The organism is Vibrio sp. 10N.261.51.C6, from assembly GCF_041471785.1.
GTDB lineage: Bacteria > Pseudomonadota > Gammaproteobacteria > Enterobacterales > Vibrionaceae > Vibrio > Vibrio crassostreae_C.
Genome location: NZ_JBFRPB010000054.1, coordinates 1 through 57,671, shown reverse-complemented (window position 1 = coordinate 57,671; position 57,671 = coordinate 1). Strand labels below are relative to the sequence as shown.

General features: G+C 45.0%; 58 protein-coding genes (1 of these 58 running past the window's edge). 24 read left to right on the top strand and 34 right to left on the bottom strand.

Annotation, left to right across the window (positions count from 1 at the left end; all coding sequences use genetic code 11):
• The 3 genes in view from arsC to AB4375_RS14780 are tightly spaced (at most 6 nt apart) and all read left to right on the top strand, a layout consistent with a single transcriptional unit that may run on beyond the window.
• Positions 1–84: the end of an arsenate reductase (glutaredoxin) gene (arsC, locus tag AB4375_RS14790; protein ID WP_017060711.1), read on the top strand. The gene continues 267 nt to the left of window position 1, outside the view; 84 of the gene's 351 nt are visible here — the last part of the coding sequence; the start codon falls outside the window, past its left edge; it ends in the stop codon at positions 82–84.
• A 6-nt stretch (positions 85–90) separates the two neighbouring features.
• On the top strand, positions 91–684 hold the full coding sequence (gene wrbA, locus AB4375_RS14785; RefSeq protein WP_017066556.1) for an NAD(P)H:quinone oxidoreductase: 594 nt from the start codon (positions 91–93) through the stop codon (positions 682–684).
• A complete protein-coding gene (locus AB4375_RS14780) occupies positions 681–1,118 on the top strand; it encodes a DUF2069 domain-containing protein (RefSeq protein WP_017060713.1) in 438 nt (145 codons plus the stop codon). Before wrbA ends, AB4375_RS14780 begins: the two co-directional genes overlap by 4 nt.
• Positions 1,119–1,228: 110 nt before the next feature.
• Here the strand turns inward: AB4375_RS14780 and AB4375_RS14775 are convergent, their stop codons facing one another.
• Positions 1,229–2,488, bottom strand: a complete 1,260-nt coding sequence (locus tag AB4375_RS14775) for a DUF2066 domain-containing protein (protein WP_017060714.1) — start codon at positions 2,486–2,488, stop codon at positions 1,229–1,231.
• Positions 2,489–2,766: 278 nt separating this feature from the next.
• Between AB4375_RS14775 and AB4375_RS14770 the strand changes: the two genes are divergently transcribed.
• Positions 2,767–4,005, top strand: coding sequence for a uracil-xanthine permease family protein (locus AB4375_RS14770; RefSeq protein WP_017066555.1), 1,239 nt, complete (start codon positions 2,767–2,769; stop codon positions 4,003–4,005).
• A 141-nt stretch (positions 4,006–4,146) separates the two neighbouring features.
• Here AB4375_RS14770 and upp read toward each other — a convergent pair whose 3' ends face one another.
• Entirely contained in the window at positions 4,147–4,773 is a 627-nt protein-coding gene (upp, locus tag AB4375_RS14765; protein WP_017060716.1) for a uracil phosphoribosyltransferase, read from the bottom strand.
• 169 nt (positions 4,774–4,942) lie between these two features.
• On the opposite strand from upp, the gene purM reads away from it, so the two are divergent.
• Positions 4,943–5,983, top strand: coding sequence for a phosphoribosylformylglycinamidine cyclo-ligase (gene purM / locus AB4375_RS14760; RefSeq protein WP_008222945.1), 1,041 nt, complete (start codon positions 4,943–4,945; stop codon positions 5,981–5,983).
• A gap of 132 nt (positions 5,984–6,115) precedes the next feature.
• On the top strand, positions 6,116–6,790 hold the full coding sequence (purN, locus tag AB4375_RS14755; protein WP_017060717.1) for a phosphoribosylglycinamide formyltransferase: 675 nt from the start codon (positions 6,116–6,118) through the stop codon (positions 6,788–6,790).
• A 116-nt stretch (positions 6,791–6,906) separates the two neighbouring features.
• Here purN and AB4375_RS14750 read toward each other — a convergent pair whose 3' ends face one another.
• Positions 6,907–7,752, bottom strand: a complete 846-nt coding sequence (locus tag AB4375_RS14750) for a class II glutamine amidotransferase (protein ID WP_017063380.1) — start codon at positions 7,750–7,752, stop codon at positions 6,907–6,909.
• Between the two features lie 67 nt (positions 7,753–7,819).
• Positions 7,820–8,395 carry a D-sedoheptulose 7-phosphate isomerase gene (lpcA, locus tag AB4375_RS14745; protein ID WP_017063379.1) on the bottom strand — a complete coding sequence of 192 codons (576 nt, stop codon included), beginning with the start codon at positions 8,393–8,395 and terminating at the stop codon, positions 7,820–7,822.
• 329 nt (positions 8,396–8,724) lie between these two features.
• Between lpcA and fadE the strand changes: the two genes are divergently transcribed.
• A complete protein-coding gene (gene fadE / locus AB4375_RS14740; protein ID WP_372051875.1) occupies positions 8,725–11,190 on the top strand; it encodes an acyl-CoA dehydrogenase FadE in 2,466 nt (821 codons plus the stop codon).
• Positions 11,191–11,318: 128 nt separating this feature from the next.
• On the opposite strand, the gene AB4375_RS14735 is transcribed toward fadE, so the two are convergent.
• Together AB4375_RS14735 and dnaQ are read right to left on the bottom strand one after the other, a co-directional pair.
• The gene (locus tag AB4375_RS14735) at positions 11,319–12,566 is read right to left on the bottom strand and encodes a TIGR03503 family protein (RefSeq protein ID WP_372051874.1); all 1,248 of its coding nucleotides are present in this window, start codon (positions 12,564–12,566) and stop codon (positions 11,319–11,321) included.
• Between the two features lie 9 nt (positions 12,567–12,575).
• Positions 12,576–13,343, bottom strand: coding sequence for a DNA polymerase III subunit epsilon (gene dnaQ / locus AB4375_RS14730; RefSeq protein ID WP_372051873.1), 768 nt, complete (start codon positions 13,341–13,343; stop codon positions 12,576–12,578).
• Between the two features lie 56 nt (positions 13,344–13,399).
• On the opposite strand from dnaQ, the gene rnhA reads away from it, so the two are divergent.
• A complete protein-coding gene (rnhA, locus tag AB4375_RS14725; RefSeq protein WP_017060723.1) occupies positions 13,400–13,864 on the top strand; it encodes a ribonuclease HI in 465 nt (154 codons plus the stop codon).
• 98 nt (positions 13,865–13,962) lie between these two features.
• Here rnhA and AB4375_RS14720 read toward each other — a convergent pair whose 3' ends face one another.
• Positions 13,963–14,745: a class I SAM-dependent methyltransferase gene (locus AB4375_RS14720; protein WP_372051871.1), complete on the bottom strand. Its 783-nt coding sequence runs from the start codon at positions 14,743–14,745 to the stop codon at positions 13,963–13,965.
• Between the two features lie 53 nt (positions 14,746–14,798).
• Between AB4375_RS14720 and gloB the strand changes: the two genes are divergently transcribed.
• From gloB to AB4375_RS14705, 3 genes are all read left to right on the top strand, one after another.
• Complete coding sequence (gene gloB, locus AB4375_RS14715) at positions 14,799–15,557, top strand: hydroxyacylglutathione hydrolase (RefSeq protein ID WP_017060725.1); 759 nt, start codon at positions 14,799–14,801, stop codon at positions 15,555–15,557.
• A gap of 70 nt (positions 15,558–15,627) precedes the next feature.
• Positions 15,628–17,199, top strand: coding sequence for a LysM peptidoglycan-binding domain-containing protein (locus AB4375_RS14710; protein WP_372051870.1), 1,572 nt, complete (start codon positions 15,628–15,630; stop codon positions 17,197–17,199).
• On the top strand, positions 17,196–17,882 hold the full coding sequence (locus AB4375_RS14705; protein ID WP_017060727.1) for a YIP1 family protein: 687 nt from the start codon (positions 17,196–17,198) through the stop codon (positions 17,880–17,882). Before AB4375_RS14710 ends, AB4375_RS14705 begins: the two co-directional genes overlap by 4 nt.
• A gap of 106 nt (positions 17,883–17,988) precedes the next feature.
• Here AB4375_RS14705 and AB4375_RS14700 read toward each other — a convergent pair whose 3' ends face one another.
• The 21 genes from AB4375_RS14700 to rpsB all read right to left on the bottom strand — a co-directional run bounded on the left by AB4375_RS14700 (position 17,989) and on the right by rpsB (position 40,721).
• Positions 17,989–18,831, bottom strand: a complete 843-nt coding sequence (locus tag AB4375_RS14700) for an endonuclease/exonuclease/phosphatase family protein (protein WP_372051869.1) — start codon at positions 18,829–18,831, stop codon at positions 17,989–17,991.
• Between the two features lie 61 nt (positions 18,832–18,892).
• Positions 18,893–19,231 (bottom strand): nitrogen regulatory protein P-II, encoded by a 339-nt coding sequence (gene glnB, locus AB4375_RS14695; protein WP_017063373.1) that lies wholly within the window; start codon positions 19,229–19,231, stop codon positions 18,893–18,895.
• A 130-nt stretch (positions 19,232–19,361) separates the two neighbouring features.
• Positions 19,362–19,673, bottom strand: a complete 312-nt coding sequence (locus tag AB4375_RS14690) for a cytochrome c (RefSeq protein ID WP_372051867.1) — start codon at positions 19,671–19,673, stop codon at positions 19,362–19,364.
• Positions 19,674–19,731: 58 nt separating this feature from the next.
• A complete protein-coding gene (tilS, locus tag AB4375_RS14685; RefSeq protein WP_017069377.1) occupies positions 19,732–21,072 on the bottom strand; it encodes a tRNA lysidine(34) synthetase TilS in 1,341 nt (446 codons plus the stop codon).
• A 124-nt stretch (positions 21,073–21,196) separates the two neighbouring features.
• Positions 21,197–22,156, bottom strand: a complete 960-nt coding sequence (gene accA / locus AB4375_RS14680; protein ID WP_017060731.1) for an acetyl-CoA carboxylase carboxyl transferase subunit alpha — start codon at positions 22,154–22,156, stop codon at positions 21,197–21,199.
• A 45-nt stretch (positions 22,157–22,201) separates the two neighbouring features.
• A complete protein-coding gene (gene dnaE, locus AB4375_RS14675) occupies positions 22,202–25,681 on the bottom strand; it encodes a DNA polymerase III subunit alpha (RefSeq protein ID WP_017063372.1) in 3,480 nt (1,159 codons plus the stop codon).
• Between the two features lie 113 nt (positions 25,682–25,794).
• Positions 25,795–26,415, bottom strand: coding sequence for a ribonuclease HII (gene rnhB / locus AB4375_RS14670; protein WP_017063371.1), 621 nt, complete (start codon positions 26,413–26,415; stop codon positions 25,795–25,797).
• A 33-nt stretch (positions 26,416–26,448) separates the two neighbouring features.
• Entirely contained in the window at positions 26,449–27,645 is a 1,197-nt protein-coding gene (gene lpxB / locus AB4375_RS14665) for a lipid-A-disaccharide synthase (RefSeq protein ID WP_017072280.1), read from the bottom strand.
• A 129-nt stretch (positions 27,646–27,774) separates the two neighbouring features.
• A complete protein-coding gene (gene lpxA / locus AB4375_RS14660) occupies positions 27,775–28,563 on the bottom strand; it encodes an acyl-ACP--UDP-N-acetylglucosamine O-acyltransferase (protein WP_017069381.1) in 789 nt (262 codons plus the stop codon).
• Between the two features lies 1 nt (position 28,564).
• Positions 28,565–29,017, bottom strand: coding sequence for a 3-hydroxyacyl-ACP dehydratase FabZ (gene fabZ, locus AB4375_RS14655; RefSeq protein ID WP_009847408.1), 453 nt, complete (start codon positions 29,015–29,017; stop codon positions 28,565–28,567).
• A gap of 93 nt (positions 29,018–29,110) precedes the next feature.
• On the bottom strand, positions 29,111–30,142 hold the full coding sequence (gene lpxD, locus AB4375_RS14650; RefSeq protein WP_017069382.1) for a UDP-3-O-(3-hydroxymyristoyl)glucosamine N-acyltransferase: 1,032 nt from the start codon (positions 30,140–30,142) through the stop codon (positions 29,111–29,113).
• A 5-nt stretch (positions 30,143–30,147) separates the two neighbouring features.
• Complete coding sequence (locus AB4375_RS14645) at positions 30,148–30,648, bottom strand: OmpH family outer membrane protein (protein ID WP_017069383.1); 501 nt, start codon at positions 30,646–30,648, stop codon at positions 30,148–30,150.
• Between the two features lie 27 nt (positions 30,649–30,675).
• Complete coding sequence (bamA, locus tag AB4375_RS14640) at positions 30,676–33,081, bottom strand: outer membrane protein assembly factor BamA (RefSeq protein ID WP_017069384.1); 2,406 nt, start codon at positions 33,079–33,081, stop codon at positions 30,676–30,678.
• 48 nt (positions 33,082–33,129) lie between these two features.
• The gene (rseP, locus tag AB4375_RS14635) at positions 33,130–34,488 is read right to left on the bottom strand and encodes a sigma E protease regulator RseP (RefSeq protein WP_017060736.1); all 1,359 of its coding nucleotides are present in this window, start codon (positions 34,486–34,488) and stop codon (positions 33,130–33,132) included.
• Complete coding sequence (gene ispC / locus AB4375_RS14630; RefSeq protein ID WP_372051864.1) at positions 34,485–35,693, bottom strand: 1-deoxy-D-xylulose-5-phosphate reductoisomerase; 1,209 nt, start codon at positions 35,691–35,693, stop codon at positions 34,485–34,487. Before ispC ends, rseP begins: the two co-directional genes overlap by 4 nt.
• A gap of 51 nt (positions 35,694–35,744) precedes the next feature.
• Positions 35,745–36,587, bottom strand: coding sequence for a phosphatidate cytidylyltransferase (locus AB4375_RS14625; RefSeq protein WP_017069385.1), 843 nt, complete (start codon positions 36,585–36,587; stop codon positions 35,745–35,747).
• A gap of 15 nt (positions 36,588–36,602) precedes the next feature.
• Positions 36,603–37,355, bottom strand: a complete 753-nt coding sequence (locus AB4375_RS14620) for an isoprenyl transferase (protein ID WP_017063364.1) — start codon at positions 37,353–37,355, stop codon at positions 36,603–36,605.
• Positions 37,356–37,453: 98 nt separating this feature from the next.
• Entirely contained in the window at positions 37,454–38,011 is a 558-nt protein-coding gene (gene frr, locus AB4375_RS14615) for a ribosome recycling factor (RefSeq protein ID WP_017060741.1), read from the bottom strand.
• Between the two features lie 98 nt (positions 38,012–38,109).
• Positions 38,110–38,841 (bottom strand): UMP kinase, encoded by a 732-nt coding sequence (gene pyrH / locus AB4375_RS14610; protein ID WP_017063362.1) that lies wholly within the window; start codon positions 38,839–38,841, stop codon positions 38,110–38,112.
• 161 nt (positions 38,842–39,002) lie between these two features.
• Positions 39,003–39,848, bottom strand: coding sequence for a translation elongation factor Ts (tsf, locus tag AB4375_RS14605; protein WP_017063361.1), 846 nt, complete (start codon positions 39,846–39,848; stop codon positions 39,003–39,005).
• A 141-nt stretch (positions 39,849–39,989) separates the two neighbouring features.
• Positions 39,990–40,721 carry a 30S ribosomal protein S2 gene (gene rpsB / locus AB4375_RS14600; protein ID WP_032546326.1) on the bottom strand — a complete coding sequence of 244 codons (732 nt, stop codon included), beginning with the start codon at positions 40,719–40,721 and terminating at the stop codon, positions 39,990–39,992.
• A 457-nt stretch (positions 40,722–41,178) separates the two neighbouring features.
• Here rpsB and map point away from each other — a divergent pair, with 457 nt between their 5' ends.
• The 3 genes from map (at position 41,179) to AB4375_RS14585 (ending at position 45,382) form a co-directional block, all read left to right on the top strand.
• Positions 41,179–42,057, top strand: a complete 879-nt coding sequence (gene map / locus AB4375_RS14595) for a type I methionyl aminopeptidase (protein WP_017060743.1) — start codon at positions 41,179–41,181, stop codon at positions 42,055–42,057.
• A 138-nt stretch (positions 42,058–42,195) separates the two neighbouring features.
• Entirely contained in the window at positions 42,196–44,817 is a 2,622-nt protein-coding gene (gene glnD / locus AB4375_RS14590) for a bifunctional uridylyltransferase/uridylyl-removing protein GlnD (RefSeq protein WP_372051862.1), read from the top strand.
• 181 nt (positions 44,818–44,998) lie between these two features.
• On the top strand, positions 44,999–45,382 hold the full coding sequence (locus AB4375_RS14585) for a DUF3461 family protein (RefSeq protein WP_004734354.1): 384 nt from the start codon (positions 44,999–45,001) through the stop codon (positions 45,380–45,382).
• A gap of 153 nt (positions 45,383–45,535) precedes the next feature.
• On the opposite strand, the gene truC is transcribed toward AB4375_RS14585, so the two are convergent.
• Complete coding sequence (gene truC, locus AB4375_RS14580; RefSeq protein ID WP_017060745.1) at positions 45,536–46,285, bottom strand: tRNA pseudouridine(65) synthase TruC; 750 nt, start codon at positions 46,283–46,285, stop codon at positions 45,536–45,538.
• On the bottom strand, positions 46,285–46,599 hold the full coding sequence (locus AB4375_RS14575; protein WP_017069387.1) for a YqcC family protein: 315 nt from the start codon (positions 46,597–46,599) through the stop codon (positions 46,285–46,287). The genes truC and AB4375_RS14575 overlap by 1 nt, the downstream gene beginning before the upstream one ends.
• An 87-nt stretch (positions 46,600–46,686) precedes the next feature.
• On the opposite strand from AB4375_RS14575, the gene AB4375_RS14570 reads away from it, so the two are divergent.
• Both AB4375_RS14570 and AB4375_RS14565 read left to right on the top strand, forming a co-directional pair.
• Complete coding sequence (locus AB4375_RS14570; protein WP_372051860.1) at positions 46,687–47,727, top strand: DUF3549 family protein; 1,041 nt, start codon at positions 46,687–46,689, stop codon at positions 47,725–47,727.
• 84 nt (positions 47,728–47,811) lie between these two features.
• Complete coding sequence (locus tag AB4375_RS14565; protein WP_017060748.1) at positions 47,812–48,120, top strand: DUF3301 domain-containing protein; 309 nt, start codon at positions 47,812–47,814, stop codon at positions 48,118–48,120.
• On the opposite strand, the gene AB4375_RS14560 is transcribed toward AB4375_RS14565, so the two are convergent.
• Positions 48,086–48,604, bottom strand: a complete 519-nt coding sequence (locus AB4375_RS14560) for a GNAT family N-acetyltransferase (protein ID WP_017060749.1) — start codon at positions 48,602–48,604, stop codon at positions 48,086–48,088. The two genes, AB4375_RS14565 and AB4375_RS14560, sit on opposite strands and share 35 nt — an antisense overlap.
• A gap of 768 nt (positions 48,605–49,372) precedes the next feature.
• Here AB4375_RS14560 and AB4375_RS14555 point away from each other — a divergent pair.
• The gene (locus tag AB4375_RS14555; RefSeq protein WP_372051859.1) at positions 49,373–49,660 is read left to right on the top strand and encodes a hypothetical protein; all 288 of its coding nucleotides are present in this window, start codon (positions 49,373–49,375) and stop codon (positions 49,658–49,660) included.
• A 54-nt stretch (positions 49,661–49,714) separates the two neighbouring features.
• Positions 49,715–50,158, top strand: coding sequence for a YaiI/YqxD family protein (locus AB4375_RS14550; RefSeq protein ID WP_017063355.1), 444 nt, complete (start codon positions 49,715–49,717; stop codon positions 50,156–50,158).
• A 111-nt stretch (positions 50,159–50,269) separates the two neighbouring features.
• On the opposite strand, the gene AB4375_RS14545 is transcribed toward AB4375_RS14550, so the two are convergent.
• The 3 genes from AB4375_RS14545 to AB4375_RS14535 all read right to left on the bottom strand — a co-directional run bounded on the left by AB4375_RS14545 (position 50,270) and on the right by AB4375_RS14535 (position 52,633).
• On the bottom strand, positions 50,270–51,856 hold the full coding sequence (locus AB4375_RS14545; RefSeq protein WP_010436458.1) for an AbgT family transporter: 1,587 nt from the start codon (positions 51,854–51,856) through the stop codon (positions 50,270–50,272).
• A gap of 389 nt (positions 51,857–52,245) precedes the next feature.
• Entirely contained in the window at positions 52,246–52,371 is a 126-nt protein-coding gene (ykgO, locus tag AB4375_RS14540; RefSeq protein ID WP_004734365.1) for a type B 50S ribosomal protein L36, read from the bottom strand.
• A gap of 1 nt (position 52,372) precedes the next feature.
• Entirely contained in the window at positions 52,373–52,633 is a 261-nt protein-coding gene (locus AB4375_RS14535; RefSeq protein WP_009847432.1) for a type B 50S ribosomal protein L31, read from the bottom strand.
• A gap of 125 nt (positions 52,634–52,758) precedes the next feature.
• On the opposite strand from AB4375_RS14535, the gene tsaA reads away from it, so the two are divergent.
• The 6 genes from tsaA (at position 52,759) to AB4375_RS14505 (ending at position 57,271) form a co-directional block, all read left to right on the top strand.
• On the top strand, positions 52,759–53,454 hold the full coding sequence (tsaA, locus tag AB4375_RS14530; RefSeq protein ID WP_017063354.1) for a tRNA (N6-threonylcarbamoyladenosine(37)-N6)-methyltransferase TrmO: 696 nt from the start codon (positions 52,759–52,761) through the stop codon (positions 53,452–53,454).
• Between the two features lie 101 nt (positions 53,455–53,555).
• Positions 53,556–55,271 carry a proline--tRNA ligase gene (locus AB4375_RS14525; RefSeq protein WP_065584001.1) on the top strand — a complete coding sequence of 572 codons (1,716 nt, stop codon included), beginning with the start codon at positions 53,556–53,558 and terminating at the stop codon, positions 55,269–55,271.
• A gap of 190 nt (positions 55,272–55,461) precedes the next feature.
• Positions 55,462–56,151 (top strand): tellurite resistance TerB family protein, encoded by a 690-nt coding sequence (locus AB4375_RS14520; protein WP_017060754.1) that lies wholly within the window; start codon positions 55,462–55,464, stop codon positions 56,149–56,151.
• A 164-nt stretch (positions 56,152–56,315) separates the two neighbouring features.
• The gene (locus AB4375_RS14515) at positions 56,316–56,519 is read left to right on the top strand and encodes a YaeP family protein (RefSeq protein ID WP_008222923.1); all 204 of its coding nucleotides are present in this window, start codon (positions 56,316–56,318) and stop codon (positions 56,517–56,519) included.
• Position 56,520: 1 nt separating this feature from the next.
• The gene (locus tag AB4375_RS14510) at positions 56,521–56,712 is read left to right on the top strand and encodes a DUF4250 domain-containing protein (RefSeq protein ID WP_004738555.1); all 192 of its coding nucleotides are present in this window, start codon (positions 56,521–56,523) and stop codon (positions 56,710–56,712) included.
• Positions 56,713–56,944: 232 nt separating this feature from the next.
• Positions 56,945–57,271, top strand: coding sequence for a hypothetical protein (locus AB4375_RS14505; protein ID WP_017072003.1), 327 nt, complete (start codon positions 56,945–56,947; stop codon positions 57,269–57,271).
• Positions 57,272–57,671 lie beyond the last annotated feature (400 nt).

Here is a 57,671-nt window from a genome sequence, read left to right as displayed (position 1 = left end):
AAACTGTTTGAGCGCCCAGTCGTTGTCGCGAACAACAAAGCAAAAATTGGTCGTCCACCAGAGCAAGTGCTAGAGATTCTGTAATCCAATATGAGCATTAACATTCTTGTTCTTTATTACAGTCGCCACGGCAACACACAAGCTCTAGCAAGGCAGATTGCACGAGGGGTTGAATCCATCCCGAACTGCGAAGCTATGCTAAGGACGGTGAACGACGTGTACACAGTAGAAGAGCAGCCTGATTCGCGTTATCAACCAACCGATCCTATTGCCTCGTTACAAGAACTTCGATCTTGTGATGGTTTGGCGCTAGGCAGTCCGGTTTGGTTTGGTAACATGGCCGGGCCAATGAAGCACTTTTGGGATAGCACGACATCAATGTGGATCAATGGTGATCTCATCGATAAGCCAGCTTGCGTATTTACCTCTTCTTCATCATTGCATGGTGGTCAAGAGACAACACAACAAAGCATGATGTTGCCCCTGCTTCATCACGGCATGTTAGTCGTGGGCATCCCCTACTCAGAACCGGCGCTGCACACCACTCAAACTGGTGGTACGCCTTATGGTGCAAGCAGTACTGGAGAGAGCGCTTCACTTAGCAAAGAAGAGATTGAGTTGGCGCAAAACCTAGGTAAACGCCTAGCGCGCATCGCAATAAATCAGAAGGGAATTTCTCAATGATGTATATGCCAGAGAAGGCTATGTCTCCCAAAACCAAGCTATTTCGCTACCTTGCTTTAGCGGGCAACTTGTCGCTTTTATTCTGGGTGGTGGCTTGGCAGATGACGCTTTCACCGCACCCTCATCTCAGTAATGTCACACTGGCGATTGCTTGGGCTATCCCGCTGTTATTGCCATTACCGGGCATTTTAGCAGGAAAACCTTATACGCACGCATGGGCAAATTTCGTCTTGATGCTCTATTTCCTACACGCATTAACTATCTTGTATGTAGACGATGGTGAACGTTTATTAGCGGCTGTAGAACTGCTTCTGACGACTCTAGGTTTCGCGGGCAATATCTTATTTACTCGCTTTAGAGCCAAAGAGTTAGGCATCAAGTTGAAGCGTCTTTCTGAAGTAGAAAAGAGAGAAAAAGCTAAGTTCGAGCAATAATATTAAGCCCATGCTTTTAAACTGACCGCTTACAAACAAAAAGCCCTGCGAGATTGCTCTTGCAGGGCTTTTTTCAAGTTTTCATTTCAATCAGTCATGTCAGCTGACAATTATGAGCGAACCCACTCGTATACCAAGCTTGGCTTAGCATGTACTGGCGCAGTGATGGTTAGATCTTCTGTACTAGAATCCTCTAACGTTGCGTCAGGCGTATTCGTTAGCTCAGCATCCTCAGATACCTCGTTGCCCTTAATCACTTGTACGCCTGAGTCAGTTTCGTCACCAACGACTTCAGCAGCGTCTGTTGAATCATCACCTACAGACATTGTGTTGTCTTGAGTTTCAAATTCAGGGCTCACTTCAGGCTCAATGTAAGATTCTTCAACCTTCGCGACTTGTCGAATACTTGCTACTTCTTGCTCAAACTCTTGTTGAGTCGACAATAAGTGAATTCGGAAAGTGACTTCGTTGTTCTGAATCTTCAGAATATCTAGGCTTGCCACCGAGTTTAGACGCTTAAGTGCGTTCTCTAACTGGAAGAAGTCTTGAGCATTATTCAGGCTAATAAACTGCGTTAAAATCGATTCTGATGACTCACTCGCTACCGTCACAGCACTTTTGCCTGCGTAGTAGTTACTGATTTGGTCAACTAACTTCTTAGAAGTCGTGTCGCTGTTACCCGATAGTGAACCACTTACAGGCGATGTTGGTGCACTCGTCAATTGACTTGGCTTTTGATCGTATAGAGCCCAACGTAGGCCTGAAGATTGAGCCTTTATCACCAACACAGCATCAACAGGATAACGCTGACTCGCTTTACTGATTGGCGTAACAAAGCTACCCCACAAATCAGAAGTCGCAATACCCGTAATATCGTCAAAGTCACCCACAGGCAGCGTTAGAGGCAAGCCACGCTCTTTTGCGTTCGCTTGTAAGCTAGCTGCTAACTGTGAGTTAGAGTGTTCCCATACGATGTTCTTGTCGTAGTTGTCCTCTTCCACCAGCCAAACAAGGATGTTTGAACGCGTGTCAGGCCAGTAAGGTAACTGTGCTTGAGTCAACAGAGAACGGATTTGAGCACCGTTAAAACGCATACGCAATGTTGATTGGTCATTGCTTTCGCCAAAACTCATTTGAGACATGTACTGCGAACTCTTGCGCATCGCCTTTTGAATCGTCTCATTCGAAGCGACATCAGTTTGGCCAGTCGCACGTATCAATACCTGCTCCATACCTGTATTTCTTGCCACTTGTTCTGGCTGTTTGTCTTCAGCGTTAATCGCAACTTCAGCACTAAAGATATCTACTTGAGTTAAGGCATAACTCGGAGAGGCTAATAGTCCCATCAACAACAATGCTATGTAGCGCATACTGATCCTAATATTCAAATCTTGTGCCTAGATGATAAGCAACTATGGATTGAGGGGCAAGGTCGATAGCGCCCACTGTGTTTAATAACCACAAAATATCACCTGGCCATGATAAATCGCTCACTTATAAACTGAATTTCTAGGGCTTAGATGGATATAAAACATCACTAAGATAAATAAATTTGATCTATTTGGTGTAGCAATCGATTGCCAAGTGATAGAATCCCGCGAATTTTATTTTTCGCTTTTCATATAACGACCATTTTTAAGGACATAACATGAAAAATGCTCTGCAAGGTGCGCAAATGCTGTTTGTAGCATTTGGTGCGCTTGTATTAGTGCCGCTACTGACTGGACTCGATCCCAACGTTGCACTGTTTGGCGCAGGTATCGGTACCCTTTTATTCCAACTTATTACACGCCGTTCAGTGCCAATCTTCTTAGCATCTTCTTTTGCTTTCATCGCGCCTATCATGTTTGGTATTCAAACTTGGGGTGTTGGTGCAACCATGGGCGGCTTGATGGCGGCGGGTGTTGTGTATGTACTAATGGGCGCGTTAATTAAAGTTCGTGGCGTTGGCTTCATCCATAAACTGCTTCCACCTGTAGTGGTTGGCCCTGTGATCATGGTGATCGGCTTAGGCCTTGCGCCTGTTGCGGTTAACATGGCGCTAGGTAAGACAGGCGATGGTGCGGTTCAGCTTGTTGATGCAGACGCAGCCCTGTGGATCTCTTCAATTTCACTGTTAGTGACGATTGTCATCAGTGTGTTTTCAAAAGGCTTCCTTAAGCTACTGCCAATCTTCGGTGGTATTGTTGCGGGTTACATCACCAGCTTGGTATACGGCGCGGTAGACTTCACTCCAGTAGCGCAAGCATCGTGGTTAGCACTACCAAACTTCACCATGCCGGAGTTCAACATCAACGCTATCTTCTTCATGGTGTTTGTCGCGATTGCCCCAGCCGTTGAGCATGTAGGTGACATGCTGGCGATTTCTAACGTGACGGGTAAAGACTACCTTAAGAAACCTGGCCTGCACCGCACAATCACAGGTGACGGCGTGGCAACAATAGCTGCTTCTATGCTGGGCGCTCCACCAAACACAACTTACAGTGAAGTAACAGGCGCAGTAATGCTTACCAAAGCATTTAACCCTGTAATCATGACTTGGGCTGCAGTAACCGCTATCGTTCTTGCATTGGTTGGTAAGCTAGGCGCATTACTGCAAACCATTCCGGTTCCAGTGATGGGCGGTATCATGATTCTTCTGTTTGGCTCTATCGCAACAGTGGGTCTTAACACGCTAATCAAAAACAATGTTGACCTACACAAATCACGTAACCTTGTGATTGTGGGCATTACTTTAGTCTTTGGTATTGGCGGCATGGCCTTTGGTATCGGTGACTTTAGCCTACAGGGCGTAAGCTTGTGCGGTATCGTTGCGATTCTACTTAACCTAGTACTTCCAGAAGAGCTAGGTGACAACACTGTGGTAGATAAAGCTCAAATCGATTAATGAGTCGGTAAGGCTAGATTCCAAAGAATCACAACCTAACAAGATCAAAAAAGGGAGAGCATCGAATGCTCTCCCTTTTTATTAATACGGTTAATTCAGCGAGTTAAGAAACTGTTTAGAGTCACTTAAGCTGAAACCGAATTACTTAGTACCGAAGATCTTATCGCCAGCATCGCCAAGACCAGGAACAATGTAGCCCTTGTCGTTTAGCTTCTCATCGATTGCAGCCGTGTAAAGCTCAACATCTGGGTGCGCTTTTTCTAGAGCAGCGATACCTTCAGGAGCAGCAACAAGCACAAGAATCTTAAAGTGCTTACAACCTTTCTCTTTCATTAGGTCGATAGTCGCGATCATAGAACCACCTGTCGCAAGCATTGGGTCTACCACTAGAGCAATACGCTCGTCGATGTTAGATGCAAGCTTGTTGAAGTATGGTACTGGCTCAAGTGTTTCTTCATCACGGTAAATACCAACAACGCTGATACGTGCACTTGGGATGTGCTCAAGAACGCCGTCCATCATGCCTAGACCAGCACGTAGGATTGGCACTACCGTTACTTTTTTACCTTTAATTTGGTCAACTTCTACTGGACCGTTCCAACCGTTAATCGTCACACGCTCAGTTTCAAAGTCTGATGTCGCTTCGTATGTTAGAAGGCTACCCACTTCTGTCGCTAGCTCACGAAAACGCTTAGTGCTAATCTCACCTTCACGCATCAGGCCAATTTTATGTTTTACTAGCGGGTGTTTCACTTCAACAACTTTCATTTCCAACTCCGGCAATATTTAAACAAACCTGTAGATTATACACGAACTCTAAGGTTATTTCAGAATCTTTATTCTAATAAAAAAAACCGCGCAAACGTTTGCTCTTGGTAATCAAGCCCTGTTAGAATAGCGCCGTTTTCACATCCAACTTAAGTTCGAGGACTATCCCGTGAGTGGTAATACTTCTTCTCTAAGCTACAAAGACGCTGGTGTTGATATCGACGCAGGTAATGCACTAGTAGACCGTATTAAAGGTGCTGTTAAACGCACTCGTCGCCCTGAAGTAATGGGCGGTATTGGTGGCTTTGGCGCCCTATGTGAACTTCCAACGAAATACAAAGAGCCGGTACTTGTTTCAGGTACTGATGGTGTTGGTACTAAACTTCGCCTTGCTTTGGATCTGAAAAAACACGACACCATTGGTATCGACCTAGTGGCAATGTGTGTGAACGACCTAATCGTTCAAGGTGGTGAGCCGCTATTCTTCCTAGACTACTACGCAACAGGTAAGCTAGATGTAGATACAGCAGCAGACGTTGTTTCTGGTATCGCTGAAGGTTGTGTTCAAGCTGGTTGTGCACTAATCGGTGGTGAAACGGCTGAAATGCCAGGCATGTACGAAGGCGACGACTACGACGTAGCTGGTTTCTGTGTTGGTGTTGTAGAAAAAGCGGACATCATTGACGGCACTAAAGTAGCAGCAGGCGACGCACTTATCGCTGTTGGTTCAAGTGGTCCACACTCAAACGGTTACTCTTTAATTCGTAAAGTTCTAGAAGTTTCTGGTGCTGATAAGAGTGAAGAACTAGAAGGTCGCACTATCGGTGAGCACCTACTAGAACCTACTAAGATTTACATCAAATCGGCACTTAAGATGATTGCTGAGCATGACATTCATGCTATCTCGCACATCACAGGTGGTGGTTTCTGGGAAAATATCCCACGCGTACTTCCTGAAGGCACTAAAGCAGTCATTGATGGCAAGAGCTGGGAATGGCCTGCTATCTTCAACTGGCTACAAGAGAAAGGTAACGTGGAAACATTTGAAATGTACCGCACTTTCAACTGTGGTGTAGGCCTAGTTGTTGCTCTACCTAAAGATCAAGCAGACGCTGCTGTTGAACTACTGAAAGCTGAAGGCGAAAACGCTTGGGTTATCGGTGAGATCGCAAACGCTGAAGCTGGCGAAGAGCAAGTTGAAATTAAATAAGTGATACGCTCACTTACTTAGTTAATCAATGAGGACCTAATGGTCCTCATTTTGCTATTTAGCCCGCAGAAAACCTTAGTTTATGTAGGTACATTGTAAACAATTCAGTTAATCAATCGTATGACCCACTCTATGAAAAACAATCACTCAAATAAAACCAGTCACTCTCAGAAAAACATCGTTGTGTTAGTTTCAGGAAGCGGAAGTAACTTACAGGCTATTTTAGATGCCTGCGATAGCGATATGATTGATGCATCGGTTAAAGCTGTCTTCTCAAACAAAGCAGAGGCTTTTGGATTAGAACGAGCGAAAACCGCAGGTGTTGACGCTCATTCAGTGAATCCAAAAGACTTTGGTTCACGTGAAGAGTTTGACCATGAATTGATGGTTCAGATCGATGCTTACCAGCCAGATTTAATCGTACTCGCTGGCTACATGCGAATCCTGAGTTCAGAGTTTGTTCGTCACTATGCAGGGAAAATGGTCAACATCCACCCTTCTCTGTTGCCGAAATACCCAGGCCTACACACCCACCAGCGTGCCATTGATGCGCAAGACAAAGAACACGGTACTAGCGTCCACTTTGTTACCGAGGAGCTCGATGGCGGCCCTGTGATCTTGCAAGCTAAGGTGCCGGTATTTGAAGATGATGATGCTGATATGTTGGCAAGCCGAGTGCTGACTCAAGAACACTGCATTTACCCTATGGTCTGCAAGTGGTTCGCGGAAGACCGTTTATCAATGGTCAATGGACAGGCTGTGTTAGACGGTAAAGCATTAGGTAAACACGGTTACGCAGAAGAGTAATTCGTCAAACGACTCTCAGACAACAAATTGCTGAAAAACAAAAAGGCCGCTTACTGACTGGTTAGTGCAGTAAGCGGCCTTCGTTTGTTCGGGTTCAAGCAATACGATCTACAGCATTAGCTTAATGGCTCTGTCGGTGCTTGGCTCGCTACCTTTTTCGGCGCATAAGCAACATCTTCTAACGCTTGATGGTTGTTGCCAATCAGCTCACCAAAATGAAACAGTGCGTATTCGCCCGGCTTCATTCTAAACCACTGTTCATTGTCCGTAAGAGGTTGAGTTGCTACCACCGTCACCACATCATTTGGCGTAGTCTCTTCTTGGAAGTTTATCTCAACATCTTCATCAATCAGGCTCGCATTACCAAAAGGTGCGCGTCTGGTTATCCAGTACAAATGGTTAGTACAGTAAGTCATCACATACTCACCATCACTGAGTAACATGTTAAATACGCCTTTCTCGCGTAGCTTGTCACAACACTCAGCCACGAAACGAAACATGCCTTCCATGTCTTGAGGTGGTTCAGGAAAACGTTCTTCTAGTTGTTTCAGTAGCCAACAAAAAGAGAGCTCACTGTCCGTTTCGCCGACAGGTCTAAAACGCCCACTCACCAGATCATCGTAATCTGATAATTGACCATTGTGAGCAAAGGTCCAATATCGCCCCCAAAGCTCACGGGTAAAAGGGTGTGTATTTTCTAGATTAACGCCACCACGGTTGGCTTGACGGATATGACTGACAACAGCTTGGCTTTTAATTGGGTAGTTTTGAACCAACTCAGCGATCTTAGATTCACAGCTCGGATTCGGATCTTTGAAGGTACGAAAACCCTTTCCCTCATAAAAGGTAATACCCCAGCCATCACGATGCGGGCCAGTGTTGCCTCCACGCTGCATAAGACCAGTAAAGCTAAAACAAATATCAGTTGGCACATTCGCGCTCATACCGAGCAATTCACACATGGTTTAATCTACTCCCTATTAAAACCAATGGAGCCAAAAAGCTGGGCTCCAAATGTCTGTAAAACTATTATTCCATCTCTTTTTCGACAAGCTGAATCACAATGTGGATGATCTTAATGTGAATCTCTTGGATGCGATCTGCGTAGCCAAAGTGTGGTACTCGGATTTCGATATCCGCACAACCCGCCATTTTACCGCCATCTTTACCCGTCAATGCAATCGTCTTCATGCCTTTCGCTTGAGCCGCTTCAATCGCTTTTAGAATATTGGCAGAGTTACCTGAAGTCGACAGACCGAACAACACATCACCTTTACGACCTACCGCTTCTACATAACGAGAAAATACGTGGTCGTAGCCAAAATCATTACTCACACAAGATAAGTGGCTAGGGTCTGAAATCGCAATGCCAGCGTAACCTGGACGGTTTTCACGGTATCGGCCTGTAAGCTCTTCCGCGAAGTGCATTGCATCACAGTGTGAACCACCGTTGCCACAAGAAAGCACTTTGCCCTCTTGCTTGAATGAGTCAGCAATCAGTTTTGCCGCCGCTTCAATTTGAGCGATGTTATGGTCATCACTCAGGAACTTATTCAGAACGTCAGCAGCTTCGTTTAATTCACTTTTGATTAGGTCTTGGTACATAAGACTTATCTCTTATTTTTTTTGACGCAGCTTAAAGTGCGTGAAATGAGAACTGAGGGTTTTCCCCTCTTTATAGCTGAGTTTACCCACAAACATGAAATAGTGTCGACACTTAAGCCCAAAGATTGCCACCTTAATTAACTTGTCGTTGTAAATCCGTCCAAATATTCGCCACCAACCTCTCACAATTAGAACTTTAACTCTATTGAGATCACTTTTTACTCACCTTGGAGTTTTACAAATATTTAATATTTTGTTTACACTTGACTGGTTAGACCTCTTACCTAAAACTTAATAACAATAAGTGATCTCTGAAAAGGAAATCGATCATGAACATATTGCTCTCCCTACTCGGCATGACCGCCATCTTAGGCGTCTGTCTTTACCATAGAGTTAGTCTGGTACGTGCATTAGTTGTATTAACCGGCGCAATGGTAGCATTAACACTGCTTGGCGGCGTGGCTGTTACCGGCTGGCTTTGCTATCTATTAGCCGTTGCGATCTTTGCTGTACCGACCATTCGTCAGACACTGATCAGCCAAAAAGCACTCTCTTTATTTAAGAAAGTTCTACCGGCTATGTCTCAGACAGAAAAAGAAGCACTAGAAGCCGGCACAGTATGGTGGGAAGCAGAGCTGTTCAAAGGCAAACCTGAATGGAAGAAACTTCAGAACATTGCTGACCCGAAACTCTCTGAAGCTGAGCAAGCGTTTTTAGATGGTCCAGTAAATATCGTGTGTGAAATGGTCAATGATTACCAAGTCACTCATGAGCTTGCTGATTTGCCACCAGAAGTATGGCAATACCTGAAAGACCATAAATTCTTCGCCATGATCATCAAGAAAAAATACGGCGGCTTAGAGTTCTCAGCTTACGCTCAATCTTTGGTTCTACAGAAGCTAACAGGCGTTTCTAGTGTATTGTCATCGACGGTTGGCGTACCTAACTCATTAGGCCCTGGTGAGCTTTTACAACACTACGGTACAGAAGAACAAAGAAACCACTACCTGCCTCGCCTAGCGGAAGGTAAAGAGATCCCTTGTTTCGCACTAACTAGCCCAGAAGCTGGCTCAGACGCTGGCTCTATTCCAGATTACGGTGTGGTTTGTAAAGGCGACTGGCAAGGCGAAGAAGTACTCGGCATGCGCCTAACTTGGAACAAGCGTTACATCACTCTCGCGCCTGTCGCGACGGTATTAGGCTTAGCTTTTAAACTTCGTGACCCGGATGGCCTGCTTGGTGACCAAAAAGATCTTGGTATCACTTGTGCGCTTATCCCAACGGATTTAAAAGGCGTAGAGATTGGCAACCGCCACTTCCCACTAAACGTACCTTTCCAAAATGGCCCGACGCAAGGCGACGATATCTTCGTCCCTATCGATTTCATCATTGGTGGCCAGAAAATGGCCGGTCAAGGCTGGCGTATGCTGGTTGAGTGTCTGTCGGTTGGTCGTGGTATCACACTACCTTCAAACTCAACCGGTGGCATTAAGTCTGCCGCGCTTGCAACTGGCGCTTACGCTCGTATCCGCCGTCAGTTCAAACAGCCTATTGGCCGCATGGAAGGGGTTGAAGAGCCACTTGCACGCCTTGCAGGTAACGCTTATGTAATGGACGCTGCAAGTAACCTAACCGTTGCGGGCATCGACCTTGGTGAAAAGCCTTCGGTTATCTCTGCAATCGTTAAGTACCACTGTACTCACCGTGGCCAGCGCAGCATCATTGATGCGATGGATATCGTCGGTGGTAAAGGCATTTGTTTAGGCCCATCGAACTTCCTAGCTCGTGGCTACCAAGGCTCGCCTATCGCGATTACGGTTGAAGGCGCAAACATCCTGACTCGTTCAATGATCATCTATGGTCAAGGTGCGATTCGCTGTCACCCTTACGTACTGAACGAAATGGAAGCGGCTTATTCTGAAAGCAGCGATGCGCTTGATAAGTTTGATTCAGCGTTAGCAGGGCACGTTAGCTTTACGATGAGCAACCTAGTCCGCAGCTTGTGGTTTGGTTTAACCGATGGTCGTGGTTCTGATGCGCCAACACCTTCAAATAAAACAGATAAACAGACACAGCGTTACTACCAACAGCTAAACCGCTACAGTGCAAACCTAGCGCTACTGTCTGATATTTCAATGGCAGTTCTAGGCGGATCACTGAAGCGTAGAGAACGTTTATCAGCAAGACTGGGTGATATCTTAAGTCAACTTTACCTCGGTTCAGCAACGTTGAAGCGCTTTGAAAGTGAAGGCAGCCACGCTGAAGATCTACCGTTAGTACATTGGGGGATGCAAGATAGCTTACGTCAGACTGAAGTGGCGATTGATGAATTCTTAGCGAACTTCCCTAACCCTGTGATTGGTCGTCTGCTTCGTGTTGTGCTAATGCCATTTGGTCGTATCCGTCGTGCTCCAAACGACAAGCTCGATAGCAAAGTTGCGCACATTCTACAAACACCAAGCGAAACACGCTCTCGTATAGGTCGCGGCCAATACCTAGAAGCGACGGAATACAACCCAGTAGGTAAGATTGAAAAAGCGCTAGAAGTGATTCTTCAAGCTGAACCTCTGTTCGACAAAGTCTGCAAAGAGACACATCAAAAACGTGCCTTCTTACGACTTGATCTTGTTGCTCAGTTGGGACTTGAGAAAGGTATCTTAACGCAAGACGAAGCAAATCTTCTGATTAGCGCTGAGGAACATAGACTGTACACGATTAACGTGGATGACTTCTCACCAGAGAAGCTTGCAGCAAAATCTCAGTACCCAGACCAATCGATTGATAACGTCGCTTAAGGCCAGAAAAAGAAACAAAAACGGGACTACTATGAGTCCCGTTTTTTTGTTCATGATTTCGTTGCCACAAATTCCAATGCTTTATCTAGCAGCTTATTCTCTCTAGACAATCTAATCATCTAAGCGAGTTACTTGGGCGCCTTGAGCTGCATCTCAGGTAACGCTTTTTTCTTCGCCTTGACCTTACGAACCACAAACCAAATCAATAAGCCCAATAGAATAGCGACCACATTACCCACCGCAATAATGATCATACTGCGCTGTCTGTCATCTTCACGTTTTTGAAGGATCATCAACTCTGTTGCGATACGCTTCTGTTCAGTAAGCGCTTCTTCTTGAAGACGTCGTGACTCTGCTAAGTCGATATCTTCAACAACGCTGTACGACTGCTCGGTAATTGGAAAAATCAGCGGGCGCTGACTTGAAGCATCAGTGGCATAAACCATCCCTGACCAATTATAAATTCCTAAATCGCCATTATAAGGCACCTCTAAAGCGACTTTCATTGCGTCGACTTCAGCTTGCCCCTGCTTGTACATCACATATTCATCAGGAGCCTTGTGCTCAACATGAACCGCTAACGAGCTCGGTGCGATCATCCCCTGTTCACCAGACACCACAATAGTATGAGGTAAACCCTCTTTTCGTGATTGAATGAAGGTGCTAGTGATCGGTGTTGGGTAAACCAAGACTTCTTGCTCTTGCGCTCGCAGGAACACGCCATTACCAGAGGTAATACGCGCTCGGTATTTACCGGGCTCGATATCAATTGGCAAAGAGACAGTGAACACACCATCTCCGGCCTTTTCATCAAGATCAGCGCCATCATCGGCAAACTCGCCCATCACAACCGGCACCGGGCGCGCTTCTCTCACCAAAGACTCTTCGTTTTCAACAAACTTAGTAAAGGTAACCTTAAGCTTCACGCGATCGAGAAAATCGCGCAGCACCAGCGGCTTGCCATCAGAAGTCAGTCGAGCGGTAAATTTGATGCGCTCTGTTTGATACAACTTATCTGGGAACTCATTAGCATCCAAAACAAGATGAGACAGCAGCTTGATATTGTTCTTAGGGGAAACTTTACCTATCGCTTGCCAAGGGCCGGGCATCGGATTGTCGATAGAGATAATGTCCATGGACGATTCTTCGTACCAACGGACATTATCAGCATTGCGCCAAGAGTAGTATTTCTTGCCATCAGGGCGAACCAAAACGACAGGTTTAGAGTTATCGGCTCGATAAATCACAAAGGTGACTTGTTCAATACTGGGATCAACTCTAAAACGGTTGTCCAATAAACTCATAACGGATTCTGTTGCTGCATGTAAGCCAAAACTTAACAGCAATAAGCAACCGGTAGCCAATACCCTTAACATACTTTCTCCCTACTGACGCCAGAGGCAGCTTCCGCTTTTCTCGACGAGATCTAAACGACTTTGATGCGCTTCTACTTCATCGGCCGTAGCTCGTAAAACCTTTAGGGATTTTCGACCACTTTGTACTCTTCGTATGCTTTCGGCTTCGCCTTCCTGTTGACCAGCGTTAAATTGCAGCGAAGTTTGACCACCCGTCATCAATAAGTAGACGTCGGCTAGGATCTCCGCATCGAGCAATGCGCCGTGGAGAGTACGGTGCGAGTTATCGATACCGTAACGGTCACATAAGATATCTAGGTTGTTTCTTTTACCTGGGAATATCTTCTTCGCCATTGCCAAGGTATCGGTAACTTTACAGTAGTCATCCGTTTTACCTATCGCTGGGTTGAGCTTCTCAAACTCATAGTCCATGAAGCCCGTATCGAAGGGCGCGTTATGAGCCACCAGCTCCGCACCTTTGATAAAGTCGAGAAACTCTTTATGAATGTCTTGGTATTCAGGCTTATCAATCAAGAATTCATCGGTAATACCGTGAACGCCAATCGCCTCTTCTTGAATCGCACGATCGGGCTTGATGTAGACGTGGAAATGACGCCCGGTCAGCCTACGGTTGATGATCTCTACTGCACCAATTTCAACGATGCGGTGACCCATATAGTGAGGGCCACCTTCTGTATTCATACCGGTGGTTTCGGTATCGAGTACAACAATGCGCTTATTTTCGTTCGAACTGTTTTTTTCGTTCGTGCTTTGTTCTGGAGTGCTACTGGTATTCATAAGGATAACTGTGTCAGACTATGCCGATAATGTGCTTGAGGTAATAGTATCAAATCATGACGAAACAAGTTGAAATTTTCACTGATGGTTCTTGTTTAGGCAACCCTGGTCCCGGCGGCTATGGCATCGTACTTCGCTACAAAAAAGTCGAGAAGACGCTAGCAGAAGGTTTCACGCTAACAACCAATAACCGTATGGAAATGCTCGCCGCTGTCGTTGCTCTCCAAGCCCTCAAAGAACCTTGCTCTGTGATTCTGACCACAGATAGCCAATACGTGCGTCAAGGCATCACACAGTGGATTCATAACTGGAAAAAGCGTGACTGGAAAACAGCCGACAAGAAACCGGTTAAAAATGCCGATCTGTGGCAAAGGCTCGATAAAGAAACCGCTCGCCATAGCGTTGATTGGCGCTGGGTAAAAGGACACGCGGGACACAGAGAAAACGAAATGTGTGATGATTTAGCGCGAAATGCAGCGGAGAATCCGACTCTAGAAGATACGGGCTATCAACCAAGCTAATCGTCTTTTTAATTAGACGCACATTTCAGAAAGCGATTTATAATTTCTTAAACTAATTGACAATTTCTCAATCGAATTGATAGATGAAAAGCCGACAACTAATCGGCTTTTTCTGTTTTTAGCGCATATGACGCTTTGGCTGAATCCATTGTACGGCGCGTATTGGTTCTAAAACTTGCCCCAACAGGCGAGAAACGTCGCTTAAGGTGCCAATGTGGTTTGATGGGTTTTAGCGGGTAAGTACGCTTACGAGCAACAATAAAGTATTGGCTTCCGGCGAAGGATGCACAACCACCTAAGCTGTTCTCCAACCACGTCCACATCGCTTGATACTTACTCATCGGAAACAGCGCGTAGGTGTCACAATGAATTACTTCATAGTTAAGTACACCTAACCAGTCTTTAATTCGACTTGGCGTGTACATACGCCCACTCCAAGGCAAGCTGTTCTTTCGCCAAGGCATCAAACTGGCAAGCCCAGTGACACTGATTGGGTTGAAGCCCGTGATAATGATATAGCCATCGTCCATCATCACTCGATCGACTTCTCTCAATAAGCGATGCGGGTCATTGCTATAATCTAGCTGATGACTCAGTACTACAACATCAAAGCTTTTCTCCAAAAAGGGTAAATTATAGCCATCCGCTATCACATTATGTAATGGGTTCTGGATATCTAGGTTTACTTGATGTTGAATGTTGCATGTGCAGCTAGAAATCTCACTACTGAGGCCACCGAGCTTGAGCATATGGTAACCAAATAGCTTTGGGCACCACTCATCGAGTCGAGTTTGAATAGATTCTCTCAACCAGTCCCCATTGTGCAATTGCGCCCAAGTGTAAGGACGTTCAAACTTCTTTCTGCTACGTGCTGGCTTCATCAATAATCTGTCTCACTTATTCTGTCGCACTAATAGTGACTGGAGAACCAATAATGTTACATATCAAAAGCATACCTGCATTTAACGACAATTACATCTGGCTGATTCAAAATAGCGATCGCCGTTGTGCTGTCGTCGACCCTGGTGATGCGGCTCCAGTATTAGAGTACTTGGCACACCATGAGCTAACTTTAGATGCAATCTTGATTACACACCACCACCACGATCACATTGGTGGTGTTCCAGAACTCGTTAGACAATTTCCCGGCGTGGATGTTGTCGGTCCAAGGAATGAACCTATCCCTACCTTAACTCATCCGGTCGATGATGGTGATCAATTAGAACTGTTTGGCGAAGTATTCCTCGTCCTAGGGCTCAGTGGCCATACTGCGGGTCATATTGGTTATGTGGGCGATGCCAAACTGTTTTGTGGTGATGTGTTGTTCTCTGCGGGCTGTGGCCGAATCATGGAAGGCACACCACAACAGATGTTCGATGCACTGAATAAGATCACGGCTCTGCCTCAAGAAACCGAAGTTTATTGTGCACATGAGTACACTGCAGCCAATATCGCTTTCGCATTAGCCGTAGAGCCTGATAACCAACATTTGCAGCAATATCGCGACCAAGTGAACCGACTTCGCGCTCAAAATAAGTCGACCATCCCCACAAATTTGAGACAAGAGAAGTTTGTGAACCCCTTCCTGCGTTACACCGAACCAAGTGTAGTCAAATCAGTATCTAATCGTACAGAGCAGACCGATCCTCTATCAGTATTCACCGCTTTACGTGCGTGGAAGAACGAATTTTAACAAATACAGACTTGTCACTCATAGGGGGTGGCAAGTATTATCATCGGCCGTTTATTAAAAAGGCTGTAACATGCGAGTTAAGTACAGCTGGGCTTTGGTATTACTACTTTCTGGTTGCCAATTAACTCAGTCAGAGAATCCAGACCAAGCTTCCGAGCAAACCAACACATCTCCTACTAAAGAAGTTTCTCAAGCGAACGTTTCATCAGAAGCGACCAAAGAAGAACCAAAAGTTGAAGCTCCAGTCGTTACTCCACAAACACAAGAAGATGTTTGGAAACGCATTGCGATGCAACTTGAAATGGAAGTGCCAGACCAAAAGAAGGTCGACTACTACCGAACTTGGTATCTCAAGCACCCGAGTCATCTAAAAACAGTATCAAAGCGTGCTGAACCTTTCTTGTATCTGATCACGACTAAGATTGAAGAAAAAGGCTTACCACTAGAATTGGCACTACTACCCGTTGTAGAAAGCTCTTTCGATGCGTTTGCCTACTCTCATGGCAGTGCTGCTGGTCTATGGCAATTCATTTCAGGCACTGGCAAAGACTACGGGCTTGAACAGAACTTTTGGTATGACGGCCGCCGCGATGTTGCCGCCTCTACCGACGCCGCATTGGACTTCCTCTCAGATCTTAACCGACGTTTCGATGGCGACTGGAATCATGCGATTGCTGCCTATAACAGTGGTGGTGGTCGAGTAAACAGCGCAATCCGCAAGAACAAGAAGCTTGGCAAGCCAATCGACTTTTTCTCTTTGGACTTACCAAAAGAGACCAGCAGCTATGTACCTAAACTGCTTGCTCTAGCAGATGTCATTGCCAACCAAGAAAAGTATGGCATCGATATTCCGGCGATCCCGAATAAGCCAGTGCTGACTCTGGTTAACCCTGAAGAACAGCTTGATTTAGCCATTGCTGCGAACTACGCAGGCATTCCTGTCAAAGAACTTCAAGGTTACAACCCGGCTTACAACCAATGGGCAACGGCACCAGAGAAACACCAACAACTATTACTTCCTTTAGATTCAGTTGAGAAATTCAACAAAGAAGTCGCTGCCAATAAAGGCAAAGGCATGAAGTTGGTGCGTTACAAGGTTCAATCTGGTGACAGCATTAGCGTACTGGCAAGCAAATATAACACCACCAGCAAAGTGATCCGCTCTGCAAACGGTTTGAGCAACAACAATATTCGTATTGGCCAGCACTTACTTATCCCAACATCCACCAAAGACGACAAGACATACGCCCTAAGCGCCTCAAACCGCCTAGCAAGCACACAGTCGAAGAGTCGTGGTCAATATAAGCTCAGCCATACTGTAAGAAGTGGTGACAGCCTATGGACGATTGCACGCGCAAATAAGGTCTCTCATCAATCACTGGCTAAGTGGAATGGCATGGGACCACGCGACACGCTTAGAGTTGGTCAAGAACTGGTCATTTGGAAGAACGGCTCAGACGGCGCCATCATTCGTACGATCTTTTATAACGTAAGATCAGGTGACACAGTCAGCGGTATTGCATCAAAGTTCAAAGTAAAAAGTACAGATGTTGTAAAATGGAACACTTTGCAGAACAAAAAATACCTACAGCCAGGACAAAAACTGAAGCTGTATGTTGATGTAACTAAGGTAAGTGTATGAACCCGTCAAGTAACCCACTCGTCATGCTGTTGGATATATTCCGTTCGCCAACAGCTTGTTTCTTAGCGCTTTATCAACGAAGTGCTTGGGGATGGCAACCCTACGTCGTATTAATGCTCAGCCCATTTTTGTTTTGGGGTGCTTATTTTTCGAATGTAGATTTTGCATGGTTAAGTGCAGAGCTCTCGCAGCAACTGGCTCAAACGAACCCTGACCAATTGGCGTTACTTGACAGCAATACCTTACTCGCAAGTGAAATCATCAGCGACGTATTTGGCCGAACATTAACCATCGTTCTATTGGCATTCTGGTTTAACCTAGCAACCAAGCCAAGCCAACATCAGCACAGCTTTTGGCGATGGTTTGCAGCGGCATCGGTTGTTATATTCCCAGCTGTTTTAGGTGATGTAGCAAGCTACGCAAGCCTGATACTCAAGCATGGACATGTGATGAACTACGCTGCCGACTTGAACAGCTTAAATGGCTTGATCAAGTTACCGCTAACTAATGATTGGTCACAGTTTGCTAGCTCATTACCACTACTTCTGCCATGGTACATCGTGCTAGGTTATGCTGCGGTATTAACGTGGACTGAGTTTGAACGCGGGCAAGCGCTTGTGATTTCAGGCTTACCATGGGTTGGCTACTACCTAATCTGGGCGCTCTACATTTTAATCTTTTAAGTAGAAGAGATAAGGCTAGCGAAGACTCTCTAGCCTATTGTTCCGTTAGATTTCCCAAGGTAACCACCGTGCGAATGGTTAAGTTCCAATGACTAATAGCTAATCACTATTTAGCCTTAAAGGTCACTCGCATAGGATTATGATCAGAAGCGTCCGTAATGGGCGCTTTTGCTTTTTCTACCTCTAGCCCTCGATAGAACACATGGTCGAGCACCAGTCCTGTAATGAACTGAGTTCTGTTATCTGGCTCAAAGGCAACTTCCGTCAAACCAACCTTCTCCAACGCATCTTTCAATACAGCAAAGCGAGCTTCACTCCAGCTATTAAAGTCCCCAGCAAAAATAACCGGCCCACGATACTTTTGCAGATTGTCAGTTAAGCTCTTGAGCTGAGCCTCGTAATCTTCCGTACCAAAGGTAAAGTTCACAGCGTGGATATTAATCACAGCCAGCTCTTCGCCATTGTTTAGTTGGTAACGCGACCAAAGCGCCGATTTAGGCAGTTGAAGCCAAGGTTCTTCATGAGTATAAGCACACGCTTCAATCGGTAAATGGGTTGCTAGGTTGAGTACCCCAGCACTTTGATCAAAGGCCTCAAACGCATTAACACGTGTGCTTCCCCACTGTCCGCTCATTACCCATTGGCGAAGTCCTCCTGTCATACTAGCTTCTTGCAGCAAGACTAAATCGCTACCTGCCGACAGCTTATTTAACTCACTCTGCCAATTACTGCGGTTTTGCTTGTAGATATTCCACACCGTAATGTCTAAGCCATCAGACACATCAATCGCTTTCGGTGCAGAGTTTTGGTAGCAACTGTAGATGTCGTTACTGGTACTTTGAGAGGAAATGATCAGGTTGGGTTTATTCGGGATCACGAAGATAAAATGAAAACTAACGACAGCAAGCGTTATCAATAACGTGATAACAATGATGGTTTTCTTAAACATACAGCACCCTACCAGAGATGAAAAAGGAGCGATAAACGCTCCTTTTAGGGTAATAGTTTTTTTATACGGCGTCTTCGTCTTCTTCGCCAGTACGAATACGTACCACACGTTCAACTTCAGTAATGAAGATCTTACCGTCACCAATTTTACCTGTTTGAGCCGTCTCGATGATGGTATCAACACATTGGTCAGCCACTTCGTCGGTCACAACAATTTCCAATTTCACTTTAGGTAAAAAGTCGACCATGTACTCTGCGCCGCGGTATAGCTCAGTATGACCTTTCTGACGTCCAAAGCCTTTCACTTCAGATACTGTCATACCCGTAATACCCACTTCTGCAAGTGCTTCACGTACATCATCAAGTTTGAATGGCTTGATAATGGCTTCAATCTTTTTCATGTTCATCCCTTAAACTGTGCGAATGGCTCATTATCGGTTAGCTATAGTAAACATTCAATGAAAAAAGCCAGAGCTTTAAAGCTCTGGCTCGAAATTTATCATCTTGTTTAATCAGCGCTTTAAGAAGGTTTTACTTAAGGCTTGCGTAGTAAGCGGCTAGATTAGCAATATCTGCATCATTCAGCATTGAAGCTTGAGCCTGCATTACAGCGGCCAAACCGCCGGTACGCTGGCCGTTCTTATATGCGTTAATTGATGAAGCGATGTATTGCTCGTTTTGACCTTTAAGGTTTGGATAGCCAGGGATCACTGCGATACCGTCTGCACCATGACATGCCGCACAGATTGCTGCTTTAGCTTGACCCGCAGCAACATCAGCCGCCAGAGCGTTACCACTCAATAGTCCAAATCCAAGAACTAATCCTAGTGTAATTTTCTTCATTGCATATTCCATTAATTATTTTTATTAAAGTGACGGTGAATTGTGACATAAACTTTTTCTACTTGCTCCAAAGCGCTTCACAATCTTGACCTTCGTAGTTTTTATCTACGAATAAGCCTAAAACAGCGATCACTCGATCGCCATCCATTAATATCGGCGTTCTGCGTCTTAACCAACTGGGTACTTGGTACTCTTGAAACAACTTCTTCAGCTTCCTGCTATGACCGCGCCCAACAGGGTGTGCTGACAATCCCTCAGGGTTAAAGATCACTCGCAATGTTCTGCTCGCTGTGTTGAGACTAAAACGTAAACGTTGCACATCACGGTGGTTAGACACACCATCACTCGCCGCTGAAGTTAAGTTTAGCTCCCCTAAACCATCAGGCAGAACTAAGCTCTCTTCCATCGAGATATCGCTTTGCCAGTTCGACAAGTCTTTGGTCTCTTTGACGACATAGAGCTGATGATTAAAACGTCTAACCTCAACCTCATTCAACACTAACTTAGGATTGGCGTCCGCCTGAGCACATGCCACCTCATCCCATATAAGTTTGAGCTGCTTTTGGCTCGGCATCGGTTGATTACAGCGGCTCAGCCACATTCTTAATAAGCGTGCACGCAGTAAATCAGAGTACTGAGATAATACCTCAATACTTAAGCTGTGCTTCTCAGTCAAAGCTTGTTGTAAGTGAGATTCTAACAACTCATCCAACAGTAACTCTTGCTCTGCACATAGCTGAGCACTACGACTGACCGATTCTCGAAAACTAGGCCAACGCTCGGTCAGTGTCGGAGTGACTTGATGACGAATAAAATTACGGTCAAAGCGAACGTCTTGATTACTCTCATCTTCTACCCAAGTTAAAGCCATATCGCGCGCCGCCACTTCAATATCCGTTCTCGTCACCGACAGCAGTGGGCGAACGATATGAGCACCTGAAAATGGCATCACTTTCGCCATTGAAGAGAGCCCTTTCGGACCACTGCCACGCTTAAGAGCTAACAAGAAGGTCTCGACTTGGTCATCGATGTGCTGGCCTGTCACTAACACATCACCTTGTCTAATATGCTTTTTAAGGGCTTGGTATCGCGCGTCTCGAGCCAGCTTTTCAACGCTTTCTCCACGGCTAATATCTAGCGAGACTCGTTCAATGAACAAGGATACCGACAAAGCATCACACCATGTTTTGCACTGCTCTGCCCAATAATCAGCATTGTTGCTTAAGCCGTGGTGAACATGTACCGCACAGCAATCGATGTGATGGGACTTAGCGAATTGGGCAGCCAACTCCAACAACACTCGTGAATCGACACCACCACTGAAAGCGACGATCAACCGACAAGGCTTAAGCGCGCTTTGATCAAGTACAGATGTGAAGGTATCAATTAAGTGTGTCATGAGGCTAATAAACCAAGAGATCGTGTTTTAAGGGATAATGTTTTAATAATAAAAAAGGGTTGGCACTGAGTCCAACCCTTTCATCATTTGTTCGTATAGCTAGCCTTATCGCTAAGGCAAGTTATCAGCAGTAGCCGTAGCTCATTAGACGCTGGTAACGACGCTCAAGCAGCGTTTCGTTATCAAACTGCTCTAGCTCTTCTAGCTGTTTAACTAACATGTCTTTCATGTTTTGAGCGGTTTGTGCAGGGTCGCGGTGCGCGCCACCTAGAGGCTCAGGAATGATTTCGTCGATAAGCTCAAGCTCTTTAAGACGAGGAGCAATCAGGCCCATCGCTTCAGCTGCTTGTGGTGCTTTATCTGAATCGCGCCATAAGATTGAAGCACAACCTTCTGGAGAGATTACTGAGTACGTAGAGTACTGAAGCATGTTCACGTAGTCACCAACACCAATCGCTAGTGCACCACCAGAACCGCCTTCACCCACAACGTTACAGATAACAGGAACTGAAAGGCCAGCCATCACTTTTAGGTTTTTAGCGATAGCTTCAGATTGACCACGCTCTTCAGCACCAACACCTGGGTATGCGCCCGCTGTGTCGATGAAAGTAATAATAGGCATGTTGAAACGCTCAGCAGTTTCCATTAGACGTAGCGCCTTACGGTAACCTTCTGGCTTTGGCATACCAAAGTTACGGATCACTTTCTCTTTAGTCTCACGACCTTTCTGGTGACCAATAACCATAACAGGACGGCCATTTAGACGAGCCATACCACCCACAATAGCTTTGTCGTCAGCGTAAGCGCGATCGCCCGCCATCTCTTCAAACTCTGTGAATGCATGCTCCAGGTAATCTTTGGTGTAAGGACGTTGAGGGTGACGAGCAAGTTGAGCTACCTGCCATGCACCTAAGTCACTAAAGATTTTCTGTTTAAGCTCTAAGCTTTTTTTCTCTAGTTGTTCGATTTCTTTGTCTAGATCTACCGCTGTGTCACCACCGTGACGCGAAACGTCACGTAGCGCTTCGATTTTTGCTTCAAGTTCAGCGATAGGCTTTTCAAATTCTAGAAAGTTCAGGCTCATCTATGAATCCTTGTTGATTCAGCTCCGCATTCGCGAAGCTAAATTTTAGTTAAATTCGAGTTCTACTTGGCTATTTCCAAGCAGCTGTTTTAATTCGTCTAGTAATGTATCACTTGGCGTCACGCGCCATTCTGTGCCCAATGTTAACCGCGCTCTAGCGTCGGCACGCTGGTAGTATACATTGACTGGGACCGTTCCGGCTCTATAAGGTTCTAAGATTTGACTAAAGCGTTCAAAAAATTGACCGTTAATTTGGGATTGGTCGATAGATATCGACACCCCACGAGCATATTTCTCACGGGCGCTTCCTAAGTCCATGACCTCGCGCGCGGACATTTTAAGCCCGCCATTGAAATCATCAAAGCTGACCTGTCCGGAAACGACCACAATTTTGTCTTTTTCGAGCAATTCTGCGTAGCGATCGAGCGCATCCGAGAACAACATCACTTCCATTCGGCCCGAACGGTCATCAAGTGTCATCAAACCAATTCGCGTGCCGCGCTTCGTCGTCATCACTCTCGCAGCAATCACCAAGCCTGCAATTGTTAGTGATTGGTCACGACGCGTTGGCGTGGCATCTTTCAAACGACAGCTAGTGTATTTCGCTAACTCTTTGATGTAAGCGTTAACCGGGTGACCCGTTAAATACAAACCAAGCGTTTCACGTTCACCTTCAAGCCAAACCTTCTCAGGCCATTTAGGCACTTGGGTATACTTGTGTTCAACCTCTTCCGGAGCGTCGGTCAACACGCCAAACATATCAGATTGACCAAAAGACTCGGCATGATGATGTTGACTCGCCGCCTTCACCGCATCTTTCAAAGATGCCATCATTGCCGCTCGGTGAGGACCTAATCTATCTAAGGCTCCGGATAGAATCAACTTTTCGATAACACGTTTGTTGACCTTCTTCAGATCAAGGCGTGCACAGAAGTCGAATAAGTCTTTAAAGTAACCGCCTTTATTTCGCGCTTCAATGATCGCTTCAATAGGGCCTTCACCGACCCCTTTGATCGCACCGATGCCATAAACAATCGCGCCATCTTCATCCACATTGAAACGGTATAAACCTGAGTTGATATCTGGTGGTAAAAGCTTGAGCTTCATACGGAAACATTCATCAACAAGGCCGATAACCTTCTCGGTGTTATCCATATCCGCTGTCATTACCGCAGCCATAAATTCCGCTGGGTAGTGCGTTTTCAGCCATAGCGTTTGATAAGAAACCAGTGCGTATGCGGCCGAGTGAGATTTGTTAAAGCCGTAGCCCGCAAATTTCTCTACCAAGTCAAAGATCTTCATGGCCAGCTCGCCATCAACACCATTGGCTTCAGCCCCCTCTTTAAAGGTACCACGCTGCTTTGCCATCTCTTCTGGCTTTTTCTTACCCATCGCACGACGCAACATATCCGCTCCACCAAGCGTATAGCCAGCAAGGATCTGTGCGATTTGCATTACCTGCTCTTGATACAGGATGATGCCGTACGTAGGTTCTAGCGTCTCTTTCAGCGATTCGTGTTGCCACGTTTCATCAGGGTAAGAAACCGCTTCACGGCCGTGTTTACGGTCGATAAAGTTATCTACCATGCCTGATTGCAGAGGACCCGGACGGAACAGGGCTACCAATGCGATAATATCTTCAAAACAGTCGGGCTGTAGACGTTTGATAAGGTCTTTCATACCACGCGATTCCAGCTGGAATACCGCGGTGGTTTCAGAATTTTGTAATAGGTTAAATGACGCTTGGTCATCAAGAGGAATCGACTCGATACGAACCGGCTCTTTGCCTTCTTTCTTCAGGCGAGGGTTTACAAGGCCTAACGCCCAATCGATGATGGTCAGGGTACGCAGCCCCAAGAAGTCGAACTTAACCAAACCGGCGGTTTCAACGTCATTCTTATCGAATTGCGTTACTGGGAAGTTACCTTCTGCATCGGCATAGATTGGCGCAAAATCGGTGATCGTGGTGGGTGAGATAACAACACCGCCCGCGTGCTTACCGGCATTTCGCGTACAACCTTCAAGGATGCGACACTTATCGATCAGCTCACGAACTTCTTCATCGCCATCGTAAAGCTCTGGCAATGCAGGTTCAGCAAGGAATGCTTTCTCTAGCGTCATACCCGGATCTGGCGGTACAAGCTTTGAAATTCGATCGACGAAACCAAACGGGTGGCCCAATACACGGCCTACATCGCGGATTACCGCTTTTGCCGCCATGGTACCAAAGGTGATGATCTGAGAAACGGCATCACGACCGTACATTTCAGCCACGTGATCAATAACTTGGTCACGCTTATCCATACAGAAGTCGATATCAAAATCGGGCATCGAGACACGTTCTGGGTTCAAGAAACGTTCGAACAGTAGATCGTATTCAAGTGGATCAAGATCGGTGATATCCAACGCGTACGCCACCAATGAACCTGCACCAGAACCACGGCCAGGACCTACTGGCACATCGTTGTCTTTTGACCACTGGATGAACTCCATTACGATCAAGAAGTAACCTGGGAAACCCATGTTGTTAACAACTTCGAGCTCAATCTTGAGTCGCTCATCGTATTCCGGTCTGCGCTCAGCACGCACTTTTTCATCTGGGAATAGGAACGCTAGACGTCGCTCAAGGCCTTCTTCAGATTTCTTGATCAAGAAGTCTTCAATCGCCAAACCTTCCGTTGGGAAGTTAGGCAGGAAGTACTCGCCCAGACGAACCGTTACATTACAACGCTTAGCAATCTCAACACTGTTCTCAAGTGCTTCAGGGATATCGGAGAACAACTCGCACATCTCTTCTTCGCTACGAAGATACTGTTGCGCGCTGTAATTTTTAGGACGACGAGGATCGACCATAGTGAAACCATCATGAATTGCCACGCGGATTTCATGGGCATCAAACAGGTCTTCAGTTAGGAATACTACTTCGTTGGTTGCAACAACAGGCAAGTCTTCCTGCTCAGCCAGTTCCAACGCAAAGTGCAGGTAAGACTCTTCATCCGGACGTCCGGTACGAATCAGCTCAAGGTAAAAACGATCAGGGAAGTATGTTTTGTAAAACTTGACATTGCTTGCAACCAGTTCACGGTTACCTTTCAGTAACGCTTTACCGATCTCACCTTCCTTCGCACCCGATAGAATGATCAGGCCTTCTGCATTCTCAATTAGCCACTCTTTATCAATAACAGGCTGATGCTGAACATGACCACGAAGGTAGGCTTTTGAGATGAGTAACGTTAGGTTGTTATAACCTTTATTGTCCGTTGCGATAACGGTGAGCTTGGTCAACTCGTCACCGAATTCCGGAGACTGCATCAAGAAGTCAGCACCAATAATAGGTTTAACCCCACACCCATGGGCAGTACCGTAAAACTTCACCAAACCACACAGGTTGGTAAAGTCGGTCAATGCTAGAGCAGGCATACCCATTTCAGCGACTTTTTTAACTAATGGTGGCACCTTGGATAGGCCATCCACCATCGAAAAGTCACTGTGTACGCGTAGGTGAACAAATTTTGGATCTGACATTATTTTTCCTGAGTTCTAGGTTTGAGCCTAGGATTACAACTGTATGTATTCTATTTTTTTCTAATACAAGTTAGCAACTTTATTCGATGCTAAGCTCTAGTTAACGTAAAGCTCTAGTCTATGCCAAGAATACGTTTTACTGGCTTAAAGCTCTTTCGGTAATGCTCGGTTACACCATGTTTTTCAATCGCTTCGAAATGCGCTTTGGTCGGGTAACCTTTATGCTTAGCAAAACCAAACTCTGGATGAAGTTTATCAAGATCTTCCATCTCTTGGTCACGAACGACTTTTGCGATAATAGACGCCGCACTGATTTCAGCCACTCGCAAGTCCCCCTTCACAATCGCAAGACCATCCATCGGCAGTTCTGGGACTCGGTTTCCATCTATCAACGCCATATCAGGTTGAACGCTCAACCCCGCGATAGCTCGCTGCATAGCAACCATCGTCGCTTGCAGAATATTCAACTCATCAATTTCTTGTGGAGAACAACGACCGACAGACCACGCCAAAGCTTTCTCTTTGATTTCAGGAAGTAACGCAAGACGCTTTTTCTCAGACAATTTCTTTGAGTCGTTCAAGCCTTCGATTGGGTTGTTTGGATCAAGGATAACCGCAGCGGTCACCACGTCGCCAACCAAAGGGCCACGCCCTACTTCATCCACGCCAGCAAACAGCTGGTAACCTTGCGGGTATTCAAATGGAGGAAGCTCTTTTTTTTCTTTTACTGCCATAACTAATCTCTTAATGTTCTGTAAATAAGCGCTTTATGCTTCAACAAAAGGTCGGTCAATCAATTTCAATACTGCGTTAGCGGCTTGTTTGTCTGCGTCTTTGCGGATCCAGTGATGCATCTCGGTAAAGCGTTTGATCAAGGCACTGTTATCGGCTGATAGCATTTTATCGACAGACGGGAACAAAAAGTCTGGGTGGCACTCTTCAAGAATATGCTCTTTCACGATCTCTTCACCAGCCAAAATATTCGGCAGTGACACAAACTCAGTGATCGCCAACTTCTTAACAATGTAACCCGTCAGCTTATTTACTTTGTAACCAACCACCATAGGGCGTTTAAGCAACATACATTCAAGAGCCACGGTACCTGAAGCCAAGAGCACAGAATCAGCGGCGGTAATCACGTTGGTTGCCGTATCTTCGACTAACGTGAATTCAAGCTCAGGTGCGGTCGATTGCCAGATTTCAGTAAACTGCTTTTTACGCTGCTCGTTAACGAGCGCAACAACAAAATTGATATCCGGATACTTCTGCTTGATACGTTGGCAAGTTTCGATAAATGGCTGAGCAATCAAACCCATCTCACCACCACGACTACCCGGTAATACGGCTAACCACTGCTTGTCTTGATCAAGACCTAACAGCTCTCGAGCATCTTGTTTACTAGGCTCTAAAGGAATCGCGTCTGCCAACGTGTGACCAACAAACTCACAGGCAACGTTGTATTTATCATAAAACGCTTTCTCAAATGGCAGGAAGGCCAAAACCAAGTCGGTTGCTTTGTCGATTTTAAAGATACGTTTAGGACGCCAAGCCCACACGGAAGGGCTCACGTAATGAACCGTTTTAATGCCGGCGTTCTTAAGATCGAGTTCAAGTCTTAGGTTGAAGTCAGGCGCATCGATACCCACAAACACATCTGGCGGGTTTTGAGTGAAATACTTTACCAGCTCTGCTTTCACTTTTAATAAGCGAGGTAAACGGCCAAGTACTTCAACTAAGCCCATGACAGCCAGCTCTTCCATCTCGAAAAGAGACTCACAACCAAGCGCCTTCATTTTTGGTCCGCCAATACCCACGAATTCAGCGTTCGGGTACTGCGATTTGATTGCTTTGATAAAACCTTCGCCAAGCGTGTCACCAGAGAGTTCTCCGACAACGATACCTACGCGCAGTGGTTCATTCGAAACAAAGTCCGTGCTGTTGGTTGCTGTTTCTTGCTGTGCCATAGTTTTCCAATTCCCTTCTTGCCTAAAACAAAAAAGATCGCCTAATGATTAGCGATCTTTTTGTTATACCAATCTGATTAAGTAATTATTGTCATACTTACGCGGATTGGTACATAACCACATCGAGTATTAACGAATAATACCGCGCTCAGAGTTCTCTAGCATTTCAAGCATAGGAACTACCGAAGTAAACTCTTTTGCCATTTCCACTAAAGCCGCTTTCGCTTCTTCAAGTGTTTTACCTGAACGGTATAGCTCTTTGTACGCTTTCTGTAGTGCACGAATTTCAGGTTTCTCAAATCCGTTACGCTTCAAGCCTACTAGGTTAAGGCCGAATGGAGCCGCGTGGTTACCCTGTGCAAGCACGTACGGCAGTACATCTTGAACAACTGCAGAACAGCCACCAATGTATGCGTAAGCACCAATTGAGCAGAATGGGTGAATCGCAGAAAGTGCCATAACACCAGCGTAGTCGCCAACCGTTACATGACCGCCAAGAATAGCGTTGTTACCAATGTGAGTGTGGTTACCAACAATAACATCGTGCGCTACGTGAGCATTAACACAAAGTAAGTTGTCATCACCAATCACTGTGGTTGCTTTGTCTTGAACCGTACCACGATGGATTTGAACCGCTTCACGAATTACGTTGCGATCACCGATCACAACTGTTGTGTCTTCGCCGCCGTATTTCTTATCTTGGTTTTCTTCACCGATAACAGCGTGTGGGAAGATACGGTTTTCTTTACCAATGGTTGTGTGACCTTTGATCACAACGTGCGACATCACTTCAGTGTCGTCTCCAATGGTCACGTTACCAGCAATGTAAGTGAAAGGCCCAACCGTCACGTTAGCACCGATAGTTACATCACCTTCGATTACTGCTGCCGGGTGAATTTTCGCTGTTTCATGAATCATATTAAAACTCTCTACGAGCACATTTAAGTTCAGCTGAACATACAACTACGCCGTCAACCTTAGCAACACCGTTGAACGATGCAATACCACGACGTTCTTTTAAGAATTCAACTTCGATAACCAGTTGGTCACCAGGTACTACTGGCTTACGGAATTTTGCTTTATCAACACTTGCAAAGTAGTAAAGCTCGTTGCCAGAAGGCGCACCAAAAGATTTAAATGCTAGAAGGCCTGTTGCTTGTGCCATTGCTTCTAAGATCAACACGCCTGGGAATACAGGAAGTTGTGGGAAGTGGCCTGTGAACTGAGGTTCGTTAACAGAGACATTCTTAATCGCAGTCAGTGTTTTTTCTTTTTCAAAGCTAGTCACACGATCAACCATTAAGAATGGGTAGCGATGAGGTAATAGTTCCTGAATTTCAGTAATGTTCATCGTTGTCTGTTCAGTAGTCAAAGTCGTATTCCTATATATATTCTTTATTTAATTAGAAGGATTATAAACGAAAAAGACTCGCTGTACGCGAGCCTTTTATTAGAAATGCTGGAATTATGATTCCGCGCTCTTCTCGATAAGTTTTTCAACGGTTTTCAAACGCTTGTTCATTTCATCAATTCGATGAACACGCGTTGCTGTTTTACGCCAATCTTTATTTGGCTGTAAAGGAATACCTGAAGAGTACATGCCTTTCTCAGTGATGCTGCGCATTACCATCCCCATACCGGTGATTGTAACGCCATCAACGATTTCAATGTGACCATTAATCACACTGCCGCCACCAATAATACAGTACTTACCTATCGTCGTGCTGCCTGCGATGATAGTACCACCCGCAAGAGCAGAACCATATCCGATGTGAACATTGTGTGCGATTTGCATTTGATTATCGATGATAACGTTGTCTTCAATAACCGTGTCATCTAACGCACCACGGTCGATCGTGGTACACGCACCGATCTCTACGCGGTTACCAATGCGAACAGAACCCACTTGCGGGATCTTAACCCACTCACCTTTCTCGTTCGCATAGCCAAAGCCATCAGAGCCAATAACAGTACTTGATTGGATCAGACATCCTTCACCAATCACAACTTCATGGTAAACACTTACGTTAGCCCACAGCTTTGTGCCTGTGCCAATTTTTGTATTTTTACCAATAAAGCAACCAGCACCGATGATCACATCGTCACTAAGTACTACACCAGACTCAATCACTGCGTTGGCACCAATAGACACATTTTGTCCAATGGTTGCTTCGCTAGAGATTGAAGCAGAATCAGCAATAGCCGCTGCGGGAGCAGGAGTAGTATCAAGCGCTTGAGCAACTTTAGCAAAAGCAACATAAGGGTCATTAACCACAATCACGTTAGTCTTGCACAGTTGACGCTCACTCTCTTTAACCATAATAGCGGACGCTTTACAGTCACCTAGGTGCTTGCTGTACTTCACGTTAGAAAGGAACGTAATGTTACCTTCTTGCGCTTTATCCATCGGAGCGACTGCTGAAACGGTAATCGTACCGTCTCCGTGTAGCTCTCCCCCAGTAATCGTTGCCAATTCGGCTAAAGTCAGGTTCTTCATAAAACTTATTTCAGTGCTTTAATTACTTTCTCAGAGATGTTGTATTCTGGCTTGCCGTATTGCAGAGCTTGAATATCAACGATCATGTCGTAGCCTTCTTTCTCTGCAACTTTCGTTACAGCATCTTGAATCACTTTGAATAGCTTCTGCTTCTCTTGTGCTTCACGACGTTGGCTTGCTTTTTCTAGTGCTTGAGCTTTGATTTTGTACTTGCTGTCTAGTTGGCCTACTTCGATACGTAGCTTCTCAACTTCGTCAGGACCTAGTAGCTCGCCATCACGCTTAAGCTTTTCAATCTTCGTTTTAGCTTCAGCTTGAATGCTCTGTAGCTCAGCTGCTTTGTCTTTGAACTCTTCCTGCATTTTTTGAAGAACAACTTCACGCTGAGGTAGAGCCTGGAATACTTGTGCAGTGTTTACATAACCCACTTTTTGCGTAGCTTCAGCAGCTGTTGCAAAGAAAGAAGAGCTAAGAACTACAAGGCCTAAACCTGCTGCTTTAATCATATTTTTCAAAATATTGTCCTTTAAATATTAGAAAGTTCTACCAATGGTGAATGTGAAGAATTCCTCATCATCACCTTCGTAAACTTTAATTGGTTTCGCTAGAGAGAAAACCAGTGGGCCCATCGGTGACATCCATTGAAGGGCTGCACCATAAGATGAACGGTAATTTGTTGGATCAGAGTAATCGTAGTAGTACTGGCCACCACTATTCGGTGCACCACGGTCTACGAACTCTGTGTCCCACACACTTGCCATGTCGAAGAAGACACTGGTACGAATCTGGCTGCGCGCTTCATCAGAAGCAAACGGTGTTGGTACAATTAACTCTAAGCTTGCCAAAGCAACCGCGTTACCACCTACTGAATCATCAGTAGCGGTATCATAGGTTGGGTTGTTACCTGTGCTGCTTCCGTAAACGGCTTTCGGGCCAGCTGAGTTAGAACCAAAGCCACGTAGGGTTGTAAAACCACCTGCGTAGTAGTTCTCGTAGAATGGGAACAAGTTATCGTTACCATCTGTTTGACCATAACCATTACCATAGCCTAATCGGCCACGCATCAATAGTGTGAACTCATGCTTTTTAGTCAGCGGGATGTAATGTTTTACATCGTACTGCATTTTGAAGTACTGAGCATCAGAGCCTGGTACCGTCATTTTAGCGAAAGCACGTTGGTGGTTACCCTCAGTTGGGAAGAAACCACGGTTCAAATTGTTACGCGTCCAAGAGATATTGATATCGAAGTCATCGGTTAAGATGTGCTCGTCACCGTATTGGTCGATACTTCTCGCGAACTGTTCAACTTGGATATAAGTCGGTACGTTACCGATCTTGTTGTGCGTATAGCCCACACCAAACTCGATACGGTTCAGCTCATCCATAGGGAAACCCCATGTTAGGCTGGTACCGTAACTTTGGTTGGTATAGTCGACGATGCCCGCTTCAGAGGCTTCAAATTCGTTGTAGAAGATCTTACCGCCTAAGCTCACACCATCAAGGTTCCAGTATGGGTCACGGTAGTCTAAGCTCACGTTCTTTTGGTAATCATTCATCATGGCACTTACGCCAACACGGTTACCTGAACCTGCAAAGTTATCTTGTTGCAAACCAACTTGGAAACTAACACCTGATTCAGTACCGTAGCCAACACCAAAGTTGATACTGCCTGAGTTCGCTTCCTTAACGTTGTAAACCAAATCAACTTGGTCTTCACTGCCAGGAACACGCACTGTTTGTACATCAACCGTTTCAAAGAAACCTAAACGGTTAAGACGGCTCTTACCGGTATCAATGGACTTAGAGTTAAGCCAGCTGCCTTCCATTTGACGCATTTCACGACGCAGTACTTCGTCTTTCGTTGAGTTGTTACCCGTGAATCGAATATCACGAACATAGATACGGCTGCCCGCTTCTACATTGATAACCAACGACACTTCTTTGGTCTCATCGTCAAATTCAGGAATCGTGCGAACTTGTGGGTACGCGTAGCCAGATTCACCAAGAATTCGTTTTACGTTCTCTTCCAAAGACGTTACCGAAGAACCGTTGTACGTATCGCCGTCTTCGAATGGCACTAACGCTTCGAAGTCAGCCTCACGACCGATTAATTCACCACGGAAAGAGACATCTTTAACGGTGTAGGCTTCGCCTTCATCGAGGCCAAGCGTGATGTAAACACCTTTTTTGTCTGGAGAGATCGCCACCTGCGTAGAGTCAACCTTAAACTTAAGGTAACCACGGTCAAGGTAGTAAGATTTCAGCGCTTCGATATCACCGGCTAATACTTGCTTTTGGTATTTTTCATCCGCAAGGAAATTCCACCATGCAACATCAACATTCAGATTGAAACGACTAAGCAGTTCAGAGTCAGAGAAGACTTCATTACCGATAAAGTTGATTTGCTGAATCTTAGCGGATACGCCCTCAGTAAACACAAACTTAAGGTCAGAACGGTTACGTGGCAGAGGTGTCACAACCGCTTTTACTGTCGCGTTGTACTTACCAACACTGTAGTAAAAATCTTCAAGGCCTTTTTCAATGTTACTCAGCGTAGTACGGTCAAGGGCTTCACCTTCACGAACACCAGACGCATCTAGGTTCTGCTGAAGCTGTTCTTCTTTAATCGCTTTATTACCAGAGAATGAGATGCTTGCGATGGTCGGTCGTTCTTGAACTTGAACAATCAATACACCTTCATCACGAAGTACTTTAACGTCCTCAAAGTTGCCCGAAGCATACAATGCACGAATGATCTCAGACACATCGCTTTCATCCACTTCATCGCCAATACGTACTGGCATTTTCAGTAGAGCTGCACCAAGTGCAACACGCTGTAAACCTTCGATCTTGATATCTTGAACTACAAAGTTTTGTGCTCCGTTCGCAGCCACACTAGTGGCCAATAGACTTGCGAACAGAATTTGCTTAATCGCCATACTTATTCTAATTATTCCTTGCTACTACCAATGCCTGTGAGAAACCATTCACAGACGAGTAAAATCGTTAAATATTGCCAGAGCCATCAATGAGAAGAGGATTGCCCCTCCCACTCTGTATCCCATTTCCTGAACTTTCTCAGGTACCGGTTTACGAGTAACGGCCTCAATAGCGAAAAACAGCAAATGTCCGCCATCAAGCATAGGCAGCGGAACCAAATTAATAATCCCTAAGTTAACACTAATCAGAGCCAAAAAGCCCAAGAAGTAAACCAGACCATAATCGGCGGTTGTACCTGCACCTTTAGCGATTGAAATAGGGCCACTCAAGTTGTTTAAGCCAACATCACCAACGATGAGCTTCTTAAGCATTGTCAGTGTCAATCCAATGATTTGACCTGTTTTATCAAATGCTTTTCCTACAGACTCAATTACACCAAATTGTAACTCAAAGCGATAATCTTCTGGCCATTCTGCGACTTCCGGAGCAATACCTGCATAGCCGATTGTCGAACCATCAGAAAGCTCTCGACTTTTTGGTGTCATAACCAATGACTGCTCGGCACCATTTCGCAATACGACCAAGTCCAATGATGTCATTGGATTAGCACGAATTAACTCAACAACCGACTGCCACTGTTCAATAGGTTGCCCGTTAATCTCAACAATTTTATCGCCAGCTTCAAGACCTGCATCGTATGCAGCGCCATCATCAATGATTTGAGCCAGTACGGTCGATATCTCTGGAGAATACGGCCTAAAGCCCAGCGTTGTCATTGCAGATTCAGTTTCTGGGTTGAACGACCAGTCTGAAATATCCAATGTCATTTGTTGCTCAAAGCCGATGTCGTCTTGAGAAGCAACCGTCACTGTCATGGATTGATCACCAATGTGCGATATCAACCCCATATTGACTGATTCCCAATCTGCGGTTTTGATTCCTGAAATAGATTTAAGTTCCATTCCAGTTTCAATTCCGGCTTGTGCAGCAATAGATTGTGGAGTGACTTCACCAATCACGGGCTTAACCGCGGGTACGCCAATCAAAAATACTAACCAATACGCGAACACCGCAAAGATAAAGTTGAATGCAGGGCCTGCACCCACAATCGCCGTTCGTTTCCAAAGCGGCTTCTTGTCGAAAGCGTATTGCTGTTGATCTTCAGAAAGATCGTCAACACGACCATCGAGCATCTTAACGTAGCCGCCCAGTGGAATCACTGACAAGCTGTATTCAGTACCATCACGGCCCACTTTACTCCAGATTGATTTACCAAAACCAATCGAGAATTTTTCAACTTTCACACCACAACGACGAGCGACCCAGAAGTGTCCAAACTCATGAACAGCAACCAGAATGCCAAGCGCTACGATAAAAGATGCGAAGTTCCACAGAATTCCACTCATGCTAGCTGCTCTTTAATAAATTGAATGGCTATTTGACGAGACATATTATCGAGCTCGAGAAGGCTTTCCAAGCTATCTAAACCCTCAGAGTTATGTTGTTCACATACTTTGCTCATAACGTGTTCGTTAATGACAGCAATATCGGTAAACTTCACCTGATTGTTCAAGAAAGCATCGACCGCGATCTCGTTTGCTGCATTAATGGCTGTTGTCGCATGCTGACCTAAGTAGCACGCTTCAATCGCTAACCTCAAACACGGGTAACGACTGAAATCTGGTTCTAAGAAGGTAAGCTCACCCACTTTAGTAAAGTCTAAAGGCTTAACACCCGCCTCGGTACGATTAGGGTAAGACATCGTCAAAGCGATTGGCGTTGCCATATCTGGTTCGCCCATTTGAGCAAGCACAGAGCCATCCTTGTACTGAACCATCGAGTGAATCACAGACTGCGGGTGAATGATGACCTTTAACTGCTCCTGAGAAGCATTAAATAGCCATTTCGCTTCAATGTACTCTAGCCCTTTATTCATCATAGTCGCAGAATCGACAGAGATCTTAGGCCCCATAGACCAGTTAGGGTGTGCAATTGCGCGTTCAGGAGTCACTGATTCGAGTTCAGCCACATCGGTATAACGGAAAGGACCACCAGAACCAGTCAGAAGAATATGGTTAATGCCGTTTTCTTCAAGGTTACAGCGGCCTAGGTTAGTTTGTACGTTCTGCGGAAGGCATTGGAAAATAGCATTATGCTCGCTATCGACAGGAAGCAGCTCTGCACCGTATTTTTCCACGGCGTCGATAAACAACTGCCCAGACATCACCAAAGCTTCTTTGTTTGCAAGCAAGATACGCTTGCCCGCTTTAACCGCAGACATAGTAGGAAGTAAACCAGCGGCACCAACAATCGCGGCCATTACCGTGTCCACTTCCTCTAGAGAAGCAACCTGACACATGCCTTCAGTGCCTGAAAGTACTTTTACGTTAGGGGAACTCACGGACAACACTTCAGTCAGTTGAGACGCTGCATCAGAGCAAGCCATAGCAACATAGCTTGGTTGCCACTTTTCAACTAACGCCAGCATCTTTTCAACATTCGAGCCTGCAGCCAGTGCCACGACCGAATAGAGATCTGGGTTTTGCTCAACGACTTTTAGTGTACTTGCACCAATTGAGCCGGTAGCGCCAAGGATAGTTAGATTTCGCATCACATATGACCGTAGAAATGTAATAAAGGGCAGAATCACTGCCCTTTTTTATTAGAATGCTAAATAAAGCAGAGCAAAGACAGGGAATGCAGCCGTTAAGCTATCTATTCTATCTAGTATACCACCATGACCAGGAATCAGATTACTGCTGTCTTTCACCCCAGAAACACGCTTAAACATGCTTTCAACAAGGTCACCTAGAACAGAAATAACAACGGTCACAAGGGTAATAACAATCATGTGAAGTGGGCTTGTGAATTGGATGTCAAACAAGTCAGCAAAGATCCAAGCCACGATCACCGCAGTAATAATGCCACCGATAAGACCTTCAATCGTCTTATTAGGGCTTACCGCTGGTGCCATTTTACGCTTACCAACACTCTTTCCTGAAAAGTATGCGCCGCTATCTGCAGCCCAAACAAGCAAGCAAACAAACATCACCAGTTTAGCACCGTGGTAAGGATCAGCATCGATACCGTTAGCACGCAGGATAACCACACTCCAGAAGAATGGCAGCAGAGTCAGCACACCAAAGGCGTGACGAAGAAGAGAAGAGTCTTTCCATGCAGGCATAGACTTAGGATAAGTCACCGCCATGCCACTCGCGATTACCCACCAAATCGAGCCAATCGTTAGAATGGCGTAGTGAGCAGTAGACAAGTTATTAAGGCTAAATGCATCAAAAGGGATAAAAGCAAAACTTGCAGCACTTACCACAACCGTTGGAATCAACGCTAAATAACGCGATTTGCTTTCAACAAACTGAGTCCACTCCCAAAAACCCAATAGCGAGATTACCGCTAGTGAAAGAATAAATGTAGGAAGTGATAACTCGAAAATACCTAGAATAACTAGGGGAGCTAAAATCAACGCCGTAATAATTCGTTGTTTCAAACCAAAAAATCCTTATTAACTGTCCATCAGAGCTTTAATTTGCTCACCGGTGCATCCAAAACGACGCTCACGGTTAACAAACCAAGTCACAGCTTCTACTAAGCTGTCTTCATTAAAGTCTGGCCAGAATTGTTCAGTGAAATACATTTCGGCGTAAGCCAACTGCCAAAGCATAAAATTACTAATGCGGCATTCGCCACTGGTACGGATAAGTAGATCGACTTCAGGAATATCTGCCATTGTCAGGTGCTGTGTAATCATAGCTTCATCAATGTCATCTACATTAATATCACCAGACTTTACCTGTTGAGCAATAGAGGTCATTGCTTGCTGAATATCCCACTTACCGCCGTAGTTAGCTGCAATATTAATAACCATACCCGTATTGGTGCTAGTCAAAGCTTCCGCTTCTTCTATCTTCTTTTGTAGTCGATCATTGAAACGACTTTTATCACCAATAACACGAAGTTGTAGATTATTTTTATGAAGCTTTTTAACTTCACTCGACAGCACTGAAATAAACAGTTCCATCAAGATACCGACTTCTTCTTCAGGACGACGCCAGTTTTCGCTACTAAATGCAAAAAGAGTAACGGCTTTAATGCCAAGTCTGGCTGCAGAAGAGATAGTTTTACGAACGGCTTGAACACCGTTTTTATGGCCAAAGACGCGAGGCTTGCCCTGAGCTTTTGCCCAGCGACCATTACCATCCATAATGATAGCAATGTGTTTAGGAAGAGAGTCTGTGAACGCTTGAGAATTATGCATAAAAGAGTGAATCAAATTCTAATAGTCGAACAGAGTAGCATAAAAAAACGCTGCACCGTGAGTACAGCGTTTTTCCGGAAAGAAAAGAATATGGAAAATTAAACTTCCATCAACTCTTTTTCTTTAACAGCTAGAACTTCGTCTACGTTCTTAACCGCAGCGTCAGTTAGCTTTTGAATTTCGTCTTGTGCTTTACGATCTTCATCTTCAGAGATTTCTTTATCTTTAAGAAGTGCTTTTAGATCGCCATTCGCGTCACGACGGATGTTACGGATAGCAACACGGCCACCTTCAGCTTCGCCACGAACGATTTTAACTAGGTCTTTACGACGCTCTTCCGTTAGCGGTGGAAGTGGAACACGGATAACTGTACCCGCAGACATAGGGTTTAGGCCTAGGTCAGATGTCAGGATTGCTTTTTCAACTAGAGGAGTCAGCGTTTTATCAAACACTGTAATAGCTAGTGTACGTGCATCTTCAGCGATAACGTTAGCTACTTGAGTCAAAGGCGTTGGAGCACCGTAGTACTCAACAGTAAGACCAGAAAGTAGGCTCGGGTGCGCACGGCCTGTACGAATCTTTTGCAGGCTGTTTTTTAGTGCATCAACACTTTTTACCATGCGCTCTTGAGCGTCTTTTTTGATTTCGTTAATCACAATTTCACCTTGATTATGTTCTTTCTTCAAGAAAGCTTTTTATTTGGAGTGATAAGGATAAGCTTACCAAGGTACAACACCTCAGTAAGCCCGAAAAATTAGTCAGCGTCGCTGATTAATGTACCTTCAGTTTCACCCATAACCACGCGACGTAGTGCGCCTGGTTTATTCATGTTAAATACACGGATTGGCATTTTGTGATCACGTGCTAGCGTAAATGCAGCCAAGTCCATTACTTTAAGTTCTTTATCAAGAACCGTGTTGTAAGACAACGTATCATACAACTCTGCGTCTGGGTTTGCTACTGGGTCAGCAGTAAATACACCATCTACTTTTGTCGCTTTTAGAACTACGTCAGCTTCGATTTCGATACCACGTAGACATGCAGCAGAATCCGTAGTGAAGAATGGGTTACCAGTACCAGCAGAGAAGATCACAACGCGACCTTGACGTAGTTGGCTGATTGCATCTGCCCAGTTGTAGTCGTCACACACACCTTTAAGAGGGATTGCAGACATTACACGTGCGTTTACGTAAGCACGGTGAAGAGCGTCACGCATTGCAAGGCCGTTCATTACCGTTGCAAGCATACCCATGTGGTCACCAACAACGCGGTTCATGCCAGCTTCAGCAAGACCAGCACCACGGAACAAGTTACCGCCACCGATAACAACACCAACTTGAACGCCTAGTTCAACCAATTCTTTTACTTCTTGAGCCATACGATCAAGGATCGTTGGGTCAATACCAAAACCTTCTTCGCCTTGTAGCGCTTCACCGCTAAGTTTTAACAGAATACGTTGATACACTGGTTTAGGGTTCGTAGTCATGGAGTTTACCTTCCAAAGAGTTGATGATTAACAGTCATGGATAAAAACTGAGTAAGTCAGTTTGCATTCATAACCACTAACGTTGCCTTCAAAAATAGTTCACTATTCATAAAAAGACCGCAGCATTTGCCACGGTCTTTTTTCAAACAATACGCTAAGGATTAACCTTTTTGTACCGCTGCAACTTCGTCAGCGAAGCTCATTTCAGCAGCTTTCTCGATACCTTCACCAACTTCTAGACGTACGAAGTTAGATACTGCAGCGCCTTTTTCTTTAAGGATTTCGCCAACAGTTTTCTTAGGTTCCATGATGAAAGCTTGACCAGTTAGAGAGATTTCGCCCGTGAATTTCTTCATACGGCCGATAACCATTTTCTCAGCGATCTCTTGAGGCTTGCCTTCGTTCATAGCGATTTCAACTTGAACTTCTTTCTCTTTAGCAACTACGTCTGCTGGTACGTCTTCTGGGTTAACAAACTCAGGACGAGAAGCAGCAACGTGCATAGCAACGTGCTTAAGAGTTTCAGCTTCGCCTTCACCAGCTACAACAACACCGATTTTCTCACCGTGACGGTAAGAAGCTAGTGCAGCACCTTCAACGTAAGCTACGCGACGGATGTTGATGTTTTCGCCGATTTTAGCAACTAGAGCAACGCGAGTTTCTTCGAACTGTGCTTGTAGCTCTTCTACAGAAGCTTTAGAAGCTACTGCTGCAGCTGCAACTTCTTCTGCAAACGCAGTGAAGCTAGCATCTTTTGCTACGAAGTCAGTTTGGCAGTTAACTTCAAGAAGAACAGCTACACCGTTCTCTTCTTTGATGATGATTGCGCCTTCAGCAGCAACGTTACCAGCTTTCTTAGCTGCTTTCGCTGCGCCAGATTTACGCATGTTTTCAATTGCTAGTTCGATGTCAGCGTTTGCTTCTACAAGCGCTTTCTTACATTCCATCATGCCAGCGCCAGTGCGCTCGCGAAGTTCTTTAACTAGAGCAGCAGTTACAGTTGCCATTCTCTATTCCTCGGTTGATTCGAAAATAAGGTAAAAATCAGGGGCCAAAATGAGGCCCCCGATCTAACTATAACTTAGCTTACATTTAATAAAGATTTCAAAATCTATATTAGCTAAGCCAAGCGTGATTCAGAGCCGCTATTATTCAGCTTCTACAAAACCATCTTTTTCAGCAGCTACAGCAGCAACGTCTTTGTTACGACCTTCTTTAACCGCGTCTGCAGCAGCGTTTAGGTAAAGCTGTACTGCACGGATTGCATCGTCGTTACCTGGGATAACGAAGTCAACGCCGTCTGGGTTAGAGTTAGTATCAACTACAGCGTAAACTGGGATACCTAGGTTGTTTGCTTCTTTAACTGCGATGTGTTCGTGATCAGCATCGATTACGAATAGAGCGTCTGGTAGGCCGCCCATGTTCTTGATACCACCAAGAGACTTCTCTAGCTTCTCCATTTCACGAGTGCGCATTAGAGCTTCTTTCTTAGTTAGCTTGTCGAAAGTACCGTCTTGAGCTTGCGCTTCAAGTTCTTTCAGACGCTTGATAGACTGACGAACAGTTTTGTAGTTCGTTAGCATACCGCCTAACCAGCGGTTGTTAACGTAGAACTGGTTGCTGTTTACAGCAGCTTCTTTAACAGCTTCAGATGCAGCGCGCTTAGTACCAACGAAAAGAACTTTACCTTTCTTCTCACCAACTTTAGCGATTTCTGCTAGAGCTTCGTTGAACATTGGTACAGTTTTTTCTAGGTTGATGATATGTACTTTGTTACGAGCACCAAAGATGAATGGCTTCATTTTTGGGTTCCAGTAACGAGTTTGGTGACCGAAGTGAACACCAGCTTTAAGCATATCGCGCATTGATACAGTTGCCATTTTAAAATCCTCTATGGGGTTAGGCCTCCACATCCCCCATGAATCCGACCCCTAACAACTAACCACTTTTCAGCCGTTATCTGTGTTGTTGAGGCACCCCGGAACATGTGTCGGAATGTGTGTGATTTAAAGAAATAAGTTAGTGGACATAAAGCTTGTTTCGCCAATTGGAGAAAACAGTCCTGATGTCCGGCGCGCTTTATACCATATTTTGTCTATCTATGGCTAGAAAAAATTCTAAAAATGGCGACTGCTATACTGATCTCTAAAGGTAAATTTTCTCTATAAAATAGTGTCTATATCAAGCAGGTTCTGCATCTGTTAACCGAACATTATTTAATCACGTTAACAGTATCCTCCAGTATTGTACGGACATGGTAATGTTGCGCTAAATTGCTGCACTGATAGAATAGCCCCAATATGCACACTTAGGTGCTACCAAATTAAGAGATATGCAATGGCTGTAAAAATTAAAACTGCTGAAGAAATTGAAAAAATGCGCGTCGCTGGCAAGCTGGCCGCTGACATTATTGAGATGATCGAACCTCACATCCAAGTGGGTACCACGACGGAAGAGCTCAATACGCTTTGTCATGAGTACGCTCTAGAAAGAGGTGCATACTCTGCGCCACTCGATTACCACGGTTTCCCTAAGTCTATCTGTACGTCTATCAATCATATTGTGTGTCACGGCATTCCCGCGTCACAAGACGAGACGGGTAGCACAGGTCAATTCAAACCTGCGGTACTCAAAGATGGCGACATTCTGAACGTTGATATCACAGTTATCATCCCTGATGACGCAAATGCCGATCTTAGTACTCGCCCTCAAGGCTACCACGGTGACACCTCTAAGATGTTCCTAGTGGGTGAGGTTTCACCTGCAAACAAGCGTCTGTGCATGGTTGCTCAAGAAGCACTTTACGAAGGCATGCGCCAAGTTAAGCCAGGTGTTCAACTTGGTCAAATCGGTACTGCTATCGAGAAGTACATCAAAACAAACAACAAGAACAACCCACGCGCTAAGTTCTCTATTGTTAAAGATTACTGTGGTCACGGCATTGGTTCTGAATTCCACGAAGATCCACAAGTAGTTCACTACAAGAACAGCGATCGCACCGTGCTAAAAGCAGGCATGTGCTTCACTATCGAGCCAATGATCAACGCGGGTAAGTTTGGCTGTCGTCTTGATGACGAAGATAGCTGGACAGTATACACAGCAGACAGCAAGAACTCGGCTCAATGGGAGCACACTCTGGTTGTAACTGATACTGGTTGTGAAGTACTAACACTGCGCAGCGATGATACAATCCCACGTATCATGAAGAACGCTTAGTTCACCGAACTGAGCGCATCAGCCTTTTAAAAATATCCTCGCATTGTCGAGGATATTTTTTATCCACTCAATTTCGATTTTCCATCAGCTTCTGTTAAATTGTTTACTATTCTCATTTGCTTGCACGGATAGCAGACTATGCCTTATCAATGCCCTCTTACGTTCAATGACGAACAAATTGAAATCTGCGAATTAAAAAATCAGCTCGAGATCTTCACGCAGTATCAAAAAAATGAATTTCTGAACCACCATCCCGTCACCGATTTGGTTCTACTGCGCTCCGAATACATGGATTTACTTCTCAATCGTTTGTGGGAAAATTTCGGATTCAACAAACTGCCTCATATTTCACTTGTCGCAGTGGGTGGTTATGGTCGTGGCGAACTGCATCCTTTGTCTGACATTGATATTCTCATTGTCTCGCAAAAAACACTACCACCAGCTCTTGGTGAAAAGGTCAGTCAATTCATTACTCTACTTTGGGATTTAAAGCTCGAAGTTGGCCATGCTGTGCGAACTATTACTGAGTGTCTCGATATCGGCATCGATGATTTAACCGTCGCGACCAACCTACAAGAGTCGCGATTGTTATGTGGTAGTGAAGACACTTTCCAAGAACTAAAACTGAAGATTCATTCCGATTCATTTTGGCCAAGTGAGACGTTTTACAAAGCCAAGATTCAAGAACAGAGAGAGCGTCATGCTCGCTACCACGACACCACCTATAATTTAGAACCGGACATCAAATCGACTCCGGGAGGGCTCAGAGACATCCATACCCTGAGCTGGGTTGCGCGTCGCCACTTCGGCGCGACCTCTTTGTTAGAGATGAGCAAATACGGCTTTCTGACCGATGCTGAATATCGTGAGCTCGTTGAGTGCCAAGATTTTTTATGGCGTGTTCGCTTTGCATTGCATATTGAACTGCGCCGTTACGACAACCGTTTAACGTTCGCGCATCAAGCTCAAGTCGCTGAACATCTGGGTTATACGGGTGAAGGAAACCGTGGTGTTGAGATGATGATGAAAGAGTTCTACCGAACCCTTCGTCGTGTTGCTGAACTGAATAAGATGCTGCTTAAGCTGTTCGATCAAGCGATCATCAATGGCGGTCAAACCCAAGACGCTGAAATTCTCGATAGTGATTTCCAACGTCGAGGTTCGTTGATCGAAGCGCGCAAGCCTGCCCTATTCCAAGCAAGACCAGAAACCATTCTCGATATGTTCATCCATATCGCCAATGACTCGACTATCGAAGGGGTAAGTCCACCAACATTGCGACAACTGCGTACGGCACGCCGTCGATTGAACCGATTCCTGCATACCATTCCTGAAGCTCGTGACAAGTTCATGGATCTAGTTCGCCACCCTAATGCCCTGCACAAAGCCTTTAGCTTAATGCACAAATTGGGCGTGCTCTCTGCGTACTTACCGCAGTGGAGCCAGATCGTTGGTCAGATGCAGTTTGACCTATTCCATGTTTACACCGTGGATGAGCACAGTATCCGCCTGCTCAAGCACATCAACCGCTTTGGTCAAATCGAAAACCACGATAAGCACCCTATCTGCTGTGAAGTCTATCCTCGAGTACAGAAGAAAGAGTTGCTGATCCTTGCTGCTATCTTCCATGACATCGGCAAAGGCCGCGGCGGAGACCACTCTGAGATAGGTGCGGTTGAGGCTTACTCTTTCTGTATTGAACACGGGCTATCGAAGCCTGAAGCCAAACAAGTCGCGTGGTTGGTACAAAATCACCTATTGATGTCAGTAACGGCTCAACGTCGTGATATCTACGACCCAGATGTGATCACCGAATTCGCAAAAAAAGTGCGTGATGAAGAATCACTCGAGCTACTGGTTTGTTTAACCGTTGCCGATATCTGTGCGACTAACCCTGAGCTATGGAACAGTTGGAAACGAACCCTGTTAGCTGAGCTGTTCCACTCAACGCAGCGAGCACTGCGCCGCGGCTTGGAAAACCCTGTCGATGTCAGAGACCGTATTCGTCACAACCAACAAATGGCATCAGCACTGCTGCGTAAAGAAGGCTTCACCGCTCGTGAGATTGAAGTGTTGTGGCAACGCTTTAAGGCCGATTATTTCTTGCGTCACACACATAAACAAATCGCTTGGCACTGTGAGCACTTACTTCGCCTAGAAGACCCAAGCCAACCGTTAGTGCTGATCAGTAAGAAAGCGACGCGCGGTGGCACAGAAGTGTTCGTTTATTGTAAAGACCAAGCAGCACTGTTTGCGACCGTGGTTGCCGAACTCGACAGACGTAACTTTAACGTTCATGACGCGCAGGTCATGGTTAGCAAAGATGGTCATGTTTTGGATACCTTTATCGTACTAGACCAGCACGGCGAAGCGATTGATGAAGCAAGACACAAAGCCGTTGCTAAACATCTGACTCATGTATTGACTGATGGCCGCCCGACTAAGATTAAGACGCGTCGCACGCCACGTAACTTGCAACACTTTAAGGTCAAAACCTTAGTTGAGTTCCTACCAACCAAGAGCAAGAAACGTACCTTGATGGAGTTAAGAGCTCTTGATACGCCGGGGTTATTGGCTCAAGTCGGTGCAACCTTTGCGGAGCTAGACATCAACTTGCACGGTGCCAAAATCACCACCATAGGTGAGCGAGCAGAGGATCTGTTTATTCTGACCAGTGAAGCGGGAGGAAGGCTGTCTGAAGAACAAGAACAGGCACTAAGAGAACGATTAACCGAGCACGTTTCTGAACTCGCACCTTAGAAAGCGAATTCAGTCTAAAAACAGGTTTAATAACCAAATAAGTGTGGGCAAAGATAGAGAGCGATCTTGCCCACAACTTACAATCAATTCACAGATATCAACTATCTAGCTCGTCGTTAGGCTGCTACATTGATCAAGTCAATTACATAAAAGTATTACATTCATAACCTAGAGGTCGCTTATGTATCCAAACCTCACTGGCTTAGGTATCCACGAACCTAAACAGATTGAACGTTACTCCCTTCGCCAAGAAGCGCACAAAGATATCCTGAAGATTTACTTTCGTAAGCAGAAAGGGGAACTGTTCGCGAAAAGCGTTAAATTTAAGTACCCACGACAAGTAAAAAGTGTGCTTGTTAGCGGTGGCAATAATCAATACAAAGAAGTGACAGAGATTAACCGCAACCTCACTCTTGTGATTGATGAACTCAACAAAATCACCAAACCGACGCCAACGGCTGAGGTGGATGTGAAGCAGAAGATCCTTACCGACTTACGCCATCTAGAGAAAGTGGTATCAAGCAAGATCGCTGAGATCGAAGCTGATCTAGAAAAGCTAAAATGATCCCGCGACTAACTATTACTGTTAACTAACCAACATTAGTTATGCCGTTAAGGTTATACAGATACAAAAAGGGCTGATATCACTATCAGCCCTTTGTTTTTTATTCTATTTTCTCTATTCACTTAGACTGGAGATTGCCTAAACACGCGAGACTTACTTAGACAAGCAAGTTTGAGCATCGATTAAGTTAGTATCCCACTCAAAGGTTTCAAACAACCTTAGCCAAGTTTCATCAAGGTTGGCCTTCATCACCAACTCTTCTTTTGTGAAAGGATGGATAAAGCGAAGCTCAGAAGCGTGCAACAACAAACGATGCGAATCTAAATCATCACGGAACAGTCGATTGTGCTTACCATCACCATGTGAAGTATCACCGACAATCGGATGTCTTAGATGAGCCATGTGACGACGCAGCTGATGTTTGCGACCTGTCTTTGGCATCATCTCAACCAAGCAGTAGCGGCTCGTAGGAAAGCGTCCTGTTGAATATGGCACTTCTACTTTTGCTAGCGGTTCATAGACTGTCACTGCCTCTTGCGCTTCTTTGTCTTCTTTCGCGAACTTATCTGCGATCTTATCCAGCTCAACCTTAAGTGCATAATCGAGCGTATCGCCCTCTTCTATCCAACCACGGACAATCGCATGATAGGTTTTTTGCATCTCATGATTAGCGAACATTGGCATCACCTGTGAAGCAACCTCACTCGACAACGCAAACACCAACACACCCGATGTCGGTCTGTCTAAGCGGTGTAATGGAAATACATGCTGACCAATTTGATCGCGCAATGTCTGCATAACAAATTGCGTTTCGTGTTTATCCAACCATGAACGATGCACTAGCATGCCAGCGGGCTTATTCACCGCGACAAAGTACTCATCTTGATAAATGATCTCTAACATTACGCACATACCTCATCAATGTTCTGAATTGTCACTAGCAGTTCGACTTTGTCTGCCTCATTTTTCCACACTTCACCAAAATAAGGATGGATAGCAAAGCCTTTCGGTAGGCTCATTTGGGCATCCATCATTGCGTTGATCTTAACGATAAAGATCCACTGCAACCACTCTTCCGGTTGTAACGAATCAATCCCGAAAGGTTCAACGCTCGCCAGAGCTTCATCCGAAGGCGGAAGCGTGCTCCATAGCGAACATTGGCGCATTTGTTCTTCTAATTGTTGAAGTAAAAGAGGTAACTTTGTGGCTGCTGTCATTTTTCACCAAGTTATTTATCTAGTGACCTTGAAATTGGGGCATAGAGTACCATCTATTTAGGAAAGAAAGTTAGGAGCTTTATTACTATGGAAACGATTCACACGCTCACTCAGTTACTAAAGAATAGCGGTTGCCAGTACGATATCTACGACCTAGGTCGCCGTATTCAGAAGATCGACAACACCTTATTCTCTGATGTTGAGCAAGGGAAACAGCCGTACCCATTTCCACTTCAGAAACAAGCTCACTTAGCGATTAGTTACTGGAACGAACACAAGCAACCTTGGATCTGGTTCCTAAAATTCAAACTGGACGAAAGAGGCCTATTACATCAAGGTGATGTCGGCAATTTCCTTAAGTTTGTTATCGAAGCGATGGGCACACGTTTGAACGGTGAGATCAGCGAAGAGCAACAACAAAAGCTGTCAAACAACCCATATACCTTCAAGCCTTCAGAAGACAAAATGGCCGTGTTCCATAGCCAAGTAAGAGCAGGTTTAGACCTTGCAACGAGCCAATACTACGAACACGCTCAACACTACTTCACAGGCGATCTAGGCTGGGACAACTGGAAAACCGTTGGCCTACAAGGCATCACTGATATGTGTGCTCGTTTAGGCGGCCAACAAAATGGTGTCGCGATTCGCAAAGCATTGAATAAGCTGCCTTCAGAACCTCTATACGCGACTCTCGGGGCGCTTGAGCATACGCAAATCAATGACAAGCTCGCTCAACGCTTACAAGAAATGGCAGAGAATGAGATTAACAGTCAAGAGCCAGATCTGTTCTTACTGTCAGCACTGGTACGTGCCCTTTCTGGCGCAGAGCAAAGCACAACCAACGCCGTAATTAACCAAGTTCTGGCTAGCCCGCGCTTAAGCCACCAAGAAGTATTGATTGGTTTGGCTGGTCGCAGCTGGCACGCACTGCAAGATCCTGCGATTGCTGAGCAGTTCTTGCTGCGTCTCGCACAAACGGGCAACCAAAACTTGTTCAATCAGTTATTTGCAGATTTAGTGATGATTCCGACACTGAGAATGGTATTTTTACCATTATTGAACTCGAACCCATCACCAGAACTCGCCAATGCACTTGTAGAATTACAACAAGCGGCTAAGTCGCAATAGATACCAGACAGAACAGCTCAGTAGCTCATAACAAAAAGCTCAAATCACGAACGGAATAGAGAGATAAAAGGAAGTATGGATTAAATGATAGATAACTTATTGGCTATTTTGATGCTGTGCTTCTTTTGCTTTCTGTTTTGGCAACAGCGCAGGCAATCCGAGCTTGCGAAAGCTGCCATTGCGAGAAAATGTAAAGAGCTCGACTTACAGCTATTAAGTGTTGCCTTTAGTGGTCATAAACTTAAGATGCGCCATGAGCTCACCACCATTTGGCGCTGGCACACCGTGTATCAATTTGAGTTTTCAGCGTTAGGTGATGACCTGTACCAAGGGAAACTGACCATGGTGGGCTTCCGTTCTATGCGGTTTGAGCTACAGCCTCATAGAATGTAACGTCGCAATACGCGGTATAACTATATTCATGATAAGGGCCAAACTGATCTTGTTTGGTCTCTTTAAATGCAAAGCCTAACTTTTCAAGTAACTTAATTGATGGGTTATGACCAACATTAACGGTCGCGACAACATTCGTTAGGTGTTCTTCAAAACAAACCAAACTAAAGAAAGGTTTTAGCACTTCACTAGCAAGGCCTTGATTCCAAAACTCCTTGTCCAGAATAAATCCCAGTTCATGCTTCCCTTCTTCAGACGAAACAAACAAATGCCCGAGGTATTCGCGGGTTTGGTTGTGGATAATGGCTCGGCAAAAACCAACATTGTCGTTCAGTATTTCTTGAAATAGGTGTTTTGCAGAGGCAATAGAATGCGGCCCGTTCATTTCAGCACGATTGATGGGGCAGCAATTCAACTTGATAAAGTCATGTTCTAACTGCTCGGTATAAGGTACCAACAGCGTTCTTGAGGTTGCTATCGTCATAAAACACTCCTTGTGTTGACCATTAGCAGAAAAGCAGATGTCGCGTGCTTAGATAAAAGCTCCTGAATTAAAGAGAGCCCCTAGATAGAGAAAAAGCCTTAGGCAAAGAAAAGCCCCGACACCGAAGTGTCAGGGCTAGGGTCTTACTCGCAGCAGTCCGGCTACTAATTAATGCTCCATGCATCATCCATAATAGTGGCTGTAATCCTTCAGCTCTTTCCTTTACTTCGCCGTCCTAGCGGTGTCCAATCATCCTGAAAGCTAACAATCCTAGTTAGCGCACATCACTTGTTCCGTGAGCGGTGTCCTTTACATCGTCCTGATGCTAATCCAACCCTTTAATCCTAAAGGTGTCCATTGTCATTCCGTTGCAGCTAACTTCCTGTTAACTGACTGTATCCCTACAATGTCCTTACGCTCCATGCTTGATCACTCAATCCTAAGTAACCAAATCTTCATCCTGAAGATAACCAAATCCTTGGTGCTTTCCTGTTCCGTGTCAGAATCCTTCCGACAAGGTTTAATTTACGCGATTTAGGATTTCGGACAATAGATTTGCATCACATTTTGAATTCAAGAAAGTTGTTAATTATATAAAACAATTAAAATTCAACAGCTTAACCATATGCACATCAATCTCTCTAGCGATGTATTCGTGTTATCTCACAACCTTTGTAAGAGATCTCTCACAAGCCATGGGCGGTTTTATGATTCGCTATCATTCACCAGAGCGAGTAAAATGACTAAAGACTAAAAATGGAGATCAACATGCTGACAAAAGATGTTTCTGAAGAGTTGAAATCAGTGCTTGAAGGACTGCAAGCGCAAGGGAAAGAGCCGACAGTTGCTTTAGTTAAGGCTCGTATGAGCACATCCGTTCCGATGCCCGCTTTAATCACGACCATCAAGAGCTGGAAAAGCGCAAATCGTGTTCCTAAAGTTGAAGTCGCGACACAAGAAGATCCAGCACTTGATCGTGTTAGCCAACTGGAAAAGCAAATCCTTGAACTCACTGCTCGCGTTGCCATGCTTGAAGCTAAACCAACTGATCAATAAGGCAACTGAGCAATAAGTTGACCGATAAATAAGCTAACAGAGAAATAGAACACTATGAAGATATGGGTTGATGCGGACGCTTGTCCAAAGGTTATCCGAGAAACAATCGTACGCGCAGCTGAGCGCACAGGGGTTGAATGTACCTTTGTGGCAAACCATCTGGTTCCCGTTCCTAAACGCAATAACATTCACTCAATTCAAGTGCCAAGCGGGTTTGATATTGCTGATGATGAAATCGTAAAGCGCACTGAACCCGGCGATCTTGTGATTACATCCGATATCCCTCTGGCTGACGAAGTGATCACTAAAGGTGGGCAAGCACTCAGCTCTCGTGGTGAGCTTTACACCAAAGAGACCATTAAAGCGCGTCTGAACATTCGTGACTTTATGGATACCATGCGCTCAAGTGGCATCCAAACGGGTGGACCAAGTGCCCTTTCTCAAACCGACCGTCGTGAGTTTGCCAACCACTTAGATAGAATTCTAGCCAAACGCTAGCTGGCTCATCCGAGCTTAACCTAGTTCTATCTCTCCATAAAAAATCAAAAAACCTGCAAACAATGCAGGTTTTTTAATATCAATTAGAAGAAGGTTTCCCCTACTCTACAACTAAGGCGTGTAGTACGTTGCAGCGCCTGGACCTACTGGTAGACCGAATACGAATACCCATAGGTAGAACAAGATGCTCCAACCAAACATGAATACCATTGAGTAAGGCAACATTGTCGCGATCAGTGTACCGATACCTAGGTTCTTCATGTAGCGAGTTGCTACGGCAAGGATAAGACCGAAGTAGCTCATCATTGGTGTAATGATGTTGGTTGTTGAATCACCGATACGGTAAGCCGCTTGAATCGTTTCAGGTGCGTAGCCTACTAGCATTAGCATTGGAACGAAGATTGGCGCTGTTACTGCCCACTGTGCAGAAGCTGAACCGATCATCAGGTTAATGAAACCACACATTAGGATGAATGCGAAGAACAACATTGGACCCGTTAGGCCGATATCCTGAAGGAATGTTGCGCCGCCTACAGCAACCACTTGACCAAAGTTCGTCCACTTAAAGAAAGCAACAAACTGTGCAGCAAAGAATACAAGAACGATGTACATGCCCATTGAAGACATCGACGTTGCCATTGCATTAATCACATCACGGTCATTCTTCATTGAACCGGTAATTTTGCCGTAAACAAAACCAGGAATAGCAAAGAATACAAAGATAAACGCGACGATACTTTTCAGGAATGGAGAGCCTGAAATCGTGCCCGCCTCTGAACGTAGAACACCGTCAGCAGGAACAACAGTCCAAGCTAAAAGCGCACTCACGATTAATACAGCGACACCCGCCAATCTAAGGCCTTTCTTCTCAATAGCAGTAAGCTTACCCATTGAGTCATTTGAAAGATCTTCAGACGCGTCTTCGACATTGTATTTACCCAGTTTAGGTTCAACAATCTTCTCTGTTACCAATGCGCCGGCAATCGAGATAAAGAAGGTCGAAATAAACATGAAGTACCAGTTTGATTCAGGGCCAACAGAGTAAGATGGATCAAGCATTTGTGCTGCTGTTTCTGTGATACCAGAAAGCAGTGGATCAACCGTACCGATAAGTAGATTTGCAGAATAACCACCAGATACACCAGCAAATGCTGCCGCTAGACCTGCTAATGGGTGACGACCCAATGAGTGGAAAAGCATTGCTGCAAGAGGGATAAGTACTACGTAACCTAGCTCAGAAGCCGTGTTAGAGATAATACCGGCAAATACCACGGTTACAGTAACCATGCGCTGAGATGCGCCCATTACCATGCCGCGCATCGCCGCAGATAATAGACCTGAGTGTTCAGCAATCGCAACACCTAGCATTGCAACAAGTACAGTACCAAGTGGCGCAAAGCCAACAAAGTTCGAAACTAGATTCGTTACGATGAGTTGTAAGCCTTCAGCATTAAGTAAGCTTACAACGTGGATCATACCATCAGCAGCACGACCACTAGCACCTTCAGGGCGAGGGTCCATGACAGACACTTCAAAGTAACCAGCAATACCTGAAGAAACTAGGATTGCGACACAGAAGATAGCAAAAAGAGTGATTGGGTGGGGTAAAAGGTTCCCCAAATATTCAACGCTGTCTAAAAAGCGTGTGAAAATAGGTTTTTTTGGTGCGTTGTTTTTTATTGAAGCAGATGAACTCATCTGTTCCCTCCTTGTGTAGTGATTCCTGTGCAATTGTGACAAAGATGTTCAAATTGCCAGCGAAGGGTACGCGACAAAAATATCAATTAGAAATTCAAAATGTTACAAAGTGTGTAACAAGCGACGACTTTTAACTCTATTTGAACAATTAATTAGCAAATAAATCTATATTAAACACAAAAACTAGATTTATAATTTACAACAACGCATTCACTAGAAATATAACTCACAATATAACCCATTGATTCACTTGAAAATAAAATACATCGTACGTTAAATGCACACTCGATATCCGGTTAAGTTCCTCTCGAAGGAAAAGAAAAACAGACAAATGAATGAAGTTTGACTTTCCCCTCGTTTTTACACTCGCGTCACATCAATTTGACTGACTATTTCTGAACCGCTTTGAATCTCGGATTGGTTTTGCAGATAACATAATGACGACCTCTGCGCTTTACTATCTGGCAATCAGGATGGCGACTTTTCGCACTTTTAAGTGATTTCACAACTTTCATTCTATTTCGCTCCCTTACCTAATTGACCAAAACGACGAGTGAAGTTCGCAACACGTCCCTCTTTATGTAGCACTCGTTGTTTACCCGTATAGAAAGGATGCGACTTTGACGACACCTCAATCGTGAAGTAAGGATAAGTATTGCCGTCTTCCCATTCGATAGTACGGTCTGTTTTTAGCGTTGAGCCGATTAAGAAGTACTCATCGACACTGGTGTCATGAAAAACCACGGGACGGTAATCTGGATGGATATTCGGTTTCATTGTATTTCCCTTAAATAACTAATTTTGATATGTTATAACATTGCAAATGATAATTATTATCAAAAGAAAAACAAGCGATTTTATGATATTTTTCCGTCTTAATCGTAATCAGAGAACACCCAACTATGTACACCATTGAACCTGTTGGCTTTATTGAGTCTCCTTATAAAGAGAAGTTCGCTGTGCCAAGGCAGCCCAGGTTGGTACCCACATCCACCTCAAGAGTCAGATTGGTTGATGCAGCAAACTGCCTTGAGTCTGTTCGTGATATAGAGCAATTTAGCCATGTTTGGTTACTATTTCTGTTCGACAAGAACCTTGAAGCAGGCTGGAAACCAACTGTGAGGCCACCTCGCCTTGGCGGGAATGAACGTATTGGTGTATTCGCGTCACGTGCCACATTCAGACCAAATGGAATTGGCATGTCTGCGGTTGAACTAAAAGGTGTGTCTCAAGAGAAAGGACAGACTTGGTTGGATCTCGGCAGCGTCGACTTAGTAGACGGTACACCGATCATCGACATCAAGCCTTATATCCCCTATTCAGATTCGATTCCGGATGCATTGGGAGGGTTTGCCGCCGATGAACCAGAAGTGCTCGACGTTAACTTTTCGCAGCAAGCGCAAAGTAAGCTCGCAAGCCATCCACAAGCGCGCCATATCATTCAGGTGATCAAAGAAGTATTAGGCCAAGATCCGCGACCTGCCTATAAAAAAGGCAAGCCTGACAACAAGGAATATGCGGTAAATTTGTTCAATCTTAACGTGAAATTCGTGGTTGAAACGCTTTTCATCAATGTAACTGACATTGAACGCTTTTGAGATCCCAAATAGGCTGATATTATATGCGGCTATATCAGATTTGCTGTGGTTACGAACGACAGCAAGTTTTCTTTTATCAATGATGAAACGGATACCATAGAATGCGTACCAGTAACTACCTTCTTTCTACTCTGAAAGAGACTCCAAACGACGCAGAAGTTATCAGCCACCAGCTGATGCTACGTGCAGGTATGATCCGTAAGCTAGCTTCAGGTTTATATACTTGGCTACCTACTGGTCTACGTGTACTGCGTAAAGTCGAAAATATCGTTCGCCAAGAGATCGATAATGCAGGTGCCGTTGAAATCTTGATGCCCGTAGTTCAACCGTTTGAGCTTTGGGAAGAGACTGGCCGTTCTGAAAAGATGGGGCCTGAGCTACTTCGTTTCACAGACCGTCACTCTCGTCCATTTGTTCTTAGCCCAACAGCTGAAGAAGTGGTAACGAGTCTAGTACGTAACGAGATCAGCTCTTACAAACAGCTACCTCTAAATCTGTACCAAATCCAGACTAAATTCCGTGATGAGCGCCGCCCTCGTTTTGGCGTAATGCGTGCACGTGAATTCTCTATGATGGATGCGTACAGCTTTGATATCGACAAAGAAGGCTTAGAAAAGTCTTACCAAGCGATGCACGATGCTTACTGTAAAGCATTCGACCGTATGGGCCTTGAATACCGTCCAGTATTGGCAGACTCTGGCGCAATCGGCGGCAGCGGCTCTCAAGAGTTCCACGTTCTTGCTGAAAGCGGCGAAGACCTAATCGCATTCTCAACTGAGTCAGATTACGCAGCAAACATCGAAAAAGCAGAAGCACTTGCTCCTACTGAAGATGCAGCAGCACCAACTCAAGAGATGGAACTGGTTGATACACCAAATGCGAAAACTATCGCAGAATTGGTAGAGCAACACGGTCTAGCAATCGAGAAGACAGTTAAGACTCTATTCGTTAAAGCATCTGATGAAGTAGAAGCAGATATCATTGCTCTAATCATCCGTGGTGACCACGAGCTTAACGAAGTGAAAGCAGAAAACCTTCCACAGGTTGCTTCTCCATTAGAGATGGCTTCTGAAGAAGAAATCCGTGCACTTGTTGGCGCTGGTCCTGGTTCACTTGGCCCTGTTGGCCTAGAGCTACCATTCATCGTTGACCGCTCAGTTGCTGTAATGAGTGACTTCGGCGCTGGTGCAAACGTAGACGGTAAGCACTACTTCGGAATTAACTGGGGTCGTGACGTTGAGCTTGCTCAAGTTGAAGACCTACGTAACGTAGTTGAAGGTGACCTTAGCCCATGTGGTAAAGGTACTATCCAGCTTAAGCGTGGTATCGAAGTGGGTCACATCTTCCAACTGGGTAATACTTACTCTAAAGCAATGAACTGTAACGTGCTTGGTCCTGATGGTAAGAGCGTAATCCTAGAGATGGGTTGTTACGGTATCGGTGTTTCACGTGTTGTTGCATCTGCTATCGAGCAAAACCACGATAAATTCGGTATCACTTGGCCAGACGCACTAGCGCCGTTCCAAGTTGCTATCGTACCAATGAACATGCACAAATCTGAGCGCGTTAAAGAAGCAGCTGAGAAGCTATACGCTGAATTAACAGCTATGGGTATCGAAGTTTTATTCGATGACCGTAAAGAGCGCCCTGGTGTTATGTTTAAAGATATCGAGCTTGTGGGTATCCCTCACACTATCGTTATCGGCGATCGCAGCATGGACGAAGGTAACTTCGAATACAAAAACCGTCGTACTGGTGATAAAGAAGCTATCGCAATGGACACGGTTATCGAGCACCTTAAGGCTCAACTAGCTTAGTAATCCGATTACTGACTAGATAAACATTGAAAGGCTGCCGTTAGGTGGCCTTTTTTGTGCCTGTCATTTCGCTTCAAACTCCCTTCTATTTATCAGTAGAGTAAATAACGTAAGTTAATCCCCTGTTCATCTTTAAATCCGTATATTGGTGTCATCAACTTTTTGGACATGCTCACCATTGGAGGTATCGATGGATATCAAAAGCTTACTGAACCAAGCACTTAAATCAGATCTCGTAAAACAAGGTACTCAGAAACTTTCACAAGGGTCTTCAAGTTTAAGTGGCCTTTCTCAAGGCAGCAATAGTAAGAGTAGCAGTAAAAGTACACTCGGAGCCTTCGGTGCAGGCGCAGTTGGCGGAGGACTGTTAGGTGCGTTAATGGGCTCTAAGAAGACTAAGAAAATGGGTAAGAAAGCGGCTGGGATTGGCGGCGCAGCAGCACTGGGCGCTTTGGCTTATAAAGTCTACAACGACTACCAGTCCAAACAAGGCCAGACACCTAACGCCGAACAGGCTCAGTTTGATGAAAATGATGCAAACCACAGCGTGCTGATTCTACGATCGATGATTGCCGCGTCTAAAGCTGATGGCCATGTTGATGAAGAAGAGATGGCTAAGATAGAGCAAGCCGTCGAGAATATGGGCGCTGATTATCAACTGACTAAATTGGTCTCTGAAGAACTGCATAAGCCACTCGACCCAAGCGAAATCGCTCAACTGGCAACGTCACCTCAACAGGCGAGTGAGATCTACTTAGCCTCTTTGATTGTGGCCGACGAACAGAATTTCATGGAAAAGGCGTACCTGAAAGAGCTCGCGAAACAGCTCAATCTTGCTGATGAAGTCACCTATCAACTTGAACAACAAGTCTCTGGCTAATCGGCAAGTACCAAACGAAGCCGTAAAGAACGGCCTAAGCAGCGAGCTAACCAAGTGAGATATTGAGCAAGGACAAACTAACTCTGAACTTAATCAGATCCACTTTGTTTTTGCTTATCTCTATGTGTATATTGAGATCAGTTATCATTTGGTTAGGTATAAAAATGAAAGTATACGATTGTTGTGATTTGGTGCGTGAACTGTATTCTCAAATTGGCAGTGGCGACCAAGGCTATATCCCTAAAGCGATCACCTGCGCGGTAAAAACATTGAATGACCTTGCTGCCGATGAGTCTCTTCCTAAAGAAGCGCGTGAGCGTGCAGCCTTTGCCGCTGCAAACCTGCTGATCTCAGATTTCGAGGACTAATATGAACCTCGCTAATTTTGAAAAAATGGATCCTGTAATGTTGATGAGTATCGTCAACATGAAGCTACGTGACGACTTCGGTGGTGATTTAGATCGAGTGGTCAACTTCTACGAAATCGACAAAGCAGCCTTAATCGCTAAGCTCGCGTCTGCTGGTTTTGAGTATCTTCCAGAAGCTAAACAGTTTCGATAGTCGTTTAAAAAATCTTCCTATTTAAAGACCAACCTCTGTGTTGGTCTTTTTTTGTTGGTGATACGTAATAAGGAAACACGCAGCAAACCCATTATAAATTATCTGTATGCACCTATACTTTTATATCTTAGAGTCAACGAACGCGCCTTGAACCAAAGCGTATTGTTGTATAGGCTACCTAAACCAGCATATAAAACTCATCACTCAACTTGATGATAGTGAAGGATTAACAATGAAAAGACTCGGACTTTTAGCCGTTATCGCAGCCGCACTCACCGCAGGTTGCGCTTCAAATACTCAGCAAGACAACTTTCGCGAAGCCTCTTTTGAGCTGTGTAATACTGAAGTCGATATTTACTCTGTAAGCCATGATGAACGAGTTCGTATTGTCTGTTCTGATGGCTCTAAATTCGCTTTGAACAGCGAAGACACATTAGAAGTGATGCGTGACATCAACATCGACTACTGTGATGGCGAAGGCCTAGGTAAGTTCAGTGAAAGCCGCCACTACTACTCTTTCAAGTGTAAGTCAGGCACCCTACTTAGCATCAAAAAGTAGAATCGACACTACCAAATACCAAAGGGTTGATGTGAAAGCATTAACCCTTTTTAATACCCGCTTTTCTTTACTCTTAATCCCAAATCCACCAGCCACCAGATACAAAAAATAGCTCCTTTAAAGAAGCCTCTAGTATCATTGCTTTTCAAAGTAGTTGTTTGAAATTCTAAGAGATCACGCAGAGATTACGGGGGTAAGTGAGCATGCTCGACAACAATTTTAAAACTTCCAAGTACAAAAAAGACCCCTATTAAGGAGCCTCTAGTATCAATATTTTTCAAAGTAGTTGTTTGAAATTCTAGGAGAGCACGCGGAGCTTACGAATGTAAGTGAGCATGCTCGACAACGTAATACCCAAAAAAACAAAAAAAGCTCCCAACAGGCTGTCTCTTATACACAA

What these genes read in the sequence shown, in the direction of transcription:
- wrbA (WP_017066556.1), top strand. Translation starts at nt 91, where the DNA reads ATGAGCATTAACATTCTTGTTCTTTATTACAGTCGCCACGGCAACACA.
- AB4375_RS14780 (WP_017060713.1), top strand. Translation starts at nt 681, where the DNA reads ATGATGTATATGCCAGAGAAGGCTATGTCTCCCAAAACCAAGCTATTT.
- AB4375_RS14775 (WP_017060714.1), bottom strand. Translation starts at nt 2,488, where the DNA reads ATGCGCTACATAGCATTGTTGTTGATGGGACTATTAGCCTCTCCGAGT.
- AB4375_RS14770 (WP_017066555.1), top strand. Translation starts at nt 2,767, where the DNA reads ATGAAAAATGCTCTGCAAGGTGCGCAAATGCTGTTTGTAGCATTTGGT.
- upp (WP_017060716.1), bottom strand. Translation starts at nt 4,773, where the DNA reads ATGAAAGTTGTTGAAGTGAAACACCCGCTAGTAAAACATAAAATTGGC.
- purN (WP_017060717.1), top strand. Translation starts at nt 6,116, where the DNA reads ATGAAAAACAATCACTCAAATAAAACCAGTCACTCTCAGAAAAACATC.
- AB4375_RS14750 (WP_017063380.1), bottom strand. Translation starts at nt 7,752, where the DNA reads ATGTGTGAATTGCTCGGTATGAGCGCGAATGTGCCAACTGATATTTGT.
- lpcA (WP_017063379.1), bottom strand. Translation starts at nt 8,395, where the DNA reads ATGTACCAAGACCTAATCAAAAGTGAATTAAACGAAGCTGCTGACGTT.
- fadE (WP_372051875.1), top strand. Translation starts at nt 8,725, where the DNA reads ATGAACATATTGCTCTCCCTACTCGGCATGACCGCCATCTTAGGCGTC.
- AB4375_RS14735 (WP_372051874.1), bottom strand. Translation starts at nt 12,566, where the DNA reads ATGTTAAGGGTATTGGCTACCGGTTGCTTATTGCTGTTAAGTTTTGGC.
- dnaQ (WP_372051873.1), bottom strand. Translation starts at nt 13,343, where the DNA reads ATGAATACCAGTAGCACTCCAGAACAAAGCACGAACGAAAAAAACAGT.
- rnhA (WP_017060723.1), top strand. Translation starts at nt 13,400, where the DNA reads ATGACGAAACAAGTTGAAATTTTCACTGATGGTTCTTGTTTAGGCAAC.
- AB4375_RS14720 (WP_372051871.1), bottom strand. Translation starts at nt 14,745, where the DNA reads ATGAAGCCAGCACGTAGCAGAAAGAAGTTTGAACGTCCTTACACTTGG.
- gloB (WP_017060725.1), top strand. Translation starts at nt 14,799, where the DNA reads ATGTTACATATCAAAAGCATACCTGCATTTAACGACAATTACATCTGG.
- AB4375_RS14710 (WP_372051870.1), top strand. Translation starts at nt 15,628, where the DNA reads ATGCGAGTTAAGTACAGCTGGGCTTTGGTATTACTACTTTCTGGTTGC.
- AB4375_RS14705 (WP_017060727.1), top strand. Translation starts at nt 17,196, where the DNA reads ATGAACCCGTCAAGTAACCCACTCGTCATGCTGTTGGATATATTCCGT.
- AB4375_RS14700 (WP_372051869.1), bottom strand. Translation starts at nt 18,831, where the DNA reads ATGTTTAAGAAAACCATCATTGTTATCACGTTATTGATAACGCTTGCT.
- glnB (WP_017063373.1), bottom strand. Translation starts at nt 19,231, where the DNA reads ATGAAAAAGATTGAAGCCATTATCAAGCCATTCAAACTTGATGATGTA.
- AB4375_RS14690 (WP_372051867.1), bottom strand. Translation starts at nt 19,673, where the DNA reads ATGAAGAAAATTACACTAGGATTAGTTCTTGGATTTGGACTATTGAGT.
- tilS (WP_017069377.1), bottom strand. Translation starts at nt 21,072, where the DNA reads ATGACACACTTAATTGATACCTTCACATCTGTACTTGATCAAAGCGCG.
- accA (WP_017060731.1), bottom strand. Translation starts at nt 22,156, where the DNA reads ATGAGCCTGAACTTTCTAGAATTTGAAAAGCCTATCGCTGAACTTGAA.
- dnaE (WP_017063372.1), bottom strand. Translation starts at nt 25,681, where the DNA reads ATGTCAGATCCAAAATTTGTTCACCTACGCGTACACAGTGACTTTTCG.
- rnhB (WP_017063371.1), bottom strand. Translation starts at nt 26,415, where the DNA reads ATGGCAGTAAAAGAAAAAAAAGAGCTTCCTCCATTTGAATACCCGCAA.
- lpxB (WP_017072280.1), bottom strand. Translation starts at nt 27,645, where the DNA reads ATGGCACAGCAAGAAACAGCAACCAACAGCACGGACTTTGTTTCGAAT.
- lpxA (WP_017069381.1), bottom strand. Translation starts at nt 28,563, where the DNA reads ATGATTCATGAAACAGCGAAAATTCACCCGGCAGCAGTAATCGAAGGT.
- lpxD (WP_017069382.1), bottom strand. Translation starts at nt 30,142, where the DNA reads ATGAAGAACCTGACTTTAGCCGAATTGGCAACGATTACTGGGGGAGAG.
- AB4375_RS14645 (WP_017069383.1), bottom strand. Translation starts at nt 30,648, where the DNA reads ATGATTAAAGCAGCAGGTTTAGGCCTTGTAGTTCTTAGCTCTTCTTTC.
- bamA (WP_017069384.1), bottom strand. Translation starts at nt 33,081, where the DNA reads ATGGCGATTAAGCAAATTCTGTTCGCAAGTCTATTGGCCACTAGTGTG.
- rseP (WP_017060736.1), bottom strand. Translation starts at nt 34,488, where the DNA reads ATGAGTGGAATTCTGTGGAACTTCGCATCTTTTATCGTAGCGCTTGGC.
- ispC (WP_372051864.1), bottom strand. Translation starts at nt 35,693, where the DNA reads ATGCGAAATCTAACTATCCTTGGCGCTACCGGCTCAATTGGTGCAAGT.
- AB4375_RS14620 (WP_017063364.1), bottom strand. Translation starts at nt 37,355, where the DNA reads ATGCATAATTCTCAAGCGTTCACAGACTCTCTTCCTAAACACATTGCT.
- pyrH (WP_017063362.1), bottom strand. Translation starts at nt 38,841, where the DNA reads ATGACTACGAACCCTAAACCAGTGTATCAACGTATTCTGTTAAAACTT.
- tsf (WP_017063361.1), bottom strand. Translation starts at nt 39,848, where the DNA reads ATGGCAACTGTAACTGCTGCTCTAGTTAAAGAACTTCGCGAGCGCACT.
- rpsB (WP_032546326.1), bottom strand. Translation starts at nt 40,721, where the DNA reads ATGGCAACTGTATCAATGCGCGATATGCTTAAAGCTGGTGTTCACTTC.
- map (WP_017060743.1), top strand. Translation starts at nt 41,179, where the DNA reads ATGGCTGTAAAAATTAAAACTGCTGAAGAAATTGAAAAAATGCGCGTC.
- glnD (WP_372051862.1), top strand. Translation starts at nt 42,196, where the DNA reads ATGCCTTATCAATGCCCTCTTACGTTCAATGACGAACAAATTGAAATC.
- AB4375_RS14585 (WP_004734354.1), top strand. Translation starts at nt 44,999, where the DNA reads ATGTATCCAAACCTCACTGGCTTAGGTATCCACGAACCTAAACAGATT.
- truC (WP_017060745.1), bottom strand. Translation starts at nt 46,285, where the DNA reads ATGTTAGAGATCATTTATCAAGATGAGTACTTTGTCGCGGTGAATAAG.
- AB4375_RS14575 (WP_017069387.1), bottom strand. Translation starts at nt 46,599, where the DNA reads ATGACAGCAGCCACAAAGTTACCTCTTTTACTTCAACAATTAGAAGAA.
- AB4375_RS14570 (WP_372051860.1), top strand. Translation starts at nt 46,687, where the DNA reads ATGGAAACGATTCACACGCTCACTCAGTTACTAAAGAATAGCGGTTGC.
- AB4375_RS14565 (WP_017060748.1), top strand. Translation starts at nt 47,812, where the DNA reads ATGATAGATAACTTATTGGCTATTTTGATGCTGTGCTTCTTTTGCTTT.
- AB4375_RS14560 (WP_017060749.1), bottom strand. Translation starts at nt 48,604, where the DNA reads ATGACGATAGCAACCTCAAGAACGCTGTTGGTACCTTATACCGAGCAG.
- AB4375_RS14555 (WP_372051859.1), top strand. Translation starts at nt 49,373, where the DNA reads ATGCTGACAAAAGATGTTTCTGAAGAGTTGAAATCAGTGCTTGAAGGA.
- AB4375_RS14550 (WP_017063355.1), top strand. Translation starts at nt 49,715, where the DNA reads ATGAAGATATGGGTTGATGCGGACGCTTGTCCAAAGGTTATCCGAGAA.
- AB4375_RS14545 (WP_010436458.1), bottom strand. Translation starts at nt 51,856, where the DNA reads ATGAGTTCATCTGCTTCAATAAAAAACAACGCACCAAAAAAACCTATT.
- ykgO (WP_004734365.1), bottom strand. Translation starts at nt 52,371, where the DNA reads ATGAAAGTTGTGAAATCACTTAAAAGTGCGAAAAGTCGCCATCCTGAT.
- AB4375_RS14535 (WP_009847432.1), bottom strand. Translation starts at nt 52,633, where the DNA reads ATGAAACCGAATATCCATCCAGATTACCGTCCCGTGGTTTTTCATGAC.
- tsaA (WP_017063354.1), top strand. Translation starts at nt 52,759, where the DNA reads ATGTACACCATTGAACCTGTTGGCTTTATTGAGTCTCCTTATAAAGAG.
- AB4375_RS14525 (WP_065584001.1), top strand. Translation starts at nt 53,556, where the DNA reads ATGCGTACCAGTAACTACCTTCTTTCTACTCTGAAAGAGACTCCAAAC.
- AB4375_RS14520 (WP_017060754.1), top strand. Translation starts at nt 55,462, where the DNA reads ATGGATATCAAAAGCTTACTGAACCAAGCACTTAAATCAGATCTCGTA.
- AB4375_RS14515 (WP_008222923.1), top strand. Translation starts at nt 56,316, where the DNA reads ATGAAAGTATACGATTGTTGTGATTTGGTGCGTGAACTGTATTCTCAA.
- AB4375_RS14510 (WP_004738555.1), top strand. Translation starts at nt 56,521, where the DNA reads ATGAACCTCGCTAATTTTGAAAAAATGGATCCTGTAATGTTGATGAGT.
- AB4375_RS14505 (WP_017072003.1), top strand. Translation starts at nt 56,945, where the DNA reads ATGAAAAGACTCGGACTTTTAGCCGTTATCGCAGCCGCACTCACCGCA.